Below are 56077 nucleotides of genomic sequence, written 5' to 3'. Positions count from 1 at the left end.
CCCGCCGAGGAGGACGATCTCACCGGACGGCCCCCCCACGCTGGCCGTCACCCGGCCGCCGCTTTGCACGGCCGAGACGGCGGCGCCCTTTTCCGGGAGGGCCCGAAGACGCCCGCCGGCGCCCAAGATCGCCAGCTCGCCCATCGCTTCGACGTCAAACCGGGTGCTCCGGACGCCGGCCTCCCCGCGGGGGGCGAGAAAGGCGCGAAAGGAATCCGGCGCCTTCGGACGAAGGAGCAGGTCGTCGACGGCGAGGGCGAGCACGCGGCCGCTCGGTCCCCGCTCGGCGACGGCCAGCCGCTCCACCGGCACCGTCAGCGGCGCCGGAAGGGCGGCGGCCGCCCGATCGTTCAACATCTGCATCAGCTCAAGACCGGTGTACGGCCGCTCCATCCAGCGGTAGGCGTTGTTCTGCCGGACGGCCTCCAGCAGGACGACGTACTCCCCCTTCGCCAGCGTCCCGATCGGCGCCCGCTCCGTCCCCGGGGACGGCCGGAAGTTGACGTTATCACCGGTGACGATCCCGTAGGGGAAGCCGGCGGCGTTCGTCCCGCCGGTCGGCCGGACGTAGGCGCCGTGGACGTAGCCGATGCGGCCGTCGGACCGCTGAATCCGGTACCAGAGGGGCGCCGCCCGAAGCGGGGCGTCGTCGGGGCTCGGCACCGGCCGAAGATAAGAGACGTCGTTCCCCCACACTTCCGTCCCATGGGCGCTCATCCCGCCGGCGTTGCTCGAGTAAAGCGCCTGGGCCGGGCGGCCGCCGACGGTGAGCACCTCGCCGCGGGTGGCGTCGACCGCCTGCCGGACGTCCGCCGCCTCCCGGTCGAGGCCTTCATACGCCTGATCGTAAGTCGTATCCGACAGGTCGGCCACGCCGTATTTTTTCAGATTGCCGAGGGCGTACGTCCGGGCGAGGACCGCCTGCGCCTTTAGCGCCTCCATCGGCCACCCGCTCGCCATTTCAACGCCGACGACGCCGTAGAGATAGGCCTCCACCGGCAGAGCGTTGATCACCGCCAGGCGGCCGGAGGCCGCCGTGACGACGATCTGGCCGCGGTACGATCGGCCGTCCTTTTTCTCCTCGACCCGAACGGCGCCGCCGCCCGAGGCGACGGCGAGCTCGCCGGCGAGGGGCACCCGAAGCCGCTCGACGGCGTTCCCCGGCGCGCCGAAAAGGACGTCCCGTTCGCTCAAGACGACCGGGTCGGTCGGCCCGACCGGGTCCGGCTTCGCCGAGGCGCCGAGGAGCGCGGCGAGGCGCGGACCGATCTCCCCGAGAAGCGCCGTCCGCCCCGCCTCGTCGGCCGCCGCGCCGAAAAAAACGCCGACGGCCGCTTTTCCGTTTTGCACCCGATACGCCAAAACCGCCTCGTAACCGGCCGCCTGCAGCCGGTCCGCCGCGGCGGCGGCCTTCTCAGGGGACTCGAAAGCGGCAAAAAAGCCCCACGGGCCGATCCGCCTGGGCTGTGCGCCGGGGCGGAAGGCGGCCAGCGCCTGTCGGTAAGCCGGCTCGACGGCAGCTAGGGCGTTCGGCCGGCTCCCCCCGCCGGACAGGGCGGCGTAGGCGGGGCTTTCCAGCCGGTACACGGTCTTCCCGCCGGCGGTCGCGGTCGTAAGCACCGTCTTCAGCCCCTTGGTGGAGAAAAACTGGGCCGCCCGAAGCGCCTCCTCCGGATTGGGCGTCTCCAAAAGCCGGAGTCGGTAGCCGTTCAGCCCAAGGCGGAGGCTCGTCCGATCGTTCCCCGCCGGCGGGAGCGCCACGCCGGCGAAACTCGGCCGGAGCCCGCCGTTCACTTCCCGTCGGGCGAGGTCGACGGCGGTGACGGTCACGTCGTCGATCGCCGGAAGCCGGCCGTCGGCCGTCTCCAGAAAGAGGGCGATCCGGACCGTCGGCCCGTCGGAGGGGGAGGCCAGGGCGAAAAACGGCACAAAATACGGCAGGATGAACGAGAGGGTGAGCAAGAGGGCGACGATGAGGATCAACCAGCGAAGCCATCGCCGGGGCACCTTAGCCTCTCCTTTCCGGGCCGAAGGCGCCCGGTCGCCGGGCGGTAGTCCCGCCGGCGCCGAGCCTCGGCAAACCGTGATCCACCCGCGTTCGGTCGCGCCCGCCCGACGGCCCGGCGGTGCGCCGCAGGACGGGACGGCAGCGCCCCCGGCCGCCCGTCGGCGCAGCCGGACTCAGCGGAGCCGGACGAGAAGCGTCAGGACGATGGAGAGCACGATGCTCACGAGGATCGACGTCGCCAGCGGAAAGTAGACGCTCACGCCGTCTTTTTCCCAGTAAAAATCCCCCGGAAGCCGGCCGAGGGGAAAGAAGCGGCCGAGGGCCGACCAGAGAAGCCCCACCGCAATGAACACGATGCCGATGACGATGAGCCATCGGGCAAACCCCGTCCCCATCACCATCCCCCTCCTTTAGCCGTTAACCGTCGCAAGCGGCGTCCCACAACGTCGGCACCGCCGCGTCCCCGGCCGCCGAGGCCTCCTCCGGCGGCCTCGGCGGCGCGAGGCCAAAGTGACGATAGGCCCGCTCGGTGGCGATCCGCCCCCGGGGCGTTCGGCCGATCAGGCCGAGCATGAGGAGGTACGGCTCGACGACATCCTCCAACGTCCGGGCGTCTTCCCCGATGGAGGCGGCGATCGCCTCGAGCCCCGCCGGCCCGCCGGCGTACGTCTCCATCAAGGCGGTGAGATATCGCCGGTCGACGAGGTCGAGGCCGAGGCGGTCGACCTCCATCCGGTCGAGGGCCCGTTCCGCCGCCGCGAGGGTGATCGTCCCGTCGCCCTCCACCTCGGCAAAGTCCCGCACCCGCCGGAGAAGCCGGTTGGCGATCCGGGGCGTGCCGCGGGCCCGGGCGGCGATCGCCCGGGCCGCCTCCGGCGCGACGGCGATCCCGAGGCGGGCCGCCGACCGCCGGACGATCTCCTCGAGTTCGTCCGGCGCATAATAATCGAGCCGGTGGATGACGCCGAAGCGGTCCCGAAGCGGCGCCGACAAAAGCCCCGCCCGGGTCGTCGCGCCGATGAGCGTAAACGGCGGCAGATCCAGCCGGAGCGTCCGCGCCATCGGCCCCTTGCCGATCACGATGTCCAGGCGAAAATCTTCCATCGCCGCGTAAAGCACTTCTTCGGCCGCCCTCGCCAGCCGGTGGATCTCGTCGATGAAGAGCACATCGCCCGGCTCGAGGTTGGTGAGGATCGCCGCGAGATCGCCGGCCCGCTCGATCGCCGGCCCCGTCGTCACCCGGAGGCGTACGCCGAGTTCGGCGGCGATGATCCCCGCAAGCGTCGTCTTGCCGAGCCCCGGCGGGCCGTACAGGAGGACGTGATCGAGGGGCTCCCGGCGCCGCCGGGCCGCTTCGATGTACACTTTGAGATTTTCTTTGACCCGCTTCTGGCCGACGTACTCGTCAAACGTCCGCGGCCGGAGCGTCGGCGGCTCCTCGTCTTCCGGAAGCCGGTGAGATGCGATAAACCGTTCGCCGTCCATCGTCCCCCGGCCGGACGCCGGGCTCCCCCCTTCCGTTCCAACGCCGTCCCGTCCTTCCTCCGACCGACTCCCGATCGCCCCGTCCCGGTCCTCCCGCCGTCCGCCCCCCGGGCCATCGCCGCCGGTGCTTCCCCGCCGGCCGAACCCGACGCCTCATGCCGGCGATCGACCGGTCCGGTCGAGCTGCCGGAGCGCCGCCCGAAGGAGCGCTTCGGTGCTCCCGGCCTCGCCGCCGGCCTGAAGGACCGCCTCCACCGCCCGCCGGGCTTCTCCCTCCGGAATGCCGAGAACGAGGAGCGCGTCCACCGCATCGGCGACCGACGCCCCGGCCGCGTCCCGACCGTCCGACGGTGTCCGGCCGGCGCCGCCAAAGGGGGAAGCCGCCTCCGGCCGTTCTGCCGACCGGTCGCCGTACGCCTTTTTTAGCCGATCTTTGAGCTCGACGATGAGCCGGCGGGCGGTCTTCGGCCCGACGCCGGGAATGGCCCGAAGCGCCGCGACATCTTCCCGCAGGATGAAAAGGGCGAGCTTTTCCGGCGGATACGTCCGGAGTGCCGCCTGCGCCCCCTTCGGCCCGACGCCGCTTGCGGCGATGAGCAGGCGGAACATGTTCCGCGCCTCCCGGCGGGCAAAACCGTAAAGGGCGAGGGCGTCTTCCCGGAACAGGGCGTGGACGTAGACCGTCGCTTCCTCCCCCGGCCCGAAGGCGGCCGGGTCGTCGACCCAGACCTCGAAGCCGACGCCGCCGACGTCGAGGACGATCCGCCCCTCGGCCGCCTCGAGGACGCGGCCCCGCAGGCGGTCAAACACGCCGCGCCGCCTCCTCGCCCCTTCCGCCGGCGGCGATCCGCCGGTCAAAGCGGAACCGCTGCCCGTGGGCCAGCGCGAGCGCCAGGGCGTCGGCGGCGTCGTCCGGCGCAGGCGGCGCCGGGAGGCCGAGGAGCAAGCGGACCATCGCCTGCATCTGGCCTTTGTCGGCCCGGCCGTTCCCGGCGATCGCCTGTTTGACCTCCGTCGGCGTGTATTCCGCGACGTTTAGGCCGCGACGCCCGAGGACGAGGAGGATCACGCCCCGCGCTTCGCTCACGGCCATCGCCGTCGTCACGTTCGCCTTAAAAAAGAGCCGCTCCACCGCCGCCGCCTGCGGATCCGTCTGCCGAAGGAGCGCCTCGAGCGCCTCGGCGATCGCAAGCAGCCGATCCGCCGGCCGCCGGCCGGGTTCCGTCGCGATGACGCCGTAGGCGATGGCCCGCCAGCGGTCGCCGTCCGCCTCGACGACGCCGTACCCCACCCGGCCGACGCCGGGATCGATGCCGATGATGCGCAAGGCCCTCCCTCTCCTGGTTCGATCGCGCTTTGGTGGTCTTCCCTCATTGTACCAGTCGGCGGCGCCCAGGACAACGGGGAGAGCCCGGCGCAAACGGCAGCGCGATCGCCCCGCGAACGGCCCGGCGATCCCGCTTAAGACAGCGGAGCGATCCCCCCGCAAACGGCGAAACCCGAACGGCGGATCGCTCATGCAAAACCGCCCCGTCAGCGGCGCTCGGCGGCCGCCGGGGCGGTCGATTTCGGACCGAAGACTTCCACCTGTTTTCCGTCGAGGCGGAAAAAGGCCTCCCAAAACTCCGGCGCCGCCCGGCCAGCGACGGCGACGACGGCGGTGCCGTCCGGACTCAAGCCGAGGAGGGCCGGCTCTCCCCCGACGGACGACGGCGCGGCGGCCGCCGAGACCGGCAACGGCGAAAGGCCAAGGAGTCCGACCGTGAAGGCCATCGTCCATCGCCGGAGCGCTCGCCCCGGCGCCCGGACGAACGGGAGCTGTCGACCGTCCCAGGCGAGAGATCGGGCCGGCATCCGGCCGAAAAGCCGCCGGAGCATCCGCTTGAGCCAGCGACGCATGATCTCCGCCCCCTTCTGCCGTTCGTTTCGGTGGGTTTAGCGTGCGCCGAGGAGACGGACGTTATGCGCCTTCCGTTTCGACCTCGAGGTTGGCATAGACTTCGCTCACGTCGTCTTCGTCCTCCAGCGCCTCGAGGAGGGCGAGGTTGGCTTCGGCCACCTCACCGGCGACCGGGACCGTCACCGACGGCACCCGCGTCACCTTGGCCGACCGAACGGAAAAACCCGCCGCCGCAAACGCCGCCTGCACGGCGTCGATCGCCTCCGGCGCGGCGAAGACGACGGCCTCCTCCTCCCCGATGTCGACGTCCTCGGCGCCGGCCTGAAGCGCCGTCGCCAGGATCGCCTCCTCGTCGGCGCCGGCCCGGTCGAGGACGATCTCCCCCTTTTCCGCGAACAGATAAGCGACGCAGCCGCTTTCGCCGAGGCTCCCGCCGTGTTTGGCAAAGAGGTGCCGGATGCGGGCGGCGGTCCGGTTCCGGTTGTCGGTCAGCGCCTCGACGAGGATCGCCACCCCGCCGGGACCGTACCCTTCGTAGATCGCCGTTTCGTACGCGGCGCCGCCGAACTCGCCGGTCGCTTTTTTGATCGTCCGCTCGATGTTGTCGAGCGGCATGCGGATGTCCCGCGCCTTCTGGATCGCCGCCCGAAGCCGGGCGTTCGTCTCGGGGTTGGCGCCGCCCATCCGGACGGCGGCGTAAATTTCCTTGGAAATTTTCGTGAAGAGCTGGGCTTTTTTGGCGTCCTGTCGGCCCTTGCGGTATTTGATATTATGCCATTTCGAATGTCCGGCCACCGTCTCCCCCCCATCTCAAAGCGGCCGGTCGTTCGGCCGGCCGCCTTTAGATGAACGGCATCGGTTCCCGCTTGTGGCGGGAGGCGGCGTGGAGCGCTCGGATCCGGCGGATCACGGCCTCATCTCCTTCTCCCGTCAGCAAAAACCGATCGAGCGCCTCGTAACCGAAGCCGAGCTCCGCCTCATCCGTCTGCCCCGGCCAGAGATCGGCGCTCGGCGCCGCCGCCAGCACCGCCGGCGGCACGCCGAGGTGCTCGGCGAGGATCCGGACCTCGCTTTTGGTCAGCGTAAGAAGCGGATTGAAATCCGCCACCGCATCGCCGCCCTTCGTCACATAGCCGACGTACGCCTCCGAACGGTTCGTCGTATCGGCGACAAGCAGGCCTTCGGCGTTGGCCACCGCATAGAGGGCGGCCATGCGAAGGCGCGCCTTCGTGTTGCCGGCCGCCCGGCGATCGAGGGTGACGACCGGGCGAAGCGCTTCCGAAAACGCGGCGAGCGCCGCCGACAGGTCGACGTCGAGCCACCGGAGCCCGAACGCGTCGGCGACCGCCCGGGCCCGCTCCCGGTAGGCCGGCGTCGACTCGATGCCGATCCACATGCCCCAGGCGCCCTCCGGACCGAGGGCCCGGGCGAGAAGCCCGGCGACGGCGGCGGAGTCGAGCCCGCCGGAAAGCCCGACGATCGCTCCCCGGGCGCCGGCGGCGGCCACCCGCTCCCGGATGAACGCCGCCCGCCGCGCGGCATCGTCCGCCACCCGCCGGCGGTACGCCTCGAGGGCGCGACGAAAGCGGTCCATGGGCATCCCCCTCGACATTATAAAAAAAAGGCGCGCCCCGGACAATCGGGCGCGCCGCTCGCGGGCCAGAGCGGCAATGGCCGTGCGGCGGTTATTCCTCCTTGTCCCCCCTCTCCCCGTCATCGAACCAGCCGTCCACCGCCCAGGCCTCCGCCGGCGCTTCGGCGGACGTCGGCCGGAGCTCAGGCGACGGCGGCCGCTCGAGGACCGGCGCCCGTTCCGGCGCCGCCGAGCGACCGGCGGGCGGCGCCGGCGAGGCAGGCGGGACCATCGGCTTCGAAGTCGCCGGCGCCGGACCGCCGGAGGGAAAGAAGGGGCCGGACGCCGGGAAAACGTTCGCCGGCGCGCCGACCGGGACGAACGCCGGAAGCGGGAAGGGCCCGCACGGGCCGGGGGGATACCCCCACGGAAACGACGCCGGCAGAATCGGAAGCGCCGGAGGCGCCGGCGAGAAGGCCCAGGGGACCGGCCCGGCGGCCAAAGGCGGGCCATCAGGCGGTCGAGCGAAAACGGGCACCGGATCGCCGGGCGGAACCGGCGGAAGGCCGAAGGCCGGATCAACGGCGGCCGGATGGACCGACGTCGGCCGGAAAAAGCCGAGAAACGGATCGCCCGCCGCCAGCGTCAAGTCGACCGGACCGTCCGCAGCCGGCCGCTCCGGCTTCCGGCCGATGACGACCCGGGGCTTTCCGGGCGCCGGCCGCCCCGGCGCCGAATCGTCTGCCGCCGGAAGGGCCGCGGCCCCGGCGTCCGCGCCGGAAGCGCCGGCTTCGGCCGCCCGCCTCGCTTCCGCACCGGCGAGGGCGCCGGATGCCCCGGCTTTGGCCTCGGATCCGGCAACCGGCGCTCCGGCGGAAGACGCCCGAGCACCCCCCTCCGCCCCTTCTTCCGCCGCTTCGACCGACGCCTGCGGCCCCGGCAATGCGGTGGACGACTCTGCCCCCGACGCCTGAGCGGCCACGCCGGCGGCCGCTTCGGCCGGAGCGCCCGGCGCCTCCACGCCGGTGCCGCCCGCTTCCCCGGCGGAGGTCGTCGGCGGGGCGGATGCCGCCCCGACCGCCTCCACCTCGGCAAAGAGCCCCGGCCGGTGCACGGCGGCAGGCCGCACCCGAAGCGGCGGCCGCTTCCGCCGCCCTTCTCCCGCTCCGGCCGGCGGGGTCGGGATGATGAGCTTCGTCCCGACGTCCGGCGGCGCGTGAAGGCCGTTTGCCGCCAGAAGTTCCGCCTCCGACACGCCGTAGCTGGCGGCGATCGCCGCCAGCGTCTCACCAGGCTGTACGATGTGAAGCTTCAAGGTTCTGACCTCCCGCGGGCAGTGTCGCTCACAGTCTATGCCCGCCGGTCGGTCGAGGTCCCCCTCCGGGCCGCCTGATTCGCACCCGACCCGCTCCCGATTCGCTCCCGTTTCGGCTCCCGAACCGCCCTTTATTCGGCGGCCGTCTCCCGGGACGCCGCCTCCAGGGAAGCTCCCTCCTTCGGCGCCACCTCCGCCGGCGCCATGTTCGCCGCCGACTCGAGCCCGGGCCCTTCCGCTCCGGACCGGGGCACGGCATAAACCGGATAGCTTCCGAGGAAGCGGACGCGGCAGCCGAGGGCTTCGATCTCCTCCATCGCCGCCGCAAGCAGGAGATCCCGCGGTCGCTCAGCGTCGATGAAAAAATGATACCGGCCGAGGCCTTTTTTCGTCGGCCGGGATTCGATCCGGCTCAGGTTGATCCGGCGCCAGCTGAAACACGCCAGCACCTGGTGCAACGCGCCGGGAAAGTCTTCGCCGAGGGTGACGAGGAGGCTCGACTTGGCCGGCCGCCCCTCCCCCTCGGCCGGCGCCCCTTCCGGCCACGGCGACGTCCGGCCGACGACGACGAAACGGGTGGCGTTTTCCTCGTAATCCTGCACCCGGTAACGTCGCTCGACGAGCCCAAAACGTTCCGCCGCCCGCCGGGAGCCGACCGCTGCCCAGCGCGCCTCCGGGTGCTCCGCCACCCGCCGCATCGCCTCCGACGTGCTCGTCGCCGGCTCGATCGCCGCCCGGGGCAAAAGGCGCCGGATCGTCCGGTGGGCCTGGGCGACCGCCTGCGGATGGCTCAGCACCTTTTCCACCGCCTCGAGGGGGAGGGCCGCCTGCGCCGGCGCCACGTACAGACCGTGGTCGATCGGCAGGACGATTTCCGCATAAAGCGTGAGCGCCACCTCGTGGATCAGCCAGTCGAGGGCCTGCGTCACCGATCCTTCGATCGAGTTTTCCACCGGGACGATGCCGTAGTCGATCTCCCCCCGGTCGACCGCCTCCAGGACGTCGGGAATGGTCCCGAGGGGAATCAGCCGCGCGTCCGCAAGCGGGAGGCGGCGCACCGCTTCCCGGGCGGCCTCCTCCGAATACGACCCTTCCGGGCCGAGATAAGCGAGCGTCACCATGCGAGCGTCTCTCCTTCCGGCGTCTCCACCCGGGCGCCGACGGCGGAGGGGGCGAGTTCCAGCGGGCGGAATCCGTAAGCCTCGAGCACCGGCCGCGCCCCCTCCAGCCACGCCGCCCGCTCCGCCTCATCGAGAAAAAGCGCCATGATCGTCGGCCCGGCGCCGCTCAAATACATCCCGAGACAGCGGCGGTCGTTGGCCAGGCGAAAGACCGCCTCGGCGCCGGGGACGAGGGGCAGCCGGTACGGCTGATGCAGCCGGTCGGCAAAAAGCGGCTTGAGCGCGCCCCAGTCTCCGTTCTTCACCGCCGACACGAGCAGGGCCACCTTGGCCAAAGCGTCGACGACGTCCGGCCTGGAATACGCCTTCGGGAGGACCGCCCGGGAAGACGCCGTCGAAAGCGGCCGCTCCGGCACGAGGGCGAGCAGGCGGAGGGGAAGCTCCCGCCGGACCATCTGGACCGACACCGCACCCTCCTCCGCCGCCCAGGCGGCGACGAGCCCGCCGAAAAACGCCGCCGCGACGTTGTCCGGGTGCCCTTCGAGCCGCACCGCGAGGGCAAGACCGTCGTCGATTCGGAAGCGAGCGCCGAGGACGCCCCGGGCGAGGATGAGGCCGGCGGCGATCGCCGCCGCGCTCGATCCGAGGCCGGAGGCGGGCGGAATGGCGCTTTCGATGACGAAACGCACCCCCGGCACCGGCTCTCCCGCTGCCTGAAGCGCCGCCCGAAACGCCCGGTAGATCAGGTTCGTCTCATCGTTCGGGATGCTGGCCGCCCCGTCGGCCGCCGCTCCCGCCGCAGGCGGCGCGCCGGCGACGGCGATCGAAAGCGCCCCCGGCGCCTCCGGATCGAACGTCGCCCGGACGACGAGCTCCAGATCGACGGCCATCCCGAGCACGTCGAAGCCGCTGCCCAGATTCGCCGACGACGCCGGAACGCGGGCCGTCCAAACGCCGACCGCATCTTTGGGCGCCGAACGCCCGAGCGCCGGGGCTTCGGCCACCGGGCGCCCCTCCCGGTCCATCCGCCGCGATCCCATTCAGCCGCCGGCCTCCTTCAAAAGCGCTCCCAGATGATCCGCCAGCGCCCCGGCCTCCGCCGGCAACGTCCGGATCTCGGCCGGCGTCTTGAGGGCCGTGTCCGGATCTTTGAGGCCGTTTCCGGTCAGCACCGCGACGACCGTCTCCCCGGGTCGGATCCGGCCCGCCCGCCGGGCCTTGATCACCCCGGCGACGGAGGCGGCCGACGCCGGCTCGACGAAGATCCCCTCCCGGCGGGCCAACCGCTCGTAGGCGGCGAGGATCTCCGCATCCGAAACGGCGTCGATCGCCCCGCCGGACGCCTCCGCCGCCTGCACGGCGCCGGCCCAGCTCGCCGGGTTGCCGATGCGGATCGCGGTGGCGATCGTCTCCGGCTCGGCGATCGGATGCCCCCGGACAATCGCCGCCGCGCCCTCCGCCTCAAAACCGAGCATCCGCGGCCGGGGCCCATCCGGCGGCAGGTACTCGACGAACCCCTTCCAGTAGGCGGTGATGTTGCCGGCGTTGCCGACGGGAATCGCCAGCACGTCCGGCGCCCGGCCGAGGGCGTCGACGATCTCGAACGCCGCCGTCTTCTGCCCTTCGATCCGATCCGGATTGATCGAGTTGACGATGGCGAGGCCAAACCGATCGGCGAGTTCCCGGACGAGCCGAAGGCCCTGGTCAAAATTTCCGGCGATGGCGACCACGTCCGCCCCGTAGACGAGCGCCTGGGCGAGCTTGCCGAGGGCGATCTTTCCCTCCGGCACGATCACGACGGCCCGAATTCCCGCTCGGGCGGCGTACGCCGCCGCCGACGCCGACGTATTCCCGGTCGAGGCGGCGATCACCGCCCGGCGGCCCGCCTCCAGCGCTTTGGCCACCGCGACGACCATGCCCCGGTCTTTGAACGATCCGGTCGGATTCAACCCTTCGAGCTTGAGATAAAGCGCCACATCGAGTTCGGCCGAAAGCCGTTCCGCAAAGACGAGCGGGGTATCCCCCTCCCCGAGCGTAATGAGCGGCGTCGCCGCCGTCACCGGCAGCCGGTCCCGGTAGCGGGCGAGGATCCCCGTCCCCCGACGCGCTCCCTCTCCACTCATCCTCTCCACTCCTTCTTCGCTTCCGTCTCGATCTGAGGCGATCCCCAGCCCGTCTCGTCGAATCCTAAACGCGTCCGCTCTCCCGGGGCTGCACGGGACTTCCTCGACCGACGATCTCCACCCGGGACACGCCGTCCAGCCGCTCGAGGCGGGCGATCAGCGCCGCCTCCGAAATCCCGGGTCCCTCGGCGGCGTTATTCAGCGCGCCGAATTCCAGCGAAATCGTCACGTGGGCCACTTCCTGCAGCGGAATCGTCTGGTGGATGGTCAAAATGTTCGCCCCCACGGCGGCGAGCTCCGCCAGCACCCGGGACAAAACCCCCGTCCGGTGATCGAGGTTCATCGCCAGGACGAGCATTTGCACGCCCTGCATCGCATCGTACCAGAAGACGCCGTCTTTGTACTTGTAAAAAGCGCTTCGGCTGAGCCCCACGGCCCGGACCGCTTCGAAGATCGTCGACGCGGCGCCCCGGGCGAGCAGATGTTTCGCCTGCGCCGTCTTGACCATGGCCTCCGGAAGCAGGTCTTCCCGGACGAGAAAATACCGCGCGGGGCGTTCCCCGGCCATCGCCGCCCCCCCTCGATTCCGATTCGCGGGCGCCGGTGGCCGGCGCCGCTGTCCGTCCGCTCAAAAACAGATGTTTCTATTTTGAAGACAGTATAGCCGTCGTCCGGTCCTTTTGCAACCGGTCCCGGCGCATGACCTTCGGCGCCGCAACTTCCGCCGCCGGCAGCCGTCCAACTAAACGGAGGTGTTTCCATCGATGGCTCTACGCCGACGAACGTCCGCCACGCCCGCCCCGCCGGACCGGAACGCCGGACCGGCGACCGTTTTTTCCCACGCCTCCGACCGCCCAGGCGGCCGGCCGCGGGCCGAGCTTGCGCCGCCGGGCGGCCCTCCGACCGACCCGGACGCCGAATCGCCGTCCATCGGCCTCCGGGAGCGCGATACCCCCCCTCGCTCCGACCGAGCCGGTGACGGTCCGTCCCGTTTGGACGCCGAAGCGCGGACAAGCGGGGAGGGCCGGCCGGCCGAGGACGGGCTGCCGGACGCCGGTGTTCTCCCCCGTCGGGCGCCCCGGAGCGAAACGCTTTTTCTCCGTCTCCTCCCGTGGGCGATCGCCTTCGCCCTCTGGGGGCTCCTCGCTTACGCCGGTTATGGGACCGTCCAGCGGACGCTTCAGGCGTACGACGCCCGGCTTCAGGCCCTCGCCGAGGAAAACGCCGCCCTCGAAGCGGACCTCAAGCGCATCGGCGAGGCGCTCGCCGAACAGGAACAGGCCATCGGCGAGATGCGGCAGGCGTTCGCCGGGGTCCAGGAAGAATTTTCCAAGGTCAAAGACGAGCTCACCCGGACCGGCAAGGCGATCCAGACGACCGACGCCACCCGGCAGGCCTTAAGCCAGCGGATCGCCGACCTCGGCAAAGAACTCGAGCGGCTCCGGACGCAGATTCAAAAGCTGGAGGAAGCGGCCCGTGTTTACTAAAGTCCAGGCGGCCCTCTTCGCCTGCTTTGCCCTCGCCGCCGTCGTCTTTCTCCCCTTGCTCCGGCAACAAGAAACCCTCACCGCCGCCTTCGATCGGGCGGAGGCCGCCGCCCGCGCCCGAAACGAAGCGGTCCGACCGCTTCAGGCGCATGCCGAGGCCATCGCCGACCACCTTGCCGCCATCCGAGGCGGCGAAGCCCCCATCCGCGAAGCCGGCGAGCAGATTCGGCATCACCTCGAGACGCTCCGGACGTTTGCCGACGACGAAAAAAATCGCGTCGCCGAATCCGCCCAGGCGGTGCAGGCGGCGTTCGCCCAGAGCCGCGCCGAGACGGCGAAGACGAAAGACGCCCTCGATACGATCCTCGCGAAAAAGCTCGGCGACCCGATCGGCCAGACGTTCGGCCGGCGGGCGACGATCAAGGTCTTCTCCCTGAAAGAAGTCGGCTACCGCGGCTACATGGCCAAGGTGAAGCTCCACGACCCGTCCGCCGTCCGCCTCGTCATGGCCGAGCCCCTCGGCGACGACCTCGGCTCCCCGGGCGAGACCGTCCTTTCGATCGCCCGGCGGACGAAGGCGGCCCTCGCCATCAACGCCGGCGGCTTTTTTCGGAAAAACGGCCTCATTTATCCGATCGGAAACACCGTCTCCGGCGGCCGGTTCATCTCCGTTTCCGACAACGCGGCGGTGAGCTTCATCGGCTTCGACGCCCGGGGGCGCCTCGTCGGCGGCCCGGCGCTCACGCGCGCCGACATCGAGCGCCTCGGCGTCCGGGAAGGCGCCTCGTTTCTCCCGACGCTGATCAAAGACGGCAAGCCGCAGCCGATTCCAAAAGACTGGGCCGGTAAAAAAGAGCCCCGAACGCTCATCGGCCACTTCACAAACGGCGATGTGCTCATGGTCGTCATCGACGGCCGGCAGACCGGCTACAGCGAAGGCGTCACCCTCGAAGACGCCCGGGAGAAGCTCCTCGGCCTCAACATCCGCGACGCCTACAACTTAGACGGCGGCGGATCGAGCACCTTCGTCTACAACGGCCGGGTCCTCAACCGACCGTCCGACGGAAGGCCGCGGCCGGTCATCTCCGCCTTCGTCATCCTGCCGTGACGAGCCGGCCCCTCCGTCCGGCGCCGAAGCGGCTCCGCGGTTCGACGCCGATCCGGCCCGACGAAAGGCCCTTTACCGTTCTTTGTCGATCTTTGCCGCCCCCGCGGCGACGATCCGGCGCATTCCGGCCAGGAAACGCCCGGCGTTTCCCTGAGCCGGATGCGCCGTTTTTTCGTACGGGAGGCCGAGGGTCCGAAGCTGCGCTTCGGCGACGTTCCCGACGGCCACCAGCCGGGGAAGCCCGCCCCGCTGCCGTTCGATGAGCTGAAGGAGCGCCGCCAGAACATCCCGGCCGCGTTCGATCTCCGCCCGCTTCGGCGGCCGGTTGGAGAGCGTTCCTTTGCGGACGTCGTACGGATGAAACGGAACCGCGCTGAAAAAAAGCACCGCCTCCGGCGGAAGGCCGTTTTCCCGCACCGCCCGCCAGACGACCGTCGCGCTCACCTCGGCGAAGCCGAACGCCCGCGTCGCCGGAGAAATCTTCCCCGGAATGAGCGAAAGATCCGTCCGGCTCGTTCGGCGCCCTCGGCGACCGAGGATCGCCTCCGGTCCGATCAGCGGATGATGCCCCAGAAGCATCCGCTCCGACGTAAACGGCACCCCGGAAAAATGCGCTCCCCGATAGCCGAGGGCCTCGCCGACCCACAGCCACTCCACCCGCGGCACCCGCCGGAGGAGATAAAGAAAAAGGTGCGCCCGGCGAACCGCCGGCGCCCGCCGGTGGGCGTCGTACGCCGGATCAACGTCCCGCCACGGGTTAAAGAGGCCGGGCGGCGTCTGGATCCCCGAAAGAAAGCACACAAACCGCCGCACCGCCTCCTCACGCGCGCGATCCACCGGAAGCGCCGCATCGGCCATGCCACCCACCGTCCTTCTTTTCGTTTGATCATCGGCGCGACCGCCCGCTCCGGCGAGCCGATCTTACGCCCCGTCCGCCGGACCGGCGTTCGACCGCGCCGCCCCCTCCCCTGAGGCGGCCGCGATCCCTTCCGGATGGCGGGACTGAAACCGCCACGCATCCCGGCACATCGCCGCCAGGTCCCGCCGCGCCCGCCACCCGAGCACCCGCTCCGCCTTTGACGGGTCGGCCAGGCTCACCGCCACGTCCCCCGGCCGGCGGGGGGCGAAGACGTACGGCACCGGACGGCCGCTCGCCGCCTCGAACGCCCGGACGACCTCCAGCACGCTGGCCCCCCGGCCGGTGCCGAGATTGAACACCTCATACCCGCGGTGCGCTTCGGCGTACTCGAGGGCCCGGACGTGGCCTTCGGCGAGGTCCATCACGTGGATGTAGTCCCGGATGCCGGTGCCGTCCGGCGTCGGATAGTCGTTCCCGAAGATGAAAAGCTTCTCCCGCCGGCCGGCCGCCACCTGCGCCACGACCGGCATCAGGTTGTTCGGCACGCCCCGGGGGTCTTCGCCGATCAGGCCGCTTTCGTGGGCGCCGACCGGGTTAAAGTACCGGAGCGCCACAAACGAAAGCAACGGATCGACGGCGGCGGCATCTTCCAGCATCTGTTCGATCATCCGCTTCGTCCACCCGTACGGGTTCGTCGGCGCCGTCGGCGCCGTCTCGGCAAACGGCGGCGGGCTCGCCTCGCCGTAGACGGTCGCCGACGACGAAAAGACGAGCGTCCGGACGCCGGCCGCCTGCATCACCGAAAGCAGGTGGAGCGTCCCGATCAGGTTGACGCGGTAATAAAGAAGCGGCTTTTCCACCGACTCCCCGACCGCCTTCAGGCCCGCCAGGTGGATGACGCCGTCCAGCCCGCCCCGATCCGCCTCCGCCTGAAAGACCGCCGCCGTCGCCGCCGGATCGGTGAGGTCCGCCCGATGGACCGCCACCGGTCGGCCGACGATCGCCTCGATCCGCCGGACGACCGCGGGATGCGCGTTTGAAAAATTATCGACGATGACCGCCTCGTGACCCGCCTCAAACAGGGCCACCGCCACGTGGGCGCCGATGTAGCCGGCGCCGCCGGTGAGAAGGACTCGCACGCCGAAGCCCTCCGTTTCTTTTTTTTTCGTCCTCGCGGCTCATTCTTGCCCGCCCTCGCGGCCGGCCGATCCCTTCGAAGCACCCTTTCCTCCAGCGGCACATAAGCTGTGCCCAGAGGTGAAGCGGGATGGCCGAACATCCGCCGATGATCGCCCTCGACGGCGTCGACCTCATCTACGTCACCGACCGCGGTGCGCAGATGGCGCTGAAAGACGTCTCCCTCCGGGTCGCTTCGGAGGAATTCGTCACCCTCGTCGGCCGGAGCGGAAGCGGCAAAAGCACGATCCTCTCCCTCATCGCCGGCCTCCTTGAGCCGACCCGGGGGACGGTGCGCCTCGCCGGAGCGGCCGTCCGGGGCCCGTCGCCCCGGGTCGGGTACATGCTGCAGCAAGACACCCTCCTCCCGTGGCGGACGATCCTCGGCAACGTCCTCTACGGCATTGAGCTGAGGCGGCGGGTGACGCCCGAAGACGTCGAACGGGCCCGGGCCCTCCTGGAAGAAGTCGGCCTCGCCGGCGTAGAAAAAAAACGTCCGCACGAACTTTCCGGCGGCCAGCGGCAGCGGGTCGCCCTCGTCCGGACGCTCATGACCGGCGCCGACGTGCTTCTCCTCGACGAGCCGTTTTCCGCCCTCGACTACACGACCCGGCTCAAGCTCCAGAACCTCATCCTCGCCGTCATGCGCCGCTACCGGAAAACCGTCCTCCTCGTCACCCACGACATCGCCGAGGCGATCGCCCTCTCGGATCGCATCTACGTCCTCGGCGACCGCCCCGGCCGCATCCGGGCCCACTTCCCCGTCCCGGACGACCTCGCTCGGAAGATGCCCCTCGAACGGCGACACCATCCGGCCTTTCAGGCCACCTTCCAGTCCGTCTGGCAGGCCCTCGACGCGGAGGAGGGAGACGCATGAGCCGCGACGAGCGGGAACGGTTGGAAGCCTACCGGCGGAAGAAGCGGCGGGAGCGCCTCTCGATCGGAACGACGCAGGTCGCCCTTCTCCTCGCCTTCCTGCTCGGCTGGGAAGTCCTCTCCCGGGCCAAAATCCTCGATCCGCTCCTCTTTAGCCGGCCGTCCCTGATCGCCGAGACGATCGCCCGCCTCGCCGCCGAAGGCGAGCTCGGCACCCACATCGCCGTCACCGTCCTCGAGACGATCGCCGGCTTTCTCGCCGGCACCGCCGCCGGCGTTCTCCTCGCCGCCCTGCTCTGGTTTTCGCCCTTCTGGGCCCGGGTGCTCGATCCGTACCTCGTCGTCTTAAACAGCATGCCGAAGGTCGCCCTCGGGCCCCTCTTCATCGTCGCCTTCGGGAGCGGCATGACGGCGATCTTCATGATGGCCCTCGCCGTGAGCGTCATCGTCACCACCCTCGTCGTCTACGGGAGCTTCCAGGCGACCGACCCGAACTACCTCAAACTCGCCCGCTCCTTCGGCGCGAATCGCCGCCAGCTCTTTACGACGGTCGTCTTTCCTTACGCCCGGCCGGCGATCCTCTCCGCCCTCAAGGTGAACGTCGGCTTGTCGTGGATCGGCGTCATCGTCGGCGAATTCCTCGCCGCCAAGGCCGGCCTCGGCGCGCTCATCATCTACGGCTTCCAGCTCTTTAACTTTCACTACGTCCTCACCGCCGTGGTCCTCATCGCCCTCCTCTCTGCCGTCATGGCGGCGGCGGTCGATCGCCTCGTCCGCCGCTTCGAGCGCTGACCGCCGCCAGCGGATCGCCGAGGTCTGCCGGGTCCCGTTCGAGCGCCCGGAGCGCATCGGCGACGAACGACAGCGTCCCGAAGAGAAGAAGCGCCCCGTCGTCCGGCGTCGCCCGAAGCGCCGCGGCGATCGCCGCCATAGGATCGGCAAAGAAACGGTCGACCGCCGCCCGGGCCTTAGGCGGCCAGGCGGAAGGCGGCGCGAGGTGCGGGTTCGTCGGCGGCGCATACCAGAGCGCATCGACGTGGGGACGGAGCGCCGAAAGCAGGCCCGGGTCTTTTCCCGCTGCCAGACCGACGACGGCGTGCGTCCGCCGCGGCCGGGCGAGGCGCACGAGTTCGAGCGCCGGATCGAGCGCCGACCGGTGAATCGCCGCGTCGAGAAGGACGAGGGGCCGCTCGAGAAGCCGCTCGAGCCGCCCCGGCCACCGGACGCTTGCCGCCGCCCGCTCGATCGCCGCCGGAGAAAGCGGACCCCGGCCGAGCGACCGGAGGACGGCGTCGGCGACGGCGACGGCGAGGGCGAAATTGTCCGCCTGGTGCCGGCCGAGGAGGGCCAGCGACGCCCGATATGCCGTGCGGCCGACAAACCCCGCCATCCGCGTCCCCTGAAGGTCCGCCTCGCACGCCGTCACGCCGAACGCTTCGCCGAAGGTCGCCCAGCGGACCGACGGTCCTCCCGCTTCCCCCCGTCGGCGGACGTCCTGAAGCAGCCGGAAGACGTCCGGCCGCTGGCGGCCGACGAAAACGGCTTCCGTCCGGGAGCCGACGGCGCCGGCCTTGTGCCAGACGATGTCCGCCAGGGTCGGCCCGAGCTCGGCGACGTGTTCCTCGAAGATCGGCGTGATCACCGCCCATCGGGCGCCGAGGGCCCTCGTGTCGTCGAAGCGGGCGCCGCGGCCCGCCTCCGCCACGACCACGTCGGCGCCCTTTTCCCGAAAATAAAGATAGCCGACGGCCTGCCAGAGGGCGATCGGGCCGATGTACTCCCCCTTGGCCGGATCGACCGGAATCCCTCGGGCGACGGGCTCGACGACGGCGGAGAAGCGGAGAAAATCGTCGTCGTCGATCGGCCGGCCGTTCAGGCGGATCCGCTCGTGAAACGACCGGAGCGGAGGCCCGGTGAGGAGCCCCACCGAAAGGCCCGCCGCCCGAAGCAAAAACGCAAGGCTCGCCGCCGTCGAACCTTTTCCCTTGCTCCCGGCGACGACGACCGTCGGAAGCGCCTCGTGGGGCGAACCGATCGCCCGAAGGACCGCGGCGGCAAGATCCGGCCGCCGGACCTCCCGGTCCGGCCGCCCGGCGTTCACCGGCCGGGCGGCAAGATACGACGCGTAAATCCAGTCGTCCAGGGCCAGAAACCCCACCCCTTCCAACCGTCTGCCTGCTTCTCCGACCGCGGCGGCCCCACGATCGGCGGCTCGGCGGTTCAGCGGCCGCTTTTGATTCGCGGATTCCAAACGGCCCGCGATCGGTCGGGCGCCGCGGTCTCGAGGACCGCGAGACCATGACCGGAGACGACAACGGCTGCTCCCGCCGGCCGCGCCGGGCCCGACCGCCGTCCGCTTCACCGGACCCGGAGGCGTTCGACGAGTCGGCGGAACACGCCCGGATCGACCGACGCCTCGTCCGCCGGATTCCCCGCAGGCGCCCCTCCCGGCGGAACGGCTCGGAACGCCGCCAGCCGGACGACCGCCGCCGGCGGCAGGCCGAGGCGCACCCGCTCTTCCGGACGGAGGACCACCCACCGCTCCGCGGCGGCGACGTCCCGCAGCCCGACGCCCCGAAGCCGGTACTCGAGCGACCACCCCGGGCGGCCGGCGACCGCCGTCGGCCGCAGCGAGACGGCGTAGGCCCCCGGCGACGCCTCCATGGCCGCCTCCAGACGCCCCTGAAGATCGTCCGTCACGAGGAGCTGGAAGAGCCAGCGAACGCAGCCGTCCGCGGCGGAAGGCGCAGGACCCGACGGCGCCCAGAAGGCCGCCGTTCCGCGCACCTCCCCTTCCGGCGCCGTCCAGGCGTCGAGGGGACGCCAGTCTGCCGGAACGTCCAGCCAGAGCGCCGCCTTTTCCGACGCGTACAGCCGCAAGGAGACGGTCCGTTCCGCACCTTCGGGCCCCGAAAAGGCAAGCTCCGGCACGAAAGACGCCAAAGCGGGAGACTTCGGCGCCAAAGCGGCCTCATCCGGCGCCGCGATGATCTTCCCCGGCGGCAAGGCGGCCTCGCCCTCGGCCATCGGGGGCGAAAGAACGCCTGCCACCGCCCCGAACAGCACCGCCAAGAACAGCGCCCCGGCGCTCGACCCCTTTGCGCCCCGACCCTCGGCCCAGACGGGCCTCCTGCTCCGGAAAGGCCCGCCGCTCGGAAAGCCCGGCCCGCCCCGAAAGAGCCCGAAGCTCGGAAAAACTCCCCGGCTCCGGAAAGCCCGCCCGATCCGGCAACGCTTAAATGCCCTCGTCCGAAAGCTCAAAGGCCATCTCTCCGATCCACACCTCGTCCCCGTCCACGGCCCCGGCCGCCCGGAGCGCCTCCTCCACGCCCATCTTTTTTAAGAGACGGGCAAACCGCCGCACCGCCTCGTCCTGGTCGAAATTGTAACGCGCCATGATCCGCCTGAGGCGCTCGCTTTCGACGATGAAAATCTCGCCCTCTTTGCGAATCGTAAACGGAGGCCCGTCCTCCTTTGCCGGCCGGCGCCCCCGAAGCCGGTGGACGGCCGCGCTTCGATCCGCATGCTGGGTGGCCTCCTGCGCCGCCTTTTCCTCGGCCCAAAGCTCAGAAAGCCGCGCCCAGACCGCCTCGAGGAGCGCCGGCACGCCCGCTCCCGTCGCCGCCGAGATCGGGTAGACCGGCACGTCGGGCCCGAGCTTTTCCCGGAAGGCCGAAAGGCGCTCGGCCGCCTGCGGCAGGTCCATCTTGTTCGCCACGACGATCTCCGGCCGCTCGGCGAGGCGGGGGTCGTAGCGCCGGAGTTCCTCCCGGATGCTTCGGTAATCGTCGTACGGATCCCGCCCCTCGACGGCCGCGACGTCGACGACGTGCAGGATGAGCCGCGTCCGCTCCACGTGCCGCAAAAACCGGTGCCCGAGCCCGCTTCCCGCATGGGCCCCTTCGATGAGCCCCGGCAGGTCGGCCAAGACGAAACTCCGCCCCTCCCCGAGGTCGACGACGCCGAGGTTCGGCGACAGCGTCGTAAACGGGTAATCGGCGATCTTCGGCCGGGCCCGGGAGACACGGCTTAAGAGCGTTGACTTGCCGACGTTCGGGTAGCCGACGAGCCCGACGTCGGCCAGGACGGCGAGCTCCAGGCGCACCCAGCGGGCCTCGCCCGGTTCCCCTTTTTCCGCAAAGCGCGGCGCCGTGTGGGTCGGCGTGGCAAAACGGGCGTTCCCCCGACCGCCCCGACCGCCCCGGGCGACGACAAACCGCGCCCCGGGCTCCACGAGATCGGCGAGGAGCTCCCCCGTCGCGTCGTCGTACACCCGCGTCCCCGGCGGCACCGGGACGACGAGAGCGTCCGCCGAACGGCCATGCTGGTTTTTCCCGCGGCCGTTTTCGCCCCGGGGCGCTTTAAAATGCGTCTGATAGCGAAAATCGACGAGCGTCCGCAGGCCTTCGTCGACGACGAAGACGACGTCGCCCCCCTTCCCGCCGTCGCCCCCCGCCGGCCCGCCGTAAGGGACGTATTTTTCCCGGCGAAATGCGACGGCGCCGTCCCCTCCGTCGCCGCCTTTGACGAACACCTTGGCCTCATCGACGAACATCGCCTTTCCCTCCGATCAACCACACGCCGGAACCGACGATGACGGGTCCGCCGGGAGCCGCGGGCGCTCCGTCCGGAAAGACGACGCCGGCCTCGCCCGGGACGCCGACCGCCCAGCCGCCGAGCGGCGGGGCACCGTACAAATCTTCGGCCGCCGTTCCCCGAGAAAATTCCAAAAAGACTTCCCGCACCTCCCCCTCCGTCGCCGCCTCCCGGCGAAAAGACGGCAAAAGCGCCGCCAGCGCTTGCCGCATCTGCTTCGGGAGGCCACGCACCCAGCCGACCAGCGGCGGTAGCTCGGACATCCGCTCAAAGGCGGCGTACCCAAAATATCCGATCGCTCCCCGCCGATCGATCGCCAGCACGATGAGGAGGGGAAAACGGTTCGGTCCTGCCGCCTCGGCCGCCTCCCGGGTCAAACGGCGCAGTGTATCCCATCCCGCGAAGACGGCCGCCCGGACCGACGGATCAAACCCGGCCGGCAGGCGCGCCCCTTCCGGCACAGCGTACCCGAAGACCACCCATCCGTCGGCCCCGGCCATGAGGCAGCGGTAGGCCAGAATCGGATCGCCGAGGTGGATGAGCCGCTGTTCCCGGCGCAGTTCTTCGGCCATCGCGTGAAGCCGCCGGCCGAGGCGCGCCGTCTCCCCGAGGGCCAGATCGCCGTACAAAAGCTGAAGCCGATTGAGCGTCCAGTGACGCCGGAGGCTGAGAAGGGTGAGCGCCGCCTGCGCCCGAAGCGTTTCCTCGCCCGCCTCCACCCCATCCCCCTCGGCCCGACGGTGCTCTTCCATGGCCATCGTCTCCCCGCCCGATGTGGCGTCATCGTCGCCCTGTCACCGAGGATCATGCAAAATATTCTTCTTCCACCCGGAACGTTTGCCCGTCCGGCGGCCGCCGGACGCGATCCGGCGCCGGCGCCCGTTCATAGGCTACCATGAGCCGCCGCCCGCCATGCGCCGGATGCTCGAACGTGAAAGCTCATCCCGCGTCAACGAAAGGAGCCGGATCGATGGTCGTCCCGCTGATCGCCTATGTGCCCATCGTCCACCCCGACGCCGCCCGGGCCCTTCTTCCGGTCGCCGGCCACCCGCCCGCCGGAAACGCCGGCGAGGAGCGGGGAGAGCGGTCCGGCGAGACCGCGGCCGACGCCTTCGCCGGGTTTTCCGGATTGCCGGCTTCCGCGCCCGGAACCGCCGGCACGCCCGGCGGACCGCCTCCTGGACCGGAGGACATCCGGCGACTCAACCCGACGCTTCCGCTCATCCTCTACCCGATCCTCGTCTTCGGACTGCTCCCGTGGATGCATGTTCCGAACGCGCCGTCGGTGCCGCCGTATCCGGCGCCGTACGCCCCGCCGCCGGCGTCGAAAAGTCTCTGGCCGTGGTGACCGACGCTCCGATGCTTCCGAAACGGCCGGCGGATTCCCGTCCTCAACGGCCTTTCGGAGGAGTGGCCCTGCGAAGACAAGGCAAAACGACCGCCCGTGGGCGGTCGTTTTGCCTTGTCGATCCCCAGGCTTCATCGACCGGCAATGTCCGGCCGGTCACCCGTCCGGCCGTCGGCTTCGCCCGAGCGGAAGGCGAAAGTGCGGCCTCTCCGGATCGCGCCGTTCACTGGACCGTCGCGGCCCGCTCCGCCTCCACCGCTTCCCGCGGATAGACGCTGACCCGCGTCCGGTCGCGGCCTTCCCGCTCGAAACGGACGATGCCGTCAATGAGCGCAAAGAGCGTATCGTCCTTCCCTCGGCCGACGTTTTTCCCCGGGCGGATCTTCGTCCCCCGCTGCCGGACGAGGATGTTCCCCGCGAGGACGAACTGCCCGTCGCTCCGCTTGACGCCGAGCCGCTTGGCGATCGAGTCGCGGCCGTTTTTCGTGCTGCCGACGCCCTTTTTCTGGGCGAAGAACTGAAGATCCATGCCGTAGCAAAACCGCATCGGGCGTCCCTCCCTCAGTGAACTTAAGCGCCGCTTCGGCTTCCTTTCTGCGTTCCCTGACCCGCTCGTCCGGTCATCCCGAGCTTATTCCCGAGTCCCGTCTTTCCGCCGATGCCCTTCCCCGATCGACCCGGTCGACGACCCCGCCCCCCTCACCCTCCGGCGCCTCCGGGTCGTCGACCGCGACATGGCCCGGATAGGAGGCGGCCAGCGCCTTGAGCGCGATGAGCATCCCTTCGAGGAGGAGCCGCGCATCGCGAAGGCGGTCCGACGGGACCCCTTCGCCGGGCGCCGGGAGGTGAAAGTGGAGGGAGCCGCTTTTCCCCATCTCCTTGACCGGATCGAGACCGGTCAAGCGGACGACGGCGTTCGCGGTGCCGAAGGTGATCGCCGATACGCCGGCGCAGACGATGTCTTCTCCCGGATCGGCATACCCGGCGTGCCCCTCGACGGCGATCTTCACCGGCACCCCGTCCCGGCGCCGGACGCGCACTTCAATCATCGCCGAACCACCCTTATCGACTTCGCTCGCCGGCCACCCGACCGGCGTTCCCGCAATCGCCCCGACGCGGCATGGAGCGTTCCGTAGGCCGGCCCGTCGGATCCCCCGCTCACCGGATCACCGGATCGAAACGCCGACCGGCGTTACGCCTCAATCGCCTCGATGCGCACCCGGGTGTACGGCTGGCGGTGGCCCTGCTTTTTGTGGTAATTCTTCTTCGGCTTATACTTAAAAACGATGATCTTCTTGCCACGGCCCTGCTTTTCCACCTTGGCCGTGACGCGGGCGCCGCCGATGTACGGAGCGCCGATCATCACCTCGCCGTCTTTTTCCACGAAGAGCACCTTGTCGAAGACGACCGTCTCGCCGACTTCTGCCGGAAGCTTTTCCACAAAGAGCACCGTTCCCTGCTCGACGCGGTACTGTTTCCCGCCGGTCTCGATGATCGCGTACACCGTCCCACTCCCCTTCGTCTTCGCCAGGACGCGCCGCAGGCGGTGCATCGCCCGTGCGATGCTTGGAGGCCGGACGCTTTCCGGCCGACCGGCCGCGGGCGGTTGACGACGGTTGTGAACAGCACGAGGCTATCATATTTTTTCACAGAAGTCAATGGGGCGGTCGTGCGCGATATGGGTCAAGCAGTTCTCGGAGACCCGGTCACCTTAAGGGACAAGGAAGACCTCATGAGACGCCTTTCAACCCCGACGGAAACTCGACCGTTTCCGGAAAACCCGAACGCGCTTTGCCTTCCCCCATGGATCGGGGAGGATGCCCCTCCCCGAAAAGCACGATCGCAATCTGAGGGAGGGGTGGCAATGACGCAGGCTCGCCTCGAATTTCGCGGGATAACGTTGGACACGCATCGCGAATATCTGGCCGAACTCGGATTTAGGCCTTGTCCGGCTTCTTCCGAAAGCCCTTTCGAACGATACTGCCGCGATGACGGCGCTCGCATCATCGTCCGCGAATCCCGCAGACTTAAGCTGACCGCCGAGTGGTCGATCGATGTCGTCGTTCTCGACTTTGAAGCGCCGGATGCCGAACGTTTGGACGCCGTGCTCAGCGCCTATCGCGTAAAGACCATGCGCGCCGGGGGGTAGCCGAAACGGCTCACGTCCGCCAAGCGCTTCAACAAGCGATTCAAAGCATCAGCGTCACAGGCATAAGGACGGCAGGCGGCGCATATGCTCCCCCACACGCGTGGGGGATGGCGCTCGACGCCATCGCCGCGGTCGTCCTGAGCGGGGCTTCCCCACACGCGTGGGGGATGGCGATGAACACGGTTTGAACCGAAAATCATCAAGCAGTACCAGACCAATACCGCCGGCATTGAAGACCAGATCATCGCCCTGTACGCCCGAGGCGTCAACATACGGGATAGCCAGTCCCCCTGCAACGACCGTTTTTGCCTCTACGGCCCGGCGATCTCTCCGGCCCTCATCTCCAACGGGACGAACAAACTCCTGCCGGCGATCAGGAAGCGGCAAAACCGGCCGTTACAGCCCGTGTACGTCGTGATGTTTCTCGATGCCTTCCACTCCCAAGTCAAACAGGACGGCCACATCGAATGCGGCTGAGCTAAAAAATATCAACATGTTTAAACACGCCTTTAAACACCAGTCGGTGAATCGACCAAAGGGCTGCCCCGATCGCCAAACTCATCCAAGCCGGAATGGGAAGCATGGGCACTGCATCTTTGAAGATATATTGCCAGAGAAGAAAACCGCCCACGCTGATCACCGGAAGCAGCAAAAACCACCCGATTTTCGCTCCCATCCCTTTAAACGTGGATTTCCGCATGAAAAACATCATGCCTTCGATCCAAAGCGGCCCCAAGGCGGCCATGACGAACCAATCCGCCTTGAATCCTTCCGGAACGGGCACGCCATAAAAATGGTTCAACAACGGATACACCGTCAAACGAAACAAGGCATCCGAGAGAAATCCCACATACAGCACGGTGCTGAAAATGAACGCAAAACGGGGAAAATGAAAGAGCCTTTGCCTGCCCAACGTCTGAATCACCTCTTTACAATAACTTTCCGGGTCGTCGCCGAACACATCTTGTGCCGTGCGTCCTTCCCGCTGGGCGATCAACAAATGATCCAGCATCTCCAGCAATAGCTCCTCCACTTTCCGTTGTTCGACGGGACTCATCCGCAAGTACACCAGCATCTCTTCATAGTACTTGCGGTTTTCCTCGTTCAACTGCAGGCGCCGTTCATTGTTCAGTGCCGCCATGTCTTCCACCGTCATGCGGCGGGTTTCTTGATTCATCGTCCATCCTCTCCTAGCTGCAAAATGCGATCGACGGCCGTCTTCAGCTCCGTCCACTCACGGCGAAACCCATCCAACGCCCGATGCCCTTCTTCCGTCAAACGGTAATACTTCCTCGGCGGGCCGTTGGGCGATTCTTTCAGCTTTCCGACGATCAGATTTTCTTTTTGCAGCCGCAAAAGTACCGGGTAGATGCTGCCCTCGCTGACAAAGTTCAGCCCATATTCGGACAACCGGGCGCTCAATTCATACCCGTATATCTCTTCCTGCCGCATCACCGCCAAAACGCACCCTTCCAACACACCCTTCAACAACTGGCTTTTGCTTTTCGACGCCACGCTCGTTCACCACGCAATCTCCTTCTTCCTCCAGTAAATTGCATTACAAGGTCGGTGAGCCAAAAATTTGCTACCTTGTTACGTAAGGTAGCAGCTTGATTATACGTTCATCGATGGCATCCGTCAAGTGTACTCTGGCTCTAAGCTCAACAGTGGGGTTGCTCAAGCAGGAAAAAGGCGGCCCGAGCGCTCATGGGATCGTCCCCACACCCCATCGCAGGAAGGCTCCAACCGCCTGTGAAACCGCCTATGGACACGCGCTCGGTCTTCAAGACCGGATCATCGATCGCCTGGAGCAAAATGAGCAGAGCGTCGATGGGGTTGCCGGGCGGCCGAAAAAGGAAGCGCGCTGTCCCCATGGCCGGGTCATCCGCCGCCTACGTTCACCACCGTTCGTCAAAGGGGCGGCGGAAACGGCACACGGGGGTGGAGCAAAAGCCGGTCTCTCTCCGGATTCGGCCGCGGCGGTGCCGCGCAAAAACGAAGCAGACCTCACCGAGCGTCCGACGAAAGCGCCAGCCGCGACCCTCCGGGCTCCGGAACGGGGTGCAGTTTCACGGGGGCAAGGAAGAGCTGCGAGACCGCTCCCGGATCGCCTCCCGGGAGGAAACCTTGGACCCCACCAAGATCTTGACAGCGCGCGTGATTTACGATAAGGTAAAGCCATAGAGCTATATATTCTTTATCTGCTACCGTTTCGTTAGATCATGAGCGATCCCATCTCGCTTCATGGAGGCAAAGGAGGTCGAAAGGATGGTTTTCCAGCTCGATGTGGACGCGGGGCTTCTCATCATTCGCCTCTTCGTCGGCCTCATCGTCGCCGCCCACGGCGCCCAGAAGCTGTTCGGATGGTTCGGCGGTCACGGGCTCGGCGGCGTCGGCGGATGGCTGGAGTCCCTCGGATTTCGCCCCGGCCGGCTGTGGGCCGCTCTGGCGGGCGGCAGCGAATTTTTTGGCGGGCTTTTGTTTGCGCTCGGCCTCTGGACGCCGATCGCCGCGCTTTTGATCGCAGCGGTGATGATCGTCGCCCTTTTTACGGTGCACGTGAAACACGGGCTTTTCATCACCAATAATGGCTACGAATATGTGCTGATCCTGGCGGTCATCGCCCTCGTCATCGGCTTTTTGACCGGCCCCGGCGCCTACCGCGTTTCGATCGGCGGCTGAGGTTTGACCTCCAAGCGCTGCCGGCGCGTCCGGGGCTCAGGCACCGCAGGTGCCGATGCATGCCCGCTCATCGCTTGACCTAAAATAAACAACAAAAGGAGGTCTGCCGGTGAACGCGCCGGCGCTTTTTATCGCCCACGGATCGCCGATGCTGGCGATCGAAGACGATGCGTATGCGGCGTTTTTGACCCGCCTCGGCGCGTCGTGGCGGGACGCGGCCCAAAAACCGCGGGCCGTCGTCGTGTTCACCGCCCACTGGACGACGCGCCATCCGGCGGTGTCCATGACGGACGGCCCCTACGAGACGATCCACGATTTTTACGGCTTTCCGGAAGCGCTGTATGAAGTGACCTACCCCGCCCGCGGCTCGAAGGCCGTCGCCGAGCGCGTCCGGACGAGCCTCGCGGCGGCCGGCTTTCCGGTTTCCGTCGATCCGGCCCGGGGGCTCGATCACGGCGCCTGGGTCGTCCTCCGACGCCTTTTTCCGGCGGCGGACGTGCCGGTCGTTCAGGCGTCGGTCGTGCCGGGGTATGCGCCCGAACAGTTGTTTCGTATCGGCGAAGCGCTCCGCCCGCTGCGCCGGGAAGGCGTGCTCCTCATCGGGAGCGGCGGCACGGTGCACAATCTCATGTCGCTTCGCTGGACGGAGGCGGAGGAAGCGGAAGCGTGGGCCGTCGCCTTTGACGACTGGCTGCTCGAAAAGACGATACGGCGGGATGTGGCGGCCCTGTTCGACTACCGCCGGACCGCGCCGCATGCCCTCCGGGCGGTGCCGACGCCGGAACACCTGGCGCCGTACTGGATCGCCCTGGGCGCCGGCCTGCCGGATCAGACGCCCGAAGTGCTGTATCGGGACTACCAGTACGGCAGCCTGAGCCTGCTCGCGGTGGCGTTTTAGGGGCATATGTTAGTGGCATTTGAGCGATAGCCTTTGATAAGGAGTGGTGGCAGGATGGCGAAGGTGCTTCCCCTCTCGCCGACGACGGACGGCGAAGGCGCCCAGGTGCGGCGGCTCATGCCGACGCGGACCCTGTTCTTTTTGGATCCCTTTTTGCTTTTGGACCATTTTGCGGTCAGCCCGCCGGCCGGCTTCCCGCCGCACCCGCATCGCGGTTTTGAAATCATCACCTATATGCTCGAAGGCGCCTTCCGGCACGCCGACGACGCCGGTCACGAGGGCGTGATCTTCGCCGGCGGCGCCCAGCGCATCACGGCGGGTTCGGGCATCTGGCACTCGGAGATGCCGGGAACGGACGGCGTCAACGAGGGGCTGCAGCTGTGGATCAACCTGCCGCGAAGCGAAAAAGGCATTCCGCCGGGCTATCAAGACGTGCCGCCCGAAGCGTTTCCGGTTCATGCCCAAGGCGGCGTCACCGTGAAGACGATCGTCGGAAGCGGCTCGCCGATCGAAATCCTCCGTCCGATGCGCTATGAAGACGTCACCCTCGCCTCCGACGGCCGGTACCGGATGGAGATTCCGAACGGAGATCAGGGATTGGTCTATCCGCTGGCCGGCCGCCTCCGGGTTCAGCTCCGCGGCGGTGCGGAAGACGGGCGCGTGCTGGAGGTCCCGGCCGGTTCGGCGCTCGTCGTCCTCGCCGGCGAGGCCGCCGAACTCGACATCGAACCGGCGCCGGAAGGCGCCGAGGAAAAGGCGTCCGCCACCGGCCCGGACGCCTCGGCTGCCGGCCCCTCCGCGTCCACCGCCCCTGCCCGCGGCACAAACGGCGCAGCCCGCCTCGTCGCCGTCTTCGGCACGCCGATCGGCGAACGCCCCGTTTTCCGCGGAAGCTTCGTGGACTGAAAAACGCCGTCGAAATCGTTACGGACTTCCGGGCCGTCCATCAAGCTTCCATAAATAAGCGCCATCAAAATATAGCGCCAACAACCGACCCCGCCCGCGCCATGCAGGCGGGGTCGGTTCGTTCATCGTTTTATGATTTGGTTTCCGCCGTCGAAGATTTTTCCTTCGTCGAAGACTTTTCCTTCGGCACCGATTTTTCCTTCGGCAACGAAAGAATGAGCGCTGCGGCGAGGACAAGGGCGATCACCCAGAGCAAGATGGCCAAATCAAACGACCCGGCCCGATCGCGAATCGCCCCGGTCACATACGGACCGACAAATCCCCCGATGTTGCCGATCATGTTGATGAGTCCGATCCCGCTCGCCGCGACCACGCCCGACAGGAACGTCTGCGGGATGGCCCAGAACGCCCCAAAGTACGCATTGAGGCCGACGGCGGCGATGGACAGCCACACGAGGAGCCATGCGGGATGATGATGCGGGCCGTAAGCCAAAAGAAGCAGGCCGAGTCCGCCGACGAACCACGACAGGACGGTGTGCCAGCGCCGCTCCCCGGTCGCATCCGAATGACGGCCGTTCAGATACATCGTGATCGCCGCCAGCGAGAACGGGATCACCAGGAGCCAGCCGACCGAAGCGTTCGTCAACCCCGAAATCTGCTTGGTGATGGACGCCACGAAGTAGTTAAAGCCGTAGAAGCCGATACCGAGCAAAAACATGCTGATCGCCACGCGCCAGACGATCGAATCGCGGAGCGCCAGCGCCCAGCTGCCATGCCCGGCGCCCGCCTTCGCGCGGCGTTCCGCCTCCAGCTGTTCGCGAAGGGCGCGCTTCTCCTCTTCGCTGAGCCAACGGGCGTCTTCCGGACGGTTCGTTAAGAACAGGAGCATGAGGAGCCCGAGAACCACCGCCATCGCCCCTTCCACGATGAACAGCCATTTCCATCCGGACAGCCCCAGCCACTTCACCCCCAGCAACCACGACGCCAGCGGCCCGCCGATCACCTGTGAAACGGGAAGGCCGATGTAGAACCAGCTCACCGCCTGGGCCCGGTCCCGCTCGGGAAACCAGTGGCCGAGCATGACGAGGGCGGCCGGGACAAAACCCGCTTCCGCCAAGCCGAGCAAAAACCGAAGCAAGTAAAACTGCCAGGGGGCCTGCACAAAAGCGAACAACATCCCCACGATGCCCCACGTGATCATGATCCGGACGATCCACAGCTTCGCGTTCCATCGTTCCGCCAGGATGGCGCCGGGAATTTCCAAAAGCCAGTATCCGATCGCAAACAACCCGGCGCCAAGGCCGAAGATCTCCGCCGTAAAGCCCAGCTCCTCGTTCATCGTCAGGGCGGCATAGTTGATGTTCGTCCGATCCAGAAACGCCACGACATACGCCAGAAAAAGCCAAGGCAAAACGCGACCGGACGCCTTCCTCCGCGCGCTCATGAACGGGCTCATGAAAATCATCCCCCTTCTCCAGATCATGGAATACCGTAAATATTCGAATTCATGAGGCCAAAGAAGCGCCCGCCGCAAGCGCTGAGCGGGCACCAACCGTTCGGCGATCGGACGGCATTTAACGCTTCGATGGGAATGCGGAAGCTGAAGATGATTCATCGAGAGAAAGCGACGTCATCTTCCCGCGGTAGAAGACGAGCGGGTCCCCGTCCCGATACTGAAATTCCTGAACCTCCCCGAGGTAGAGCACATGGTCGCCACCGTCGTACGTCTGCCACGGCGTGCAGACGATCGTCGCCAGCACACCGCCCAATCGGGGCGCGAGCGCCCCTTCGACCCAGGGAATGTCGAGGCCTTCCCGGGGCTTCCCGGCAAAATGATAGGCCAGATCCTCCTGATCGGAGGACAGGATGTTCACCGCAAAAGGCCGTCCGGGGAGCTTTCCGTAAGCTTTCGTCCGCCGATCGATCGCTACAAGGATGAGCGGCGGATCCAGCGACACGGACGTAAAAGAGTTCATCGTGATGCCGTACCGTCCGCCGTCTTCCCCCCGGTAGGTCACCACCGTCACCCCGGTGGCAAAACGGCCAAGACAGTTCCGAAACTCTCGCTGATCGATCGCCTGCGACACACCGCTCACCCCCTGAACGATGCGGTTCCCCTAACGCTTCGTTTCCCTTTTACCCCGGCCAGCGGTCGTTCACCGGCTGGGTCTCCAAAAAGCGCGCCGGATATTCCGGACCCCACCACAATCGACCGCGGCGGTCGTACTCCTCCCACGTCCAGCGAATCGGCGGGCGATCCAGATCCCGCGGGTAGTCATTGGCGTAGATCTCGATGCGGTTCCCGTCGGGATCGCGGATGTAGAGGAAAAGCGCGTTCGACAGCCCGTGCCGCCCCGGCCCGAACTCGATCGACGCCTGGTACCCCGCATCGGCCAAAAGATCCGCCGTGCGGATGATCTCCTGCGGCCCTTGGACGAGGTACGCGACGTGATGAAGCGCGGGGCCCTTCGCCCGGACCAGCGCCACATCGTGCGTCCCGGGCGCCCGGCGCGTCCACGCGGCAAACGTCGCGCCGTCTTTGACCACGTATTCCGACACGCTGAACGCGAGCCGGTCCCGCCAGTACTGAAGCGCCGCATCGACGTCGGCGACGCGCAAGTTCATGTGATCGATCCGAAGCGGCGGAATCCCGCGGAAAAGATGCGTCCGGCGCATCGGGAGCGCGTCTTCGGAGGACGCGATGCTAAAAGAATGCACCTGATCCATCTCGTGATAAAACGCCACCGGATGCCCGTTCGGTTCCCGCACCCAAAGCGCTTCTCCCATGCCCGGCAACGTCCCTTCGGGCACGCGGCGCAGCGGCACGCCGAGGGCGGCATGGAGTTTTTCCAGCGTTGAAAGCGCCTCCGGGCTCGCCACCCGCAGCCCGAAATGGCCGAGCCCGGGGGTGTCGCGGCGCGTCAGGATCAGCGAGTAGCGGTCGAATTCCTCAACCCCGCGCAAATACAGGCGATTCTCCGTCCGCTCCGCTTCGATAAATCCGAGCACCTCGACGTAAAACGCCCGCGCGCGCTCCAGATCCGTGACGTACAGCTCAGCATAGCCCAAGCGGAGGATCATCGCCGTCCCCCCTCTTCTTCTTCCCTTTTTTGCTTGGCCCACGTCCGGTAGTCGATGAGTCCGGCGCTTTCCCGTCGATTGGCGTCCAGCGCCTCCAGCAACCGCGAATTTTCAATGAGCAGCATTTCAACGGTCACCGTTCCTGTGTTGTAATGGCGGTGCCAGATCCAGGGCGGCGTGTAAACAAAATCGCCCTTCTTCCAGCGCACGACCTGCTCCCCGATCTCCGAATACCCCTCGCCCTCGAGCACGAAATGGACCGATTCGTGAACATGCCGCTGAAGGTCGGTCGCCGCGCCGACCGGAATCCGCTGCAGATAAAACTCCATCGTCCGCGCCGGAATGTCGAGGAGAACGCCGATCTCGCTCGGATTGCCGGTGACCGACGCATCGAGCCAGATCGCGTCTTCCGAATGGACGACCAGCCCCTCGGCGCCGATATCCTGCCGGTCGCGATTTTTGAGCTTTTTTAACTGAGCCATGAAAGCGGCCAGTTTCGCCTCGCGCTCGGCGGGCGCCTGCTTCCCGTCACGAGCCGTTTTTCCGGCCCCGTCCACCGGCACCACCTCTCCTTGCTCATCGGACACCGCTCACCGGGCGCCGCATTTCAACAACGCGCCCTTTTCCCGAAGCATCGCTTAACCCAGCAGATGAAGCGGCGTAACCAGCGTAAACCCGCCGTCGACGACGTGCGTCCCACCCGTCATGAACGCCGACTCCTCCGAGGCCAGAAAGGCGACCAGCCGCGCGACGTCTTCCGGGCGACCGAAGCGGCCGGCCGGAATCCCGCGGAGATCATGCTCGAGCACCGCCTCGACCGAAAGGCCCCGCGCCTTGGCCCGCGCCTCGGCGATGGCCCGGCTGCGCGCCGTATCGATGTGCGCCGGCGCGACGACGTGCGTCGTGATGCCGTACGGCGCCATTTCCACGGCGAGCGATTCGGCCAGCGCTTTGACGCCGGCGCGCATCACGTTGGACAGGTGCAGCTCCGGAAGCGGCCGGATAACCGATGATGACGTCATATAGATGAGCCGCCCGAAACGTCGCTCGATCATCCCCGGGAGAACGCGGCGCGTGAGCCGAATGGCGGCGTCGAGCACCAGCCGGTAGGCCTTCTCCCAGTCGGCTTCGGAAAGCTCCAAGAACGTGCCGGGCCGAGGCCCGCCCGTGTTGTAAACCAAAATGTCGATCCGACCGAATGTTTGCAGCGCCTGTTCGGCCAAGGCGTCGATCGACGCCGGCGACGTAAAGTCGGCCAGCGCAAACGCCACCGAACGCCCCGTGGCACGAGCGATGGCTTCAGCCGTTTGCGGTAGAAGATCCTTCTCGATTCCGCTTAAAAAAACGTCTGCCCCCTCCTCGGCCAGCGTTCGGGCGATCGCCTGCCCGATCCCGGAGCTTGAGGCCGTCACCAGCGCCTTTTTCTCCTTTAACCGCACGACGGTTCCCCCTCAGATTTTCATTTCCTTGGCCTCGGGTTTCTCCGCTTTTGCGGCTTCTTCCTCCCTATACAGGGCCAGCGCCCGCTCGACCAGCGCCAGCGCTTCCCGTTTGTCATAAGCGCTGTACTGCGTCTGAATCCTCAGGAACATGGGATCTCCGGCGTAGAACCGTTCATACAGGACATGCCGGGAGCCGAAGTCGGAAATGGCCAGGTCCTGCGCGAGTTTGAAGAGGCGAATCTTCTCTTCGGCGCTCACCGTCGCTCCCCGGTAATACTTCCGAATATCGTCGGCGATCGGGCTGTCGAAGACGTCGAAGCTCGAAGGCTGATACATCAGCCCGCCGGCAAAGACGAGGTGCATGATCTCAATCACCCGCGGATACCAGCGGTTGCCCGAATTGCGCACGGCATAGAGCGGCACGACGTTCGGCATGTAAATCCCGTCGGCGTTCGGTTCGGCCGTCGCCTCCGAAGCGATGATCGCCGCCCGCACAAGCTCGATGTACGTCGTCACCTCGCCGATCATGTCCTGCACATGCGGGAACTGATTTGTCTGCACCATTTCCGTCCCCTTCATGAGCAGGCCGGCCAAAAACTGGAGCTTGACGAGCAGTCGGATCGACGTCTGGTGGCCGGTAAACGCGTTGGAGTTGACCTTCCAGATGGTGTTCACGCGCTCCACATCCTGATAGATGAACACGCGCTCCCACGGCACGAACACGTCGTCAAAGACGGCCACCGCATCGAGTTCGTCGAAGCGCGCCGCCAGGGGGTGATCGAGGGTCGACGAACGCGTGTACGGTTCCCGAGCGATCAGCCTCAACCCCGGCGTATCCAGCGGCACGGCGAACGAAATGGCGTATTTGTAATCTTTCTCCGTCGGCTTACGCAGGTGAAACGGCCAGACGAGCACCTCGTCCGCATAAGGACCGGACGTTGCCAGCATCTTGGCGCCGCGGACGATGATCCCGCCGTCCGTCTCGCGGACCACGCCGAGATATGTGTACTCATCCGGCTGCTCCGACGGCGGCTTGCTCCGATCCACCTGCGGATCGATGAGCACGTGCGTCAGAAAAAGGTCGTTGTCGCGGACATATTCGTAGTACTTTTTCACGTTCTCGGCGTACGGGCCGAAGAAATCGCGGTTGATGTACCATGCCGTGAGCATGGCGTTGAGAAAATCCGGCGAGCGGCCCATCAACCCGAACGTCTGCTGCGCCCAGATGAGCGACTGCAGGCGCCGCTTGTAAAGATCTTCCTTCGAGCGCGGAACGAGAAACGACGTCCCGACGAGCCCTCCGGTATCCGGAGACCGGTGGAGCATGTAGGAGGCGTGCTCCTCCGCCCACTGCACGTCGTAGAGGCGGGCCGTCGCCTCCACCGCCGGCCGGATGAGCGGATGCGCGGTCGGATCCGTCACCTTTTCCTTGCCGATCCACGTCTCCGGCGGATGTTCCTTGAGCCGTTGAATGTAGTCGATGCCTTTGCGGGCGCCCATGGCGGATTCCCCCTCGATCGTCTTTCTCATACCATTGAGGACTTCAGTCGAGCCGGCCGCGAATGAAATCGACATGCACCTGGTTGAATTCCTCCGGTTTTTCCCATTGCGGCCAATGGCCGGCCCCTTCGATGACGTGCAGCCTGCTATGCGGAATCCAGCGATGGAGCAGTTCGGCCTCCTCGACCGTGCCGGTCGGATCGTGGTCCGTCCAGAGGATGAGCGTCGGGCTCTGAATCTTCCCCACCCACGAAGGATCCCAGGCGTAATGCTTCCGAATTTCCCAGTCCTGGACGCTGACGATGTGATAGACGGCTTTCTTCATTTCCGGCCGGGTGTAGATCCCATAGCGGATGTGGACGAGCTCGTCCGTCACGAATGACTTATCGTAAAACAACCACTCCAGTCTCGAGCGAACGTTTTCATACGACGCTTCCGTCACCGCGCGGATCGTCGATTCCTTCACCCGCTGCATGACGTCCGGCTTGTTCGTGATGTTGCCCGGCGTGTTCAAGATGACCCGCCCCACCCATTCCGGATGATGCGCCGCAGTCCAGGCGGCCACCCAGCCGCCGAGGGACTCGCCGGAGACATGAAACTTTTCTAACCCCAGGGCCTTGGCCAGACCGATCAAATGATCGCTCAAGTAATCGATCGTATACGGCCGATCCGGTTTGTCGCTCAAGCCATGACCGACCATATCGTAGGTGATCACGCGAAAATGTTCGGCCAGACCCCGGATGTTGCGGGCATAGGCCTCCAGATGCCCCCCCGTCCCGTGGATAAGGATGAGCGCCTCGCCTTCTCCGGCTTCCAGAACGCGGGTTCGGATCCCCTGCACGTCGACGTAATACTGCTGCAAAGGAACGCCGACGAGCTCGAACCAAATGCTGACTGTCTTTTGCATCCGCATCCCCCTTTTAACCGATTTTGCGATCTGCGACGCCCCCGACAACCTTCGTTAAAATACTAAAATCTTAGTTGTTCCCAGCATACCATGGGCGTCTTTATTTGTCAAGATTTAAAAGGCTCTAAGCTAAAAAGTGCGGTTGTCTAAGCAGGAAAAAGGCGGTCAGAGCGCTCACGAGATCGTTCCCCCACCCCATCCCAAGGAGGCTCCGACCGCCTATGAAACAGTCTATGGACACGCGCTCGGTTTTCAAGGCCGGATCATCGATCGCCTTGAGCAAGATGAGCAGAGCGTCGACGTTTATGCCGGGCGGCCGAAAAAGGATGCGCGCTGCCCCCATGGCCGGAAGCGCGCTGCTCCCATGGCCGGGCCATCCGCCGCTTACGTTCACCGCCGTTCGTCAAAGCGGCGGCGTAAACGGCACACGGGGGTGGATCAAAGGCCGGTCTCTCTCCGGATTCGGCCGCGGCGGTTCCGTTGCCTTCTGCCGGAAGGGGTTTACGCAGACCTTCCCCGGCATCCAGCCCTGAGCCCGGATGACGAATCGGGCGATGGCCGTGCTTTTCGGCCGCCTGCGGGACCTCGCCCCCGCCGCGTGGCCGAAGAGGCAAGCAAATCCCCGGGGCGATTCGGCGCCTTTTGCTTCGGGGCGTTCGTTTCCGCCGAGCATCGAGACGCGCCTTGCGGAGCTTGAGGAGGTCGTCTTAAGCATCGACGAACCCCGCTTTCGCGGACGGGCCGGGGTTCACGGTGACCGGCGTCTGGCCCGAGAAGCGGCTTCCTTCCTTTTGCCGGGCGATCGGCTGAAGACGCCGGCAGCCTTTTTGAAGCGCCTTCCGGAATCCGTCCGGAAAACGATCCGGGCGGTGACGATCGACCTCAGGGAAAGCGGGAAGAAGCGGATTCAGCGGGTCCTTCCGGAAGCGCGCGGGGTGGCCGATCTGTTTCACGGTCTTCAGGATGGGGGCCGGCGGATGGATGAGGCCCGGCGGATGGATGAGGCCCGGCGGGTGGAAATACGCACCGGCCACCGTCTTCCCCGCCGGCCGCTTCGCCAAAACGAAGCAGACCTCGTCGAGCGTCAGGCGAAAGCGCCGGCCGCGATCCGCCGGGCTCCGGAACGGGGCGCAGTTTCACCGGGTCAAGGAAGAGCTGCGAGCCCTCTGCCGGGCCATTCCTGGAGGAAGCCAAGGCGATTGTGGACCGGATCCGTTTTGAGGCAGAGGGGGCCGGCGACTTGGTGCTCGTGCCGTGGGGCCGAACGCTTAAGCGCCGGAAGGAAGAACGAAATCCTTGCCGATCCCCCCTGGCGGACGACGAACGGCGACACCGAGGGCGTGCACCCGAAGATCAAACGGCTGAACCGGATCCGTGATGGCTTCAAAAATCGAGAAGTGTATGTCCGGAAGATGCTTTTGGCCTTTATTCCCTTAGCTCAGCTGATCGCCTGATCACACTTCTTTGACACGGAGCCCCTCGACGATTGACTTCCCATCAACCCAAATGGTTTCAGCACATTGATTGGGAAGCCCTCGTGCCACAAAATCACATCCTTCGCCAAATCGATCGCGTCTTGGATTTCTCGGTGATCCATAAGTGGGTCGCCCCGCTTGATTCGGAACGCACCGGACGTCCGGCCGTTGATCCGGAACTCGTCATGCGGATCATCTGACTTGCTTACCTCTTCAACCCCTCTGAGCGGGAACGCTTTCAAATGCTCCCCATGCACGCCGGTGATTTGGGGTTCTTAGGGCTCGATTTCGCGTCCGTGCTTCACCCGGAGGCCGGGGGTCCGAGGCTTCCGGATCGCACGACCGGGGTCAAAACGCGGAAACGTTGGCGCAGGCACGGCATTTTTGAGAAAGCCATGCGCCATGGGGTGGATCCGTGCATCGCTTAAAGGCTCGTTCCGCTCATCCCCCGGCTCCCTTTCGGCTTCGTTGGGAAGGTCACCCAAGAAGCCGGGCGATTTTCGGGGGGAGCGGTTTTCCAGCCGGACCCACCGGAGCATGACCGATCCGGATGCCCGCCTTTATCGAAAAAGCTCCGGCCAAGAAGCCCATTGGCGTGATCTCATTCATCACTCGGTGGACACACGCTCCTCCGTCATCTTGCGGACCCAGGCCAAGATCATCACGGGCACTGCGGAACGAGAGGCCGCCACCTGTGCGCTGCTGGACATCCGGCGTGAGCATCCCTGTCTTTGCAAGCAAAGCGCCTCCGGGGACGGCAGATATGCCGAACCGGAAACGCTCGATCGGCTTTTGAAGATGGACGTCGTTCCCCTCATTCCCGTGCGATCGCTTCAAAAAGAAGCGCTCCCCGGGTGGCGCCGAGCCGTCCGGGATCCGGAGAAAGCACGCAAAAGATGGAGCAAGATCAAGGCGGTGCTCGTGCAAAGCATTGTGCGTCGCCTGAATGGTCAACCGCATTACCGAGCCATTCGGAAACGACGCGTCGTCATTGAACGTCTTTTTGCCGAAGGCAAAGCGCAGCACGGCTTAAGCCGTGCTCGAAGCCGTGGCTTGGAAGCGATGCTGGGGAAGCCATCCTGACGGCTGTAGTGCAGAATCTCAAACGATTAAGCCGGTATGGGCGGAAGCGTCCACAGACCGGGAGTTCCGTGTGCCTCAAACCGGCATACGAAAGGCTCACAAGGGAAGTGGCCGCATTTTTGATGGTTCTATTCGTTATGACGTCACACCTCGTCGGGCGAAGATGGTCGATCCAGTGGACTTAATTCACCAGCCTTTTAGGACTCCCTCCTCCGCCGGGCGATGATCCTCGTTATGATGATGGTTCCGCTGCTTACGAACCTTTCGCAAACGATTCCGGAGGCAACTGCCCCCAAGCGCTAAACGCCTTCGGGAAGTTGTCCCAGATCTTCGGCGGAGCCTGGCGATCGACCGTCCGCGGCATTTCCGCAGACAACTCAAAGCGGTTGCCGCCTGGCTCCCAGAAGTAAGCAAAAATGTTCCCGCCGACACCATGACGCCCCGGGCCTGTCTCTAATGCGATCTGATGTTGCCCGAGGTAATCCAAGGCTTTCTTAACATGCTCGATCCCGTCCATCTGCCAAGCCAAGTGGTTGAGCGTCTCGCTCGGATTCTCTCCCCCGATCAGCGCCATGTCATGATGATACTCTCCTACGCGCGTCCAAACCGCCCCCCAGACGTCCGGCGCCGGTTGAAAGATATCGGAAATATAAAAGTCTAAGACATCCCGCAAAAACTCCGCCGTCTCGCGCAATTTTGGCACCGGCACTTGCAACGTGATGTGATCGACATCCAGAGGCGCAAATCCTCTTGTCCGCTTCACGTGCGTGAACACCGGATGCAGGTACGTGGGGCGATCCGCAACGAGGACGAGCTCCATCGTATGCCCGCTCGGCAGCCGAAAACGGATGCCGCCGGTGACGCCAGGATCATCCGTCTTGACTTCGGACACGCTGACCCCGCGATCCTGTAAGCGCTTTGCGTAATGTTCAAGATCAATTTCACTGTCAACCTGAAAGGCGAATCGCTCGACGCCCGTCCCGCCAGGTGCAATGGCCAAATCATAGTTGTCATCCGCGCCCAGTCCGAGGTAAATCACGTCGCCGCTTTTGTGAACTTCTTTCAATCCGACGACTTCTTCATAAAAGGCCAGCGCTTTGCCGGTGTCGCTTACGCGCAAATGCGCGTGAGCCACTTTCTGAATGGCCACCGTCTCATCCTCCTTCGTTGAACTCGTTCATGGAGCCCGTCAACGCTTGCTCAGTTAACCCCTGTGTCTATGTGTTCGCTTTCTGATACTAGGATATAAGGATCTTACGAGAAAGTCAAGGGGAATGCGAATTGATTTTTTTCACCATCCCTTTATATTTTCGGAACGCCTTGATATATTGAGCGTTACCTTCGGTGCGAGCAGACCATTCGACCGACCAAACCATCCGGTGCCATCGCCGTCCTTCATTCCGAACAAATCCGTATAAACTCGGCAAACAGCCCCCGTAAGAACGGAACACAACCCTAGGGCTTTCAACCCGCAAGGGCCCCGAAACCGGGGCCCTCTCGCAGAAGTCCATTTAATTTTTAAAGACAAACCGTTCGATCCGTGCGTTGTACGCTTCCGGCGCTTCAAGGTTCGGATAGTGACCTGTCTGAAGCCGGTGCAATTCGCTCGAGGCAATGCCTTGATGCAGTGCCTCGATATGGGCCGGCGGAATCGCCCCATCGAACTCCCCGTAGATGAGAAGCGTCGGAACGCGAATCTGGGAAAACCAGGGGGTCGGGTCCGGTCGGTTCGCCAGCGCCCGGAACGCGGTGGCCACTCCGACGCCGTCCGCCTCCTCGATCATCCGGCGAGCGCTTGCGATCACCTCCGGCTTCGTCGATCGTGCCGCCTCGGAAAAAAGCATCCCGATGAGCTGATCCGCCAGCGCCGCCGGACCGTGGGTCTCTACGGCCTGAGCCAGATCAAGGAACATCTGCCGCTCTTCCGCTGCCGGCGGCAGCGCATGCGTGCTGGAGATCACCAGCTTTTCAATCCGCTCCGGATGATGAGCGGCGATCCAGAGCGCAAGCTGAGCCCCCATCGAGACGCCAGCGACTACCGCCCGGCGGATCCCCAGCCGATCCCACTCCGCGAGGACGCCCCGGGCATAGTCTTCAAATCTCAGCTCGCGATTGGCCGGCGTGCCGCCGAAGCCGGGATAGTCGGCGGCGTAGATCGTCGCCCGTTCACGAAACGCATCGATCTGCGGCTGAAACATCCGCGAATCGAGCGGCAAGGCATGAAGGAAAGCCAGCGTCACTTCGGTCCCCTTTTTTAACGCATAAAACACGGGCTTACACCTCCCGAATCAATTTTTCAACCTGTTCCATCACCTGATCGTAATGGGCATCGAGTCCCATTCCCTGCGCGCCAAAAAAGAGCTGGATGAGAACGTCGCCGGTGTTGCCGGTGTGAAGCCGTTCCGTGAGCTCAGAACGGCTGGCAAAGTCGGAATGAACCACATCCCATACAACTTTATACAGCTTCGTCCGCTCCAAGCCGTCAACGGCCGCACCGCGGACAAACTCCACGATTTCGGGAACGGATTCCAGGTCTTTCAGCGAAGATAGGAGCGTCGCCGCCCCGCTTCCGGCGATCTCCTGAACCAGTTCGACGACGCGCTTGTAGATCATCGGACGGAGGGCACGGAACGTAAGCACGATCTCCGGATTCGGCATCACCCCCTGGTAATAGGGGACCGCCTTCGTCTCCGCGGCGTAGACAAGCGCCTTCATCATTTGTGTCCAAGCGACCAGTTCCCCGAGCCGTTCTTGCTGGCCGCGGAAGCCGATGGTGCCGTTCGCCTTGGCCACTTTGACCGCAAGCGCCGTGTAGAAGGCAAACTTCGTCTGCCAGCGGATCAGGTCGCCGTAGACGAGCTGAACCGCCATGTTGGTCTGACTTAACCAGTTGTCTGCCTTCTCCGGATCGCGATAGACGAAAACGCGCTCCCACGGGACAAACACGTCGTCGAAAAACAGAAAACTGTCGTTGTCATCGAAGAGCGTGGAAAACGGCGCATCCAGCGGATCGGCGACCGGCGGGCGGAACGATTGGCGGCTGAACACCTTAAGCCCCGGCGCGTTAAGGGGCACCGCGCCAATGAAAGCGTAGTCGGCGTCCTCCGGCGTCAGGCGATGGGCCCCGCCGTATCGCAGGATGAGCATTTCATGGTTAAAAGGCGCCGCCGTCGAAACCATCTTCGCGCCGCGGATGATGACGCCATCATCACGTTCCTGGACGACGCGCAAAACCAGATCCGGATTGGCCAACTCCGACGGTCGCTTGGAACGGTCGATCTGCGGATCGGTAAACGCATTGCCCGGATAGAGCCGCCTGTCGCGGACAACCGTGTAGAAACGGGCCACGTTGTCCTGATAAGGCACAAAATACGGGCCGGCCGCCCCCAACCCGGAGATCACCGGTCCTTTATATTCTGGACCCTGTACGATCATCCCCGCCGAAAGGGCATGAATTCGCTCCATCGCCTCGCGAATTCGCTTGAGATCCTCGACGTTTTGCGGCAGGAGATAGGGGACGAACGCCTGCGCCCCCGTTTCCGTCGTGTAGAGGAGCGATTCTTCCGACGCAATGACGTCATAAATGCGGGCGATCACCCGGGCATACGGTGCAAACGCCGGATGGCGCGTCACATCATCTACCGTTTCACCGTGGTAGATGACGGTGCGCCCATCCCGCAGGCTTTCGAGATAGTCGCTCCCGTTTTTGATCGTCTCGCGCGGTTGATAAACGTCTCGATCCGTCTTTGGCCGGCTCACTTCAGGACCTCCTTTCTTTTTTCGGCATCCTTCTCTCGCCTTCGGACTTCCTCGACGAGGGTCCGCCAGCGGCGGCCGTTTTCCCGCGCCCCTTCCGCGTACGCTTCCGGGACGACGTGATACGGCGGCCGCGTCGGACCGGCTTTGACATATCCGGCCTCGTCAAATCGGATCTTTTCGAGCGGGATGTTGTACTTGGAAAACTCCCGAAAGTTTTGCCGGGCCAGAAACGGCTCATACGTCCACTCGATGCGCTGGGTCACCCATCGGGCATCGTCCCAGCGCCCCTCCTGCACCGCCTTCCAGAGATAGAGCACCGGCTCCGGACCGCAGAGGGCACTGCTCGACCAAAATGCCTGTGCCTCCACCGGATAGAGCGCGACCGCCTGCAGCCAGTCCGAATCGAGCGGCATGAGGCGGATCTTCCCGTTCACCGCTTCGACATCGGCCCGGTATTTCGGCGTCAGGGCGATGTACTTGGCCCCGATGATCCGTGGATTTTTTGCCAGCTCCCGATACACCGGGGTCGGAATCGGCCCCTTGAACGCCTCGGGATTGTCGTACAAGACGATGCTCATCTCCGGAAACGCGGCAGTAACGTCGCGGTAATAGCGGATCATGGCGTCGGGACCGAGTTCGCTCCAAAACGGCCGCCCGAGAAACACGCCCCGCACGCCGAGATCGCGAAGAAAGCGCATCCGCTCGATCGTATCCCGCGTACTGAGCGTCGTCGCCCCGATAAAAAGCGGAAAATCGGGATTGTGCGCGCGAACGGTGAGATAGACAACTTCGGCGAAAGCCTTCCACTCTTCAAAGGTGAGCGTCGCCATCTCGCCCAGCGTGCCGTTGGTGAGGAGCCCGTGGACGCCGTCCCGTAAAAGGTTTTTGACCATCCTTTCGGTTTCGTCCAGATCGACGGTCATCGTTTCCCTGAAGTCCTGAGCGCCCTCTTTGGCCGGCGTCGGGGCCACCGCGATGACGCCTTTTAAGTCCTCGGCGGTCCAGCGCGTCGCCATTGATCGATCGCTCCTTCCTAAACTTACAAGAGGTCAGACAAGGATCGCGCTTCGACCGCTCCCGGCCCAAAAGGCGTCTCTAGAAAGCGAGAAAAAGTTTCCGTCGTCTGCCAAGTCAGGCTTTCGAGCTCCAGCGGATCGAGCTGAATCCGGTAGCCCAATCGGGGAGAATAAATCTCCAGCCGTTCTCCGTTTCGTGTCTTTACTTTCTGCACATGAACGACGGTAAATTCATTGGCCACTTCAAGCTTCATCCCGTGAGGCTCCCCTCGCTTAGCTCTGCGGCAGCATGACCGGCGGCGTTCCGTAAGCAAACATCGACTCCGGCGGCGGCCCGCCAACCACCGCCGTGGCGAGAGCGCGTTCCGCCAGATCGTCGAAATCCCAGAGGATCGGACCCCAGTCGGAGTCAAAGTTCAAATAACCGCCGCTGTAGACCTCGATTCGATTGCCACCCGGTTCGTAAACGTACAGGAAAAAGGCCTCGCTGATGCCGTGCCGCCCCGGCCCGTATTCGATGAACACGCCCGCTTCCCGCAGAAGCTCCGCCGCGCGAATGACTTCGGCTTCCGTATCCACCCAGAACGCCAGGTGATTGAGCCGACCTTTGGCCCCGGTCGGATCGCGCATGAAGGCAAGGTCATGCGAGAGATTGGAGACGGCCATCCAGGCCGCCATTTCCACCTGATTTTTCACCCACAAGCCTTCATGCCATTTAAACCCGAGTTCCTGAAAGAGCTCCCGACTGGGCGTCGGATCCGACGCATAAAGATTAACGTGGTCAATCCGCCGCACATCGGCTCCCCGATAGGGGCGCTTTTGCGGCCGGTTTTTAAGCAACGGTTTTTTCTCCGACGGCGGCGAATAGCGTTCGACCTCAAAGAACAGTTCGCCCTGATGGCCATCGGGCAGTCGGAATCGATACGTCTGCCCCTGGCCGAGATCCCCTTCCTCCGCCCAGCCGACCCCGAGGCCCTTGCCTTCAAGAAAGCGCGCCGCCTCTTCCAGATCTTCCGGGCTTTCGGTGCGCCATCCGATGTGGCCCACGCCCGCCTCTTTCGCCGCCGTGAGCTTCACCGTATGGTGAAACCAGTCCCCCCACCCCCGGAGATAGACGGAATCTCCTTTTTGGGCGGTCACCTCAAGCCCCAGAAGATCGCGGAAGAAGACCAGACTTTCTTCCGGCTTGGGGGTCAAAAGCTCCACATGGGCCAGCCGTTCGATCCAGTGCCGGCGTTTGCCCATCGCTCATCCCTCCTACAAATTTCAAAACAGAATCGCCAGATTGTGCGTTGGGACGGTCGAGACGTCGAGCACGACCTCCCGCGCCGCCAGCTTCCAGCCCCCGTCCGTCCGCCGCAGCACATCAACGCGCTCCGCGGACAGAAGATCAAAATTCGGGCTGTCACCCCGGCTGCGGAAAAGAAGCAGATTCGAGTACACCCGGACATGCCGGTCATCGATGGGCTCGACGCGTACGTTCGTGACGAAATGCCGCGTCCGGGACGGCGGATCTTCCGCCCACGCCGCTTCGGTTTCCAGTCGTTTGATCCGCATCTCCAGCGAGTACCGATCTTCTTCATAGTGGCTCATGTGATCGATGATGCCGGGCCCGTGTTCTCGCTCTCGCGTGACCCGAACCGGCACCCGATAGCGGATGTCGTCTGTCAAAAGTTCCAACCAGGCGTTGAATTTCCCGGCATCCAGCAAATGCGCCTCGTGATGCAGAAAGTTAAGAATCTCTAAGGCGTCCACCGCTGTCCGTGACATTTTTAACCCCCCTCACGCTTCAAGCATTTCCAGCCATCGGGCATAGAAGTTGCGCTGATTGGCTTCGGCGTAATCCAGAGGATATGCGACGCCGGGGCCAGGCCAGTTCGGATCGGGTGCCAGATGATCCATGCCCATCTGGTAGTTCATCCGGTTGCGACGGGCCATCTCCCCGCCAGCCGCCCGCGTGATCCCGCGCCACATTTCCGCGTCGTCCTGCTCAAACACCCCGCTCGTCCCGAACGTGCGCAGGTACGTGAGCCGGCTCTGCTCCTTAAACCACTCCGGCGCGTCCTTCTCCACCAGGAACCACGACCAGACTTCCATTTTGCCGGGCGCGATCGGATGCCACAGCCGGAACGTCAGCATCGGAGTCGGCGGATGGACGTGATCGCGGCCGATCATGACGTTAAGGATGGAAAGATTCGGAAACACCGTTCCATGGACGAAGTTCAACTTTTCGGCGACACGGACGTGCGCCTCAGAGGGGTAATTTTCCTTGAGCGAGCGGACGATCTCTTCCGGATAGCCCCAGAAAGGCGGTAGTGGAATGTTCGGCGGTGCCCCGATCATCCCAAGGCCGTGCCCCTTCCCGGGAATATGGACGTGTTCGCCATACATCGCAAATTGCGGATCTCGGGGGGCAAGCCCAAGTTCGACCATCGAACGATGTGTCATCAGCGTATGGTAGGCATCGCCGACAAAATTGTCGGCCCCGAGCTTCCAGTCGGCGTCGATCATCCAGCGATGCGGCGCCCCGATCACTTCCAAGCCGGCCGCGCTTCGCCGCGTAAAAAGATCGAGATACCATTTCATGTCTCCCAGCCATTCGTCCAGGGACGGCGCCTTCGGATCGAGGGAGCCGAAAATCATGCCGTTGTATTGATCCAGCCGTGGAATCGGGATAAGCCCCCACGCTTCCTTGTTCAGTCGATCACCGTAGGCTTCCTTTCCGGCCGGAACGCCGACCAGCGTGCCGTCGTTCCGGTACGTCCACCCGTGATACGGACAGCGGAAATGCGAGGCGTTGCCCATCTCCGACCGGCACACCTGCATCCCGCGGTGCCGGCACATGTTAAAGTGCGCCCTCACGTTACCGTTTTCATCGCGGATCAGAATAAAGCTATCCCTTCCGATATACCGCACGACGTAATCGCCCGCATTGGGAATCTCCGACTCGTGGGCCAAGTAAACCCAGGCGCGGGCGAAAATTTTCTCCATTTCCAGCTCGAAGATCTCGGGATCATGGTAGATCGCTCCGGGGAGCTCCCCAACCGCCAGCTGGCGGCGGGCTTCTTCAAGCAAATGGGTCCCCTCTCCGCCCGAACGTGACTGAGCATAAATCGTCATTGCCATACCCCCCTTTAAAAGCTTACAATCTGAAATCCTTCCTCCGCCGCCCTGGCCAGGATCGGACCGACATAGTCCACATTGAAGCCTTTTAACTCTAACGGCTCAATCTGTACACCCATCTGTTCAAGAATTCCTTTGCACACCGTCGATTCAAGATCCTTCACGGATTCCAGGGCCGCGGAAAAATCGGGATCATTAGCTCCCTCCAAAGGAACACGGACCCCATCAGCGAGAAACACCACCCGCGCTTCTCCGCCCATCTCTTTGATCCGTTGGGCCACCCTCAATCCAGAAATGACCTTCATTTTTTCATCCGGGCCGCTTAAAATGAGCGCCAGCAGCTTGGTCATGGTGTCCCCTCCCCGCACCAATTTGAATCCGTGGTTTTCCTCATGGAATTCTTGAGCCTTACAACACTAAGATACAAGAATTAATCGATCTTGTCAATCAGGACCGTTAATTTCGTACGGTGTAAATCATTCATAATCTCGGTTTATCATACCACACCTACTTCCTGCAACTTCGCGCGCAACCACTCTTTTCGTTCGGACGCCACGTCGCGCACCGGCGGCAGCATCGGACCGGCTTTCAGTCCGATCGCTTCGTACCACACCTTGAGCATCGCCAGCGCCGACGCATAGGTGGACGTCCTGGCGATTTCCCAGATGAAGACGTCGTCATAGAGGTCCCGCACCGCTTCAAGCTCGGCCCATTTCCGGTAGGCCTCGTCCCACTTTCCGGCCCGGGCAAGCTCCATGTATTCTTTCATGAGCGGCCGCTTTTGGCCGTAGATGATGTAAGACAGTTCCCCCCAAATCACCTGTCCGCCGTAGCGCAGGTCGTCCAAGAAAAATCGCTCCCACGGCTCGGCCACGATAAAATCATCGCGGAGCTCGCGCCGAAGTTTTAAGGTTTCGGCGTGATTCAGGGAACCTTGCTTGACGCCGACGATCGTCTCCAGCTCCGCCAGGCGCTTCAAAAGCTCCAGGCTCAGCACTTTTCCGGAGACGGGCGTCCGATACAGGACGATCGCCAGATTGGAATGATCGGTCAGGTACTTGAAATAGTCGTAAATTTCATCGTCTGTCCGAAGCTGCACCACCGGATTGATCACTTCGGCGCCGCTGAAGCCCAGTTTTTCGACGAAAGCCATTTTTTCCAAAGCCTGGTGAACGCTGGGGTCAAGGATGATGGTCCACAAATCCATGCGCCCTTTGTTTGCGTCGGCGATGATCTCATGATAACGATACCAATCCGCCAGCTTCATGTTCCAACCTTCCGAAATAAAGCCGCCCACCACCAGACCGTTGATGCCCATCTCCACGTACGCTTCGATGTTTTCTCGAAGGCCTGCTTCGTCAAGCGTCAGATCCGCCGTCATGGGCGTAAGCGGGCACATGTAAAAATCGCGCAGATGCGCCTGGCTCCAGGCTTTGGCTTCACTCCGCGTAAATTCCATCCTCATCGGCCTCCGTTTCCGCTCTTGTCATTCCCTCAACATGGTAGGGTCATTCCTCATCGATTTCGGGATGAGCGGCTCAGACGTCCACATGAACAACGACCAGTTTGAGTTCCGTGAGCTCCTCGATGGCGTACTTCACCCCCTCCCGGCCGTAGCCGCTCTCCTTCACCCCGCCGTAGGGCATGTGGTCGACGCGAAACGTCGGGATGTCATTGATCATCACGCCGCCGGCCTCAAGGCGCCGCGCCGTCCGGAACGCCTTGGCGATGTCCCGGGTAAAGAGGCCGACGTTGAGCCCGTACCGCGAATCGTTCACCAGCGCGATCGCCTCTTCCAGATCTCGATACCGGACGAGCGTCGCCACCGGCCCGAACACCTCCTCTCGCACGACCCGCATCTCAGGCGTCACGCCGGTGAGGAGCGTCGGAGAAAGATAGGGCCCCTCCTTCACCCCGCCGATCTCGATGCGCGCCCCGCCGGCGACCGCCTCCTCGATCCACGCCGCCACCCGAGCCGCTTCCCCTTCGTGGATGAGCGGCCCGACGTCGGTCGCTTCGTCCAGCGGATCGCCGACCTTGAGCGCCTTGACCTTCTCCAAAAGGGCCGCGTGAAAGCGGTCGTAGATCGCTTCGTGGACGTAGATGCGCTGGACGGAGATGCAGATCTGCCCGGCGTACTGAAAGGCCCCCTCCGCCGTCCGGGAGACGGCCATTTCGAACGGTGCGTCCGGCTCGACGATGACCGCCGAATTGGACCCGAGCTCGAGGAGCGTGCGCTTCAGACCGCTTTTTTCCCGGATCCGCTTTCCCACCGCCGCGCTGCCGGTAAAGGTGACGGCTTTGACCCGCGGATGTTCCACCAGGGCGTCGCCGATCTCGCCGCCGGGGCCGCTTAGGACGTTGAGCGCCCCGGGGGGAAGGCCCGCCTCATGAAAAAGCTCGGCGACGAAGAAGGCGGAAAGGGGCGTCGCCCCGGCGGGTTTGAGGACGACGGTGTTGCCGGCGGCCAGGGCCGGACCGAGCTTGTGGGCGACGAGGTTCAGCGGGAAGTTGAAGGGCGTGATCGCCGCCACGACGCCGAGGGGCTCCCGCCAGGTGAACCCGAGGCGTCCTTCCCCGCCGACCGCCGCGTCCATGGGGATCGTCTCCCCGCCGATGCGCTTCGCTTCTTCGGCGGCGAAGCGATACGTCTGAACGGCGCGCCGAACCTCGAGGCGGGCCGTTTTCAGCGGCTTCCCGGCCTCTTCGGCGATGAGGCGGGCCGCCGCTTCGCTTCGCTCTTCCAGCATCTGGGCGACGCGGTAGAGGATGGCCGACCGGGCATGCGCCGGATAGGTGCGGTAGGCGGCATACGCCCGGACCGCCGCCTCAACCGCCCGGTGCACATCTTCCCGCGTTCCCCGGGCGACTTCCGCGAGCAGCCGGCCGTCGGATTTGGAAAGGACCGGTGACCAGTCTTTCGTCTCTTCGTAACGGCCGTCGATCCACAGGCCTTTTCGCTGACCGTTTCTCACCGCCTACACCCCCATCAACGCTCATCAGATCTGAATCCCCTCGAAACCTTAACGGATCAGCGCATCCCCTTTTTTGCGGATCGTCTTTTTGATCGCCTCGCCCACTTCGGTGGTCGAACTGGTGCCTCCCAGGTCGGAGGTGCGGTATCGTCCTTCGGCGAGGACATCCTCGACGGCCTTCATCACCAGCCGCGCCGCCGCCGTCTCTCCCAGGTGCTCGAGCATCATGCTCCCGGCCCAGATCGCGGCGATCGGATTCGCCCGATTCTGACCCTTGTATCTGGGCGCCGAGCCGTGAATCGGCTCAAACATCGAAGGATAGGTTCGTTCGGGGTTGATGTTGCCGCCGGCGGCGATGCCCATCCCCCCTTGGATGGCGGCGGCGAGATCCGTCAGGATATCGCCGAAGAGGTTCGAGGACACAATGACGTCGTAATACGCCGGTCGGCGCACCAGCCACATGGCCAGGGCATCCACCAGGGCCTGATCCCGGTGAACGTCCGGATATTCGGCCGCCACCGCCGCATACACTTCATCCCAGAAGACCATGGAATAATTCAGGGCATTGGATTTGGTACAGTTCGTCACCATCGGTCGCGGTCCTCCGGCCGTCCCGCCGCCTTCCTTGACCTCAACCCCCTCCCGGGCACGTTCTTCCGCACGGCGCCGCGCCAGATCAAACGCGTAGCGCATGACGCGTTCTGTACCCTTACGGGTAAAGATCGACGTTTGTACGGCGACTTCGTCCGCCGTGCCCACCTTAAACCGTCCTCCCAGGCGGCTGTATTCCCCTTCCGTATTTTCTCGAACGACCACAAAATCCACCGTCTCGCCCGGCTTCAACCGGACGGGAGATTCCACGCCCGGAAGCAGTTTCACAGGGCGCAGATTGACGTACTGATCGAATCCTTTCCGAAGGTCGAGGAGCATCTCGAGGCTGAGGTGATCCGGCACCCGCGGATCGCCGATGGCTCCCAAATAGATGGCGTCATACGCTTTTAAGATCTCTAAGGCGTTCTCCGGCATCATCCGCCCATGCTGCAGATAATACTCCGAACCCCAAGGGAAGAGGTCAAACTGCAGCCGGCCCGCGCTCAACGTGTTCACGGCGGCGGTCAGGACTTCCATCCCGATCTCCAGAACTTCCGGGCCGATGCCGTCCCCAGGAATCGCCGCGATCCGGTAGGTCTTGGACATGAACGATGCTCCCTTTGCCGATCAGGTCGATGATTTGCCCCTGGACGAGATGACCTGACGATCGATGATGAAGATAGATTACGAAAGGTAAGCCGCCCAAACGCGCGCCGTTCGGTAGATCGAGCGCAAGACCGGCACCTCCAGCCCCAACCGATCGGCTTCCCGCACAAAGGGCGCGAAAATAGCGTCGACCTCCGGACGTCTGCCGCGAAGGATATCTTCGTGCATGGACGTTCGCCCCACCGAGCCGCGTTCCCGAAGCCGTTCCCCGACGCTTCTGGCGAACTCCACCGCTTCGTCAAACGGAAACTCCTCCAGCTCCCGGAGGTGCGACAGCGGCGCAAAGTAATTCTGGGGGGCATAGCCAAGCGCCCGGTAGACCTGCATGATCTCCTTGGCCAGCGCCACGTAGTGTTCCGCCCCTTCTCGAACCACCAAACCATCGGCGAACCCGAGGTGCGGAACGGCCGCCAGACAGCTGACGGAGTAGCCGGACGCCAGGCAAATTTGCGCCAGCTTTTCCCACTCCACCTGGCGGATATTGGCGACTGCCTTCGCCCCAAGCCCCGCTTGATTGAACCATGCCACCAGGGCTTCGACTCGGGGCGTGATTTCACCGCCTAGTTCACCGGCATACGCCGTGGTCGGGACCGTCACATGGTTGCGGACGTGGCCGGGCTCAACCAGCGTCGCTCCCTCAATGGTGGCAAACCCGATCACCCGCCGGGGATCGCCGAACCACGCGATCAGCTCATCGTCTTTGGTGACGCTGTTTTGGACCGAAAACGCCGCCGCCACCCGCTCGCGCAGGCGTTCGGCGCCGGCAAGCGCTGAAGCCGTATCTTTCCCCTTGACGGCAAGGACGAGCCAGTCGAATTCTCCCTCCACTTCCTCCGGAGACGTCACCGCCCTCAGACGCTCGCCGACCGTCACCTCTCCCCGAACGCCGCTGATCTTAAGCCCGCGTTCCCGAATCGCCTGCATGTGGGCCGGGCGGCCGATCAGCGTCACCTCCGCCCCGGCGCGCGCGAGATATCCGCCGATGAGCGAGCCGAGCGCACCGGCGCCAAGAACGACCATCCGCAACTTATCCCCGCCACCTTTCCCGAAGGAGATGCGCCACCCGCATGACGTGCGCCTCCATCGCTTTTCGCGCTTCGTCGGCCTCGCGGTTTTTCATGTGCGTTAAAATCCGGAGATGGTCTTCAGACGAGCGGCGCATGTTTTCAGGTTGAAAGACGAAATCGATGACGGCGGTATAGTCCACCAGGTTCCACTGGTGCTCCACCAACAGGCGGACGTAATGAAGCCCGGAAGCGACGTGAATCACGTTATGAAACTCGCGGTTCACAAGAGAATACGCTTCGGCGGTCAACTGACCCGCGTTCATCAGCTCTGCCAGTTCCTCCAGCAACCGGAGTTCCTCATCTCCGATGCGCGGAGTGGCCCATTTGGTCAAAAGGCCCTCCAGCACCGCCCGGCTGATGAGCTTTTCAAACAGCTCTTCCGACGTCGGCGTCCGCACGAAGATGCCGACCTGAGGAATGATTTCGATAAAACCCTCCTGTTCCAGGCGCGTGAGCGCCTCTTGAATGGGTGTGCGGCTGACATCGAGCGTATCGGCGATCTCCTGCGGATCGATCATCGCACCGGGTCGGAACTCCCGCGTTAAGATTTTATTCCGGACGTATAAGGTAGACGCGGTCGCGCTTTCGGCCGTAGATCTTCCGTGGCGCCTCCTCCGCTTCGGCCGGAAGCTTTTTCAAGACCGCGGACTTCTGCAGAACGGATCTCACCCGATGATCCAGCTCGTTTTGCGCCGGCGTTCCGCTTTGAAACGTCCCGTCCGGGCGCGATCGTGGTGAATGCATCCTCGTCCATTTCGACCCTTCTGTGTAGATTTTCATTTCGATTAAATTCTAGAATCAAGAGCGGAGGCTGTCAATCCCCCGCCCTTGATTGCATCCTGTCACGGTCCATTTTCTCTACGCTTGGGGTTCGATAAACCGTAGTTCCCCATAATGTCGGACACGACTCACTCCATTTTGATGGCGCATTCAAACGATCGTGATGCCTCCATCGATGACGATCACCGCTCCTGTGATGTACGAAGACTCATCCGAGGACAGAAAGAGGGCGACGTTCGCAACTTCTTCAGGATCCGCTCCCCGTCCAAGCGGCGTGGCTTCGGAGGCCACTCGGTCAAGGTCAGGGAACAATTCCTCCATTGCCTTGGTCATTGCCGTTTTAATGTACCCCGGCGCCAGCGCGTTGGCGCGAATCCCTTTTCTCGCGTAGGTAGCGGCAACATGGCGCGTGAACGAGATGATCGCTCCTTTTGAGGCGGCATAAGAAGGGCCCCCAGGGGTGTTGACCAGGGCAGCGGTTGAAGCCGTGGTCACGATCGTTCCACCGCCATTTTTAATTAATTCCGGAATCCCATATTTGGTAACGAGAAACGTCCCGCGAACATTCACACTTTGAATTTTTTCCCATTCCTCGAGGCTGAGCTCTTCGACCGTGATCATAAAGTTTTTGTGTATAATACCTGCGTTGCTATAAATCGTCGTCAACTTTCCAAACGTCTTAACCGTTTCAGCTACTGCGTTTTTCACATCTTCTTCCTGCGAAACATCACAGCGAATTGCAATCGCCTCTCCGCCGACCGCCTTAACCTTTTGTATGGTCTCTTCCAATCCTTCTATGTTGATGTCGACCGCGGCCACCTTAGCTCCCTCTCGAGCGAACACCACCGCCGCCGCCTGACCTTGACCGCTAGCCGCACCCGTAATAAGAGCGACCTTTCCTTCCAGTCTACGAGCCATCAAACGTCTCTCCTTTCACTCGATAAAATTTTAAGTGTTTCCGGTATCTCCAGCTTTGGAGAGTGGTCCGTTATAAGAGAAGCAAAGTCTGCGACTAATCTACGACAGGAAAAACCACCGGATGTCCCGACGCATCGTTTCCCAGCGTTCGATCTGCGCCCAGTGGCCACAGCGATCGTAGACGATCAGCTCCGCATTTGGGAGATGCCTTAAAAGATATAAACTTCCTTCCAGCGGAACGACCCGATCTTGCCTGCCGTGAATCAAAAGAATTTCGTGCCGAATCATCGACAATGCAGAAGGAGACAGAGGCGGAAGCGGCGGATTGAACATGGCTTCGTAGCTCCGCTTGAGCTCCTCCCGCATCGCCGCCTGGTAGCGCTGCTGAACCATCGCGTCGAAGTCCGCGAACGCTTTCGTGTTCATGGGATCGCAGAGAAAGCTGCGCATAATTTCCCGATACCGATCGACCCGCGGATCTTGATAGAAGCTCAGCATTCGAGCGATTTCGGGCGGCGGGGAAAATTGCCCGCCAGCGGAGCCCATCAGAATCGCTTTATTAAATCGACCCGGGGCATCCAGCAAAAGATGCAATGCCAGCGCGCCGCCCATCGAATTGCCGATCAGAAAGGCCCGGGGAACCCGAAGCGCATCCATCAGAGCCAGCACTTGCTCCACCCGGTGTCCGATCCATGCCAGTCACCCTCTCGGCAACGGATCGGGCATGGTCGTCTCGCCAAATCCCAAAAGATCCGGCGCGATCACATAAAACGCGTCTTGGAGATCTTCAACGGCATTCCGCCAGTTCGCTTCGGCATTGGCTCCCGGGCCTCCGCCGTGCAGCAAGATGACGGCCGGGGAGGCGGGATCTCCGGCGACCAGCGTTTTACTCGTCCACTGCCCGGTCTGAATGTATTTGACGTCGTACATCGATCAGGCCTCCGTCGTGGTGTTCATCACATGGTCTTCGGACAAAGGGTTGAACTGCTCGCCCCACCAGATCAACCCGTCTCCAGGATCTTCGTCGGACCCCTCGATCGGCTTGTTTATTTTCAGGTTTAATTATAGAATGAATCATGAGGGTTGTCAACCTGTAGAAAGTTCATGGAAATGATGGCCTTCACCGAATCAGTAAAAACTCAAAAAGCCGCTCGAGATTGTCGAGCGGCTGGAAGAGTCCCTATTCATTTTACCTCTCGAATTGTAGCTCCAGCGTCTCCCATCCGTCGAAAGCGACGGTGAACCGGTCGCCCGGGGCGGCGTCCACCGCCGCCGAGAGCGCCCCCGACAGGACGATCTCCCCGGCTTCCAGGGCGATGTCGAAGCGGCCGAGAAAGTTCGCCAGCCACGCCACGCTATACAGCGGATGCCCCAGGGCCGCGGCGCCGACGCCGGTGTTGACGAGCGCCCCGTTTTTGTAAAGCGCCATGCCCACCGCCGCCAGATCGACGTCTTCCACCCGCCGGGCCGCCCGCCCGAGCAGAAAGAGCCCCGACGAGGCGTTGTCGGCGATCGTGTCTTGGAGCTTGATCTTCCAGTCCCGGATGCGGCTGTCGACGATCTCGATCGCCGGGACGGCCGCCTCGACGGCATCGAGAACGTCCAGATACATCACGCCCGGACCCTTCAGCGTCCGTTTCATGATGAAGGCAATCTCGCCTTCGACCTTCGGTTGAAAAAGCGGCGCCCACGGCACCGGCGATCCGGCGGCCACCTGCATCGTGTCGAGGAGGTGGCCGTAGTCCGGTTCGTCCACGCCCAGGAGGTTCTGCATCGCTTTGGAGGTGAGCCCGATCTTCTTCCCGACGACGCGGGCGCCGAAGGCCGTTTTGCGTTCGATGTTGAGGAGCTGGATGCGGTAGGCGTCGTCGGGCGTAAGCTCGGGGTGGTCGGCCGTAAGCGGCGGGATCGCCGTCTTCGTCCGTTCGGCCTCCCACAGGCGATCGGCGAGGGCTTGAAGGTCGGTCATCGGTTCCCCTCCATCGGCCGCGGGAACTCATCCGCCGCCCTCAGCGGGCGGCGGCGGCTTCTTTTTGTTTTTTGAGCGCCAGGGCGACGTCGAGGATCATGTCTTCCTGGCCGCC

General features: G+C 64.7%; 57 protein-coding genes and 4 pseudogenes (1 of these 61 cut by a window edge). 13 read left to right on the top strand and 48 right to left on the bottom strand.

Annotated features, from left to right (window positions below):
* From SA87_RS02220 to SA87_RS02160, 13 genes are all read right to left on the bottom strand, one after another.
* Positions 1 to 2007, bottom strand: partial view of a SpoIID/LytB domain-containing protein gene (locus SA87_RS02220; RefSeq protein WP_066198529.1) — the 5' portion only. 267 nt of this gene lie to the left of the window's left edge; only the first 2007 of its 2274 coding nucleotides appear in the window; its start codon is at positions 2005 to 2007; its stop codon lies beyond the left edge, outside the window.
* A gap of 174 nt (positions 2008 to 2181) precedes the next feature.
* A complete protein-coding gene (locus SA87_RS02215; protein WP_066198527.1) occupies positions 2182 to 2403 on the bottom strand; it encodes a DUF2905 domain-containing protein in 222 nt (73 codons plus the stop codon).
* 22 nt (positions 2404 to 2425) lie between these two features.
* Positions 2426 to 3493 carry a Holliday junction branch migration DNA helicase RuvB gene (gene ruvB, locus SA87_RS02210; RefSeq protein WP_066198524.1) on the bottom strand — a complete coding sequence of 356 codons (1068 nt, stop codon included), beginning with the start codon at positions 3491 to 3493 and terminating at the stop codon, positions 2426 to 2428.
* 153 nt (positions 3494 to 3646) lie between these two features.
* A complete protein-coding gene (gene ruvA, locus SA87_RS02205; RefSeq protein WP_066198521.1) occupies positions 3647 to 4303 on the bottom strand; it encodes a Holliday junction branch migration protein RuvA in 657 nt (218 codons plus the stop codon).
* Positions 4296 to 4820: a crossover junction endodeoxyribonuclease RuvC gene (gene ruvC, locus SA87_RS02200; RefSeq protein WP_066198518.1), complete on the bottom strand. Its 525-nt coding sequence runs from the start codon at positions 4818 to 4820 to the stop codon at positions 4296 to 4298. Before ruvC ends, ruvA begins: the two co-directional genes overlap by 8 nt.
* A gap of 206 nt (positions 4821 to 5026) precedes the next feature.
* Positions 5027 to 5392, bottom strand: a complete 366-nt coding sequence (locus tag SA87_RS02195; RefSeq protein WP_066198515.1) for a hypothetical protein — start codon at positions 5390 to 5392, stop codon at positions 5027 to 5029.
* Between the two features lie 61 nt (positions 5393 to 5453).
* Positions 5454 to 6188 carry a YebC/PmpR family DNA-binding transcriptional regulator gene (locus SA87_RS02190; protein ID WP_066198512.1) on the bottom strand — a complete coding sequence of 245 codons (735 nt, stop codon included), beginning with the start codon at positions 6186 to 6188 and terminating at the stop codon, positions 5454 to 5456.
* 46 nt (positions 6189 to 6234) lie between these two features.
* Positions 6235 to 6993, bottom strand: a complete 759-nt coding sequence (gene nadE / locus SA87_RS02185; protein ID WP_245637605.1) for an NAD(+) synthase — start codon at positions 6991 to 6993, stop codon at positions 6235 to 6237.
* Between the two features lie 85 nt (positions 6994 to 7078).
* Positions 7079 to 8281, bottom strand: a complete 1203-nt coding sequence (locus tag SA87_RS02180) for a LysM peptidoglycan-binding domain-containing protein (protein WP_066198500.1) — start codon at positions 8279 to 8281, stop codon at positions 7079 to 7081.
* A gap of 131 nt (positions 8282 to 8412) precedes the next feature.
* Entirely contained in the window at positions 8413 to 9402 is a 990-nt protein-coding gene (pheA, locus tag SA87_RS02175) for a prephenate dehydratase (protein WP_066198498.1), read from the bottom strand.
* On the bottom strand, positions 9396 to 10442 hold the full coding sequence (gene thrB, locus SA87_RS02170; RefSeq protein ID WP_082910433.1) for a homoserine kinase: 1047 nt from the start codon (positions 10440 to 10442) through the stop codon (positions 9396 to 9398). Before thrB ends, pheA begins: the two co-directional genes overlap by 7 nt.
* The gene (gene thrC / locus SA87_RS02165; protein ID WP_066198497.1) at positions 10443 to 11525 is read right to left on the bottom strand and encodes a threonine synthase; all 1083 of its coding nucleotides are present in this window, start codon (positions 11523 to 11525) and stop codon (positions 10443 to 10445) included.
* Positions 11526 to 11589: 64 nt separating this feature from the next.
* Positions 11590 to 12093, bottom strand: coding sequence for an ACT domain-containing protein (locus SA87_RS02160; RefSeq protein WP_066198494.1), 504 nt, complete (start codon positions 12091 to 12093; stop codon positions 11590 to 11592).
* Positions 12094 to 12517: 424 nt separating this feature from the next.
* Between SA87_RS02160 and SA87_RS02155 the strand changes: the two genes are divergently transcribed.
* Positions 12518 to 13012: a hypothetical protein gene (locus tag SA87_RS02155; RefSeq protein WP_156423655.1), complete on the top strand. Its 495-nt coding sequence runs from the start codon at positions 12518 to 12520 to the stop codon at positions 13010 to 13012.
* Positions 13002 to 14120 carry a phosphodiester glycosidase family protein gene (locus SA87_RS02150; protein ID WP_066198489.1) on the top strand — a complete coding sequence of 373 codons (1119 nt, stop codon included), beginning with the start codon at positions 13002 to 13004 and terminating at the stop codon, positions 14118 to 14120. The genes SA87_RS02155 and SA87_RS02150 overlap by 11 nt, the downstream gene beginning before the upstream one ends.
* Positions 14121 to 14192: 72 nt before the next feature.
* On the opposite strand, the gene SA87_RS02145 is transcribed toward SA87_RS02150, so the two are convergent.
* Positions 14193 to 14978 carry a uracil-DNA glycosylase gene (locus SA87_RS02145; RefSeq protein ID WP_066442163.1) on the bottom strand — a complete coding sequence of 262 codons (786 nt, stop codon included), beginning with the start codon at positions 14976 to 14978 and terminating at the stop codon, positions 14193 to 14195.
* A 63-nt stretch (positions 14979 to 15041) separates the two neighbouring features.
* Positions 15042 to 16118, bottom strand: coding sequence for a UDP-glucose 4-epimerase GalE (gene galE / locus SA87_RS02140; protein ID WP_066198487.1), 1077 nt, complete (start codon positions 16116 to 16118; stop codon positions 15042 to 15044).
* A 128-nt stretch (positions 16119 to 16246) separates the two neighbouring features.
* Here galE and SA87_RS02135 point away from each other — a divergent pair, with 128 nt between their 5' ends.
* A complete protein-coding gene (locus SA87_RS02135) occupies positions 16247 to 17032 on the top strand; it encodes an ABC transporter ATP-binding protein (protein ID WP_066198484.1) in 786 nt (261 codons plus the stop codon).
* Positions 17029 to 17823, top strand: coding sequence for an ABC transporter permease (locus tag SA87_RS02130; protein WP_066198481.1), 795 nt, complete (start codon positions 17029 to 17031; stop codon positions 17821 to 17823). The genes SA87_RS02135 and SA87_RS02130 overlap by 4 nt, the downstream gene beginning before the upstream one ends.
* On the opposite strand, the gene SA87_RS02125 is transcribed toward SA87_RS02130, so the two are convergent.
* The 4 genes from SA87_RS02125 to SA87_RS02110 all read right to left on the bottom strand — a co-directional run bounded on the left by SA87_RS02125 (position 17777) and on the right by SA87_RS02110 (position 22379).
* On the bottom strand, positions 17777 to 19189 hold the full coding sequence (locus SA87_RS02125; protein ID WP_245637609.1) for a bifunctional folylpolyglutamate synthase/dihydrofolate synthase: 1413 nt from the start codon (positions 19187 to 19189) through the stop codon (positions 17777 to 17779). The two genes, SA87_RS02130 and SA87_RS02125, sit on opposite strands and share 47 nt — an antisense overlap.
* Positions 19190 to 19389: 200 nt before the next feature.
* A complete protein-coding gene (locus tag SA87_RS12995; protein WP_211264137.1) occupies positions 19390 to 20058 on the bottom strand; it encodes a hypothetical protein in 669 nt (222 codons plus the stop codon).
* Between the two features lie 208 nt (positions 20059 to 20266).
* Positions 20267 to 21586: a GTPase ObgE gene (gene obgE / locus SA87_RS02115; RefSeq protein WP_066198470.1), complete on the bottom strand. Its 1320-nt coding sequence runs from the start codon at positions 21584 to 21586 to the stop codon at positions 20267 to 20269.
* Positions 21573 to 22379, bottom strand: a complete 807-nt coding sequence (locus tag SA87_RS02110; RefSeq protein ID WP_066198467.1) for a hypothetical protein — start codon at positions 22377 to 22379, stop codon at positions 21573 to 21575. Before SA87_RS02110 ends, obgE begins: the two co-directional genes overlap by 14 nt.
* A gap of 218 nt (positions 22380 to 22597) precedes the next feature.
* Here SA87_RS02110 and SA87_RS02105 point away from each other — a divergent pair, with 218 nt between their 5' ends.
* Positions 22598 to 22975, top strand: coding sequence for a hypothetical protein (locus tag SA87_RS02105; protein ID WP_066198464.1), 378 nt, complete (start codon positions 22598 to 22600; stop codon positions 22973 to 22975).
* 223 nt (positions 22976 to 23198) lie between these two features.
* Here SA87_RS02105 and rpmA read toward each other — a convergent pair whose 3' ends face one another.
* The 3 genes from rpmA to rplU form a co-directional block, all read right to left on the bottom strand.
* Positions 23199 to 23504: a 50S ribosomal protein L27 gene (gene rpmA / locus SA87_RS02100; RefSeq protein WP_156423663.1), complete on the bottom strand. Its 306-nt coding sequence runs from the start codon at positions 23502 to 23504 to the stop codon at positions 23199 to 23201.
* 91 nt (positions 23505 to 23595) lie between these two features.
* Positions 23596 to 24024 carry a ribosomal-processing cysteine protease Prp gene (locus SA87_RS02095; RefSeq protein ID WP_066198459.1) on the bottom strand — a complete coding sequence of 143 codons (429 nt, stop codon included), beginning with the start codon at positions 24022 to 24024 and terminating at the stop codon, positions 23596 to 23598.
* A gap of 143 nt (positions 24025 to 24167) precedes the next feature.
* Entirely contained in the window at positions 24168 to 24479 is a 312-nt protein-coding gene (gene rplU, locus SA87_RS02090) for a 50S ribosomal protein L21 (RefSeq protein ID WP_066198455.1), read from the bottom strand.
* Positions 24480 to 24839: 360 nt separating this feature from the next.
* Between rplU and SA87_RS02085 the strand changes: the two genes are divergently transcribed.
* Positions 24840 to 25124 carry a MoaD-like domain-containing protein gene (locus tag SA87_RS02085; RefSeq protein ID WP_066198452.1) on the top strand — a complete coding sequence of 95 codons (285 nt, stop codon included), beginning with the start codon at positions 24840 to 24842 and terminating at the stop codon, positions 25122 to 25124.
* Positions 25125 to 25307: 183 nt separating this feature from the next.
* A pseudogene (locus SA87_RS12485) lies at positions 25308 to 25589 on the top strand (transposase); the annotation flags it as partial.
* 13 nt (positions 25590 to 25602) lie between these two features.
* Here SA87_RS12485 and SA87_RS02080 read toward each other — a convergent pair.
* Both SA87_RS02080 and SA87_RS02075 read right to left on the bottom strand, forming a co-directional pair.
* Positions 25603 to 26301, bottom strand: a complete 699-nt coding sequence (locus tag SA87_RS02080) for a hypothetical protein (RefSeq protein WP_066198450.1) — start codon at positions 26299 to 26301, stop codon at positions 25603 to 25605.
* A complete protein-coding gene (locus SA87_RS02075) occupies positions 26298 to 26576 on the bottom strand; it encodes a PadR family transcriptional regulator (RefSeq protein WP_066198594.1) in 279 nt (92 codons plus the stop codon). The genes SA87_RS02080 and SA87_RS02075 overlap by 4 nt, the downstream gene beginning before the upstream one ends.
* An 816-nt stretch (positions 26577 to 27392) precedes the next feature.
* On the opposite strand from SA87_RS02075, the gene SA87_RS02065 reads away from it, so the two are divergent.
* From SA87_RS02065 to SA87_RS02055, 3 genes are all read left to right on the top strand, one after another.
* A complete protein-coding gene (locus tag SA87_RS02065) occupies positions 27393 to 27806 on the top strand; it encodes a DoxX family protein (protein ID WP_066198443.1) in 414 nt (137 codons plus the stop codon).
* Positions 27807 to 27915: 109 nt separating this feature from the next.
* Positions 27916 to 28704, top strand: coding sequence for a DODA-type extradiol aromatic ring-opening family dioxygenase (locus SA87_RS02060; protein WP_082718494.1), 789 nt, complete (start codon positions 27916 to 27918; stop codon positions 28702 to 28704).
* Positions 28705 to 28758: 54 nt separating this feature from the next.
* The gene (locus SA87_RS02055) at positions 28759 to 29610 is read left to right on the top strand and encodes a pirin family protein (RefSeq protein ID WP_066198441.1); all 852 of its coding nucleotides are present in this window, start codon (positions 28759 to 28761) and stop codon (positions 29608 to 29610) included.
* Positions 29611 to 29740: 130 nt separating this feature from the next.
* Here SA87_RS02055 and SA87_RS02050 read toward each other — a convergent pair whose 3' ends face one another.
* From SA87_RS02050 to SA87_RS02020, 7 genes are all read right to left on the bottom strand, one after another.
* A complete protein-coding gene (locus SA87_RS02050) occupies positions 29741 to 31054 on the bottom strand; it encodes an MFS transporter (protein WP_220678508.1) in 1314 nt (437 codons plus the stop codon).
* A 130-nt stretch (positions 31055 to 31184) separates the two neighbouring features.
* Positions 31185 to 31697, bottom strand: coding sequence for a flavin reductase family protein (locus SA87_RS02045; RefSeq protein WP_342669820.1), 513 nt, complete (start codon positions 31695 to 31697; stop codon positions 31185 to 31187).
* A gap of 49 nt (positions 31698 to 31746) precedes the next feature.
* On the bottom strand, positions 31747 to 32691 hold the full coding sequence (hpaD, locus tag SA87_RS02040; RefSeq protein ID WP_066198435.1) for a 3,4-dihydroxyphenylacetate 2,3-dioxygenase: 945 nt from the start codon (positions 32689 to 32691) through the stop codon (positions 31747 to 31749).
* On the bottom strand, positions 32688 to 33278 hold the full coding sequence (locus SA87_RS02035; RefSeq protein WP_211264135.1) for a cupin domain-containing protein: 591 nt from the start codon (positions 33276 to 33278) through the stop codon (positions 32688 to 32690). Before SA87_RS02035 ends, hpaD begins: the two co-directional genes overlap by 4 nt.
* A 51-nt stretch (positions 33279 to 33329) precedes the next feature.
* Entirely contained in the window at positions 33330 to 34130 is an 801-nt protein-coding gene (locus tag SA87_RS02030; RefSeq protein WP_066198432.1) for an SDR family oxidoreductase, read from the bottom strand.
* Between the two features lie 12 nt (positions 34131 to 34142).
* Entirely contained in the window at positions 34143 to 35633 is a 1491-nt protein-coding gene (locus tag SA87_RS02025) for a 4-hydroxyphenylacetate 3-hydroxylase family protein (RefSeq protein WP_066198429.1), read from the bottom strand.
* 43 nt (positions 35634 to 35676) lie between these two features.
* A complete protein-coding gene (locus SA87_RS02020) occupies positions 35677 to 36540 on the bottom strand; it encodes an alpha/beta fold hydrolase (protein ID WP_066198427.1) in 864 nt (287 codons plus the stop codon).
* A 554-nt stretch (positions 36541 to 37094) separates the two neighbouring features.
* Between SA87_RS02020 and SA87_RS02005 the strand changes: the two genes are divergently transcribed.
* The 3 genes and pseudogenes from SA87_RS02005 to SA87_RS12985 all read left to right on the top strand — a co-directional run.
* Entirely contained in the window at positions 37095 to 37994 is a 900-nt protein-coding gene (locus SA87_RS02005) for a transposase (RefSeq protein ID WP_066198414.1), read from the top strand.
* A 32-nt stretch (positions 37995 to 38026) separates the two neighbouring features.
* A pseudogene (locus SA87_RS14325) lies at positions 38027 to 38440 on the top strand (transposase); the annotation flags it as partial.
* A 70-nt stretch (positions 38441 to 38510) separates the two neighbouring features.
* Positions 38511 to 39098: pseudogene (locus SA87_RS12985) on the top strand (transposase); the annotation flags it as partial.
* Positions 39099 to 39351: 253 nt separating this feature from the next.
* Here SA87_RS12985 and SA87_RS01995 read toward each other — a convergent pair.
* From SA87_RS01995 to SA87_RS01910, 17 genes and pseudogenes are all read right to left on the bottom strand, one after another.
* On the bottom strand, positions 39352 to 40248 hold the full coding sequence (locus tag SA87_RS01995; protein ID WP_066198407.1) for a VOC family protein: 897 nt from the start codon (positions 40246 to 40248) through the stop codon (positions 39352 to 39354).
* A gap of 361 nt (positions 40249 to 40609) precedes the next feature.
* Positions 40610 to 41368 (bottom strand): alpha/beta fold hydrolase, encoded by a 759-nt coding sequence (locus SA87_RS01990; RefSeq protein WP_066198405.1) that lies wholly within the window; start codon positions 41366 to 41368, stop codon positions 40610 to 40612.
* A gap of 4 nt (positions 41369 to 41372) precedes the next feature.
* Positions 41373 to 42857 (bottom strand): 4-hydroxyphenylacetate 3-hydroxylase family protein, encoded by a 1485-nt coding sequence (locus tag SA87_RS01985; RefSeq protein WP_066198399.1) that lies wholly within the window; start codon positions 42855 to 42857, stop codon positions 41373 to 41375.
* Positions 42854 to 43873 (bottom strand): dihydrodipicolinate synthase family protein, encoded by a 1020-nt coding sequence (locus SA87_RS01980; RefSeq protein WP_066198397.1) that lies wholly within the window; start codon positions 43871 to 43873, stop codon positions 42854 to 42856. Before SA87_RS01980 ends, SA87_RS01985 begins: the two co-directional genes overlap by 4 nt.
* 23 nt (positions 43874 to 43896) lie before the next feature.
* On the bottom strand, positions 43897 to 44127 hold the full coding sequence (locus tag SA87_RS01975; RefSeq protein ID WP_066198395.1) for a dihydrodiol dehydrogenase: 231 nt from the start codon (positions 44125 to 44127) through the stop codon (positions 43897 to 43899).
* A gap of 19 nt (positions 44128 to 44146) precedes the next feature.
* Positions 44147 to 45118: a VOC family protein gene (locus SA87_RS01970; protein WP_066198390.1), complete on the bottom strand. Its 972-nt coding sequence runs from the start codon at positions 45116 to 45118 to the stop codon at positions 44147 to 44149.
* Positions 45119 to 45139: 21 nt separating this feature from the next.
* Complete coding sequence (locus SA87_RS01965; RefSeq protein WP_066198387.1) at positions 45140 to 45643, bottom strand: aromatic-ring-hydroxylating dioxygenase subunit beta; 504 nt, start codon at positions 45641 to 45643, stop codon at positions 45140 to 45142.
* 12 nt (positions 45644 to 45655) lie between these two features.
* Entirely contained in the window at positions 45656 to 46999 is a 1344-nt protein-coding gene (locus SA87_RS01960) for an aromatic ring-hydroxylating dioxygenase subunit alpha (protein ID WP_082718497.1), read from the bottom strand.
* Between the two features lie 8 nt (positions 47000 to 47007).
* Positions 47008 to 47346 carry a DsrE family protein gene (locus SA87_RS01955; RefSeq protein ID WP_066442184.1) on the bottom strand — a complete coding sequence of 113 codons (339 nt, stop codon included), beginning with the start codon at positions 47344 to 47346 and terminating at the stop codon, positions 47008 to 47010.
* 146 nt (positions 47347 to 47492) lie between these two features.
* Positions 47493 to 48455 (bottom strand): dihydrodipicolinate synthase family protein, encoded by a 963-nt coding sequence (locus SA87_RS01950; RefSeq protein ID WP_066198376.1) that lies wholly within the window; start codon positions 48453 to 48455, stop codon positions 47493 to 47495.
* Between the two features lie 79 nt (positions 48456 to 48534).
* Positions 48535 to 49971, bottom strand: a complete 1437-nt coding sequence (locus SA87_RS01945; protein WP_066198370.1) for an aldehyde dehydrogenase family protein — start codon at positions 49969 to 49971, stop codon at positions 48535 to 48537.
* A gap of 48 nt (positions 49972 to 50019) precedes the next feature.
* Positions 50020 to 51168 (bottom strand): 3-isopropylmalate dehydrogenase, encoded by a 1149-nt coding sequence (locus tag SA87_RS01940; protein WP_066198367.1) that lies wholly within the window; start codon positions 51166 to 51168, stop codon positions 50020 to 50022.
* Positions 51169 to 51246: 78 nt separating this feature from the next.
* Positions 51247 to 52248 (bottom strand): ketopantoate reductase family protein, encoded by a 1002-nt coding sequence (locus SA87_RS01935; RefSeq protein ID WP_211258105.1) that lies wholly within the window; start codon positions 52246 to 52248, stop codon positions 51247 to 51249.
* 7 nt (positions 52249 to 52255) lie between these two features.
* Positions 52256 to 52813, bottom strand: coding sequence for a GntR family transcriptional regulator (locus SA87_RS01930; protein ID WP_066198362.1), 558 nt, complete (start codon positions 52811 to 52813; stop codon positions 52256 to 52258).
* Between the two features lie 412 nt (positions 52814 to 53225).
* The gene (locus SA87_RS01920; protein WP_066198354.1) at positions 53226 to 53993 is read right to left on the bottom strand and encodes an SDR family NAD(P)-dependent oxidoreductase; all 768 of its coding nucleotides are present in this window, start codon (positions 53991 to 53993) and stop codon (positions 53226 to 53228) included.
* A gap of 99 nt (positions 53994 to 54092) precedes the next feature.
* Positions 54093 to 54923 (bottom strand): annotated as a pseudogene (locus SA87_RS01915) (alpha/beta fold hydrolase).
* A 259-nt stretch (positions 54924 to 55182) separates the two neighbouring features.
* On the bottom strand, positions 55183 to 55962 hold the full coding sequence (locus tag SA87_RS01910; protein ID WP_066198351.1) for a 2-keto-4-pentenoate hydratase: 780 nt from the start codon (positions 55960 to 55962) through the stop codon (positions 55183 to 55185).
* Positions 55963 to 56077 lie beyond the last annotated feature (115 nt).

The organism is Hydrogenibacillus schlegelii, from assembly GCF_001653195.1.
GTDB classification, from domain to species: Bacteria; Bacillota; Bacilli; order Thermicanales; family DSM-22653; genus Hydrogenibacillus; species Hydrogenibacillus schlegelii.
Note: the sequence above shows the minus strand (reverse complement) of the source record. Positions and strands in the feature narration are given on the sequence as shown.

What these genes read in the sequence shown, in the direction of transcription:
- SA87_RS02065 (WP_066198443.1), top strand. Translation starts at nt 27,393, where the DNA reads ATGGTTTTCCAGCTCGATGTGGACGCGGGGCTTCTCATCATTCGCCTC.
- SA87_RS01980 (WP_066198397.1), bottom strand. Translation starts at nt 43,873, where the DNA reads ATGGCGACGCGCTGGACCGCCGAGGACTTAAAAGGCGTCATCGCGGTG.
- ruvB (WP_066198524.1), bottom strand. Translation starts at nt 3,493, where the DNA reads ATGGACGGCGAACGGTTTATCGCATCTCACCGGCTTCCGGAAGACGAG.
- SA87_RS01975 (WP_066198395.1), bottom strand. Translation starts at nt 44,127, where the DNA reads ATGAAGCTTGAAGTGGCCAATGAATTTACCGTCGTTCATGTGCAGAAA.
- SA87_RS02215 (WP_066198527.1), bottom strand. Translation starts at nt 2,403, where the DNA reads ATGGGGACGGGGTTTGCCCGATGGCTCATCGTCATCGGCATCGTGTTC.
- hpaD (WP_066198435.1), bottom strand. Translation starts at nt 32,691, where the DNA reads ATGATCCTCCGCTTGGGCTATGCTGAGCTGTACGTCACGGATCTGGAG.
- SA87_RS02145 (WP_066442163.1), bottom strand. Translation starts at nt 14,978, where the DNA reads ATGGCCGATGCGGCGCTTCCGGTGGATCGCGCGCGTGAGGAGGCGGTG.
- SA87_RS02085 (WP_066198452.1), top strand. Translation starts at nt 24,840, where the DNA reads ATGACGCAGGCTCGCCTCGAATTTCGCGGGATAACGTTGGACACGCAT.
- SA87_RS02135 (WP_066198484.1), top strand. Translation starts at nt 16,247, where the DNA reads ATGGCCGAACATCCGCCGATGATCGCCCTCGACGGCGTCGACCTCATC.
- SA87_RS02075 (WP_066198594.1), bottom strand. Translation starts at nt 26,576, where the DNA reads ATGCGGCAGGAAGAGATATACGGGTATGAATTGAGCGCCCGGTTGTCC.
- SA87_RS02160 (WP_066198494.1), bottom strand. Translation starts at nt 12,093, where the DNA reads ATGGCCGGGGAACGCCCCGCGCGGTATTTTCTCGTCCGGGAAGACCTG.
- nadE (WP_245637605.1), bottom strand. Translation starts at nt 6,993, where the DNA reads ATGCCCATGGACCGCTTTCGTCGCGCCCTCGAGGCGTACCGCCGGCGG.
- thrB (WP_082910433.1), bottom strand. Translation starts at nt 10,442, where the DNA reads ATGGGATCGCGGCGGATGGACCGGGAGGGGCGCCCGGTGGCCGAAGCC.
- pheA (WP_066198498.1), bottom strand. Translation starts at nt 9,402, where the DNA reads ATGGTGACGCTCGCTTATCTCGGCCCGGAAGGGTCGTATTCGGAGGAG.
- SA87_RS02020 (WP_066198427.1), bottom strand. Translation starts at nt 36,540, where the DNA reads ATGCAAAAGACAGTCAGCATTTGGTTCGAGCTCGTCGGCGTTCCTTTG.
- SA87_RS02025 (WP_066198429.1), bottom strand. Translation starts at nt 35,633, where the DNA reads ATGGGCGCCCGCAAAGGCATCGACTACATTCAACGGCTCAAGGAACAT.
- SA87_RS02110 (WP_066198467.1), bottom strand. Translation starts at nt 22,379, where the DNA reads ATGGAAGAGCACCGTCGGGCCGAGGGGGATGGGGTGGAGGCGGGCGAG.
- SA87_RS01940 (WP_066198367.1), bottom strand. Translation starts at nt 51,168, where the DNA reads ATGTCCAAGACCTACCGGATCGCGGCGATTCCTGGGGACGGCATCGGC.
- SA87_RS01930 (WP_066198362.1), bottom strand. Translation starts at nt 52,813, where the DNA reads ATGATCGATCCGCAGGAGATCGCCGATACGCTCGATGTCAGCCGCACA.
- SA87_RS01910 (WP_066198351.1), bottom strand. Translation starts at nt 55,962, where the DNA reads ATGACCGACCTTCAAGCCCTCGCCGATCGCCTGTGGGAGGCCGAACGG.
- SA87_RS12995 (WP_211264137.1), bottom strand. Translation starts at nt 20,058, where the DNA reads ATGGCCGAGGGCGAGGCCGCCTTGCCGCCGGGGAAGATCATCGCGGCG.
- SA87_RS02130 (WP_066198481.1), top strand. Translation starts at nt 17,029, where the DNA reads ATGAGCCGCGACGAGCGGGAACGGTTGGAAGCCTACCGGCGGAAGAAG.
- SA87_RS01920 (WP_066198354.1), bottom strand. Translation starts at nt 53,993, where the DNA reads ATGGCTCGTAGACTGGAAGGAAAGGTCGCTCTTATTACGGGTGCGGCT.
- SA87_RS02050 (WP_220678508.1), bottom strand. Translation starts at nt 31,054, where the DNA reads ATGAGCGCGCGGAGGAAGGCGTCCGGTCGCGTTTTGCCTTGGCTTTTT.
- SA87_RS01955 (WP_066442184.1), bottom strand. Translation starts at nt 47,346, where the DNA reads ATGACCAAGCTGCTGGCGCTCATTTTAAGCGGCCCGGATGAAAAAATG.
- SA87_RS01935 (WP_211258105.1), bottom strand. Translation starts at nt 52,248, where the DNA reads ATGGTCGTTCTTGGCGCCGGTGCGCTCGGCTCGCTCATCGGCGGATAT.
- SA87_RS02055 (WP_066198441.1), top strand. Translation starts at nt 28,759, where the DNA reads ATGGCGAAGGTGCTTCCCCTCTCGCCGACGACGGACGGCGAAGGCGCC.
- SA87_RS01960 (WP_082718497.1), bottom strand. Translation starts at nt 46,999, where the DNA reads ATGGCAATGACGATTTATGCTCAGTCACGTTCGGGCGGAGAGGGGACC.
- SA87_RS01970 (WP_066198390.1), bottom strand. Translation starts at nt 45,118, where the DNA reads ATGGGCAAACGCCGGCACTGGATCGAACGGCTGGCCCATGTGGAGCTT.
- obgE (WP_066198470.1), bottom strand. Translation starts at nt 21,586, where the DNA reads ATGTTCGTCGATGAGGCCAAGGTGTTCGTCAAAGGCGGCGACGGAGGG.
- SA87_RS01950 (WP_066198376.1), bottom strand. Translation starts at nt 48,455, where the DNA reads ATGGAATTTACGCGGAGTGAAGCCAAAGCCTGGAGCCAGGCGCATCTG.
- thrC (WP_066198497.1), bottom strand. Translation starts at nt 11,525, where the DNA reads ATGAGTGGAGAGGGAGCGCGTCGGGGGACGGGGATCCTCGCCCGCTAC.
- SA87_RS01965 (WP_066198387.1), bottom strand. Translation starts at nt 45,643, where the DNA reads ATGTCACGGACAGCGGTGGACGCCTTAGAGATTCTTAACTTTCTGCAT.
- SA87_RS02195 (WP_066198515.1), bottom strand. Translation starts at nt 5,392, where the DNA reads ATGCGTCGCTGGCTCAAGCGGATGCTCCGGCGGCTTTTCGGCCGGATG.
- SA87_RS02005 (WP_066198414.1), top strand. Translation starts at nt 37,095, where the DNA reads ATGGCCGTGCTTTTCGGCCGCCTGCGGGACCTCGCCCCCGCCGCGTGG.
- SA87_RS02095 (WP_066198459.1), bottom strand. Translation starts at nt 24,024, where the DNA reads ATGATTGAAGTGCGCGTCCGGCGCCGGGACGGGGTGCCGGTGAAGATC.
- SA87_RS02080 (WP_066198450.1), bottom strand. Translation starts at nt 26,301, where the DNA reads ATGAATCAAGAAACCCGCCGCATGACGGTGGAAGACATGGCGGCACTG.
- rpmA (WP_156423663.1), bottom strand. Translation starts at nt 23,504, where the DNA reads ATGGATCTTCAGTTCTTCGCCCAGAAAAAGGGCGTCGGCAGCACGAAA.
- SA87_RS02105 (WP_066198464.1), top strand. Translation starts at nt 22,598, where the DNA reads ATGGTCGTCCCGCTGATCGCCTATGTGCCCATCGTCCACCCCGACGCC.